A 52,992-nucleotide genomic window follows, 5' to 3' on the forward strand; every position below is an offset into this window, starting at 1 on the left:
GGACAGATGGACACAGCTTCAAAACCATGGCTAGGCTTCTGACATGGGGAAACGAACTAAGAGCCGATCCGCAGCCGCGCGGCAGGCATACAACATCGAGGCCGAGTGGTCCGAAGCAGACCTGGCTCTTCTCGCGGAGCTGAAGCGGGCCGATGCCCTTCTGCCAGACGACGCACCGCGTGCGCTGCTGTCCGTCCGACTCTCTGTCCTCACGGACGACACCACCTCGCCCGTTCGTCAGGAACTCGACCTACGCGTCAAGGCGAGGGAGATGGGATGCCGAGTCGTCGGTGTCGCCAGCGACCTCAACGTGTCCGCCACCAAAGTCCCGCCGTGGAAGCGCAAGGAGCTTGGGGATTGGCTCAACAACCGGTCCCCCGAGTTCGACGTCCTGCTCTTCTGGAAGCTGGACCGCTTCGTCCGGCGCCTCTCGGACCTAGCCGTCATGATCGACTGGTGCTTGAAGTACGAGAAGAACCTCGTCTCGAAGAACGACAGCATCGACCTGACCACGACGGCCGGCAAGATCATGGTCCACATCATCGGCGGCATCGCGGAGATCGAGGCCGCCAACACCAGCACCCGCGTTGCGAGCCTTTGGGACTACGCCAAGACGCAGTCCGAGTGGATCATCGGCAAGCCTTCGTACGGCTACATCATCGAGGAAGACGAGAACGGCAAGCTCGTCCTCCGTCATGACCCGGACGCGCACAAGGCACTCCACTGGGCGCGGCGCATGGCCCACCGAGGCGTCTCGACCAATCGCATGGTCAAGATCATCAAGAGGTCTCGGCTCATGAACCAGAGCCTTACCACCTCCACGCTGCTCCGCAGGCTCCGCAACCCCGGACTCATGGGATACCGCGTCGAAGAGGACAAGAACGGCGGCGTGCGTACTTCCAGGATCGTCCTTGGCAAGGACGGCAAGCCGATCAGAATCGCTGAGGAGATCTTCACGGAGGAGGAGTTCTACGCGCTCCAAGAAGTCCTCGATGGGCGTTCGAGGAAGCAGCCCACCCGTCAACCGAACGGTGCCACGAAGTTCCTCGGAGTCCTCATCTGTAAGGACTGCAAGACGAACATGACCGTGCAGAACACGACCAACAAGTTCGGGGAGTACCACTACCTGCGCTGCCGCGAGTGCAAGAGCGGTGGCCTCGGCGCACCCAACCCCATGGAGATCTATAACCAGGTCGTCGAAGACGTGCTGAAGGTGCTCGGTGACGAGCCAGTGCAGACAAGGGAGTACGCCAAGGGCGCCGAGGCGCGCAAGGAGGTGAAGCGGCTCGAAGGGTCGATTGCCCTATACATGAAGGAGCTGGAGCCGGGAGGCCGGTACACGAAGACCCGGTTCACGCGGGAGCAAGCGGAGCAGACGCTAGACAAGCTGATCGGCGAGTTGAACTCCATAGACCCTGAGACGACGCAGGACCGGTGGGTCAACGTCCACAACGGTAAGACCTTCCGCCAGCAGTGGCAGGAGGGAGGCATGGAAGCCATGTCCGCGGACCTGGTCCGTGTCGGGATCACATGCGAGGTGACACGGACGAAGATCCCGAAGGTACGGGCCCCCGAGGTGCACCTTCGCCTCCTCATCCCGAAGGACGTACGGAAGCGCCTGATACTCAAGGAGGACGACTTCCAGACCGCGTTCTAACACCCTGCGGTCGAGGCCCCTATATAAGGGACAAGCGCAAGGCCCCCCGCAGTGTCGATGCGGGGGGCCTTGCGCTCACAACTTGTTCGGTTCGTACGGCTCCTCGTTGCCGTCATCGTCCACGATCACGATCTCGCTTGTCACTCCCACGGCTGGCCCCTCAGTTCATCCCAACCGGGCCTCTCTGCCGTGGTCACTCGTCGTCGACCTCGGCGGAGGCGTAGCTCGGCCTGCCGACCTCGTTGTTCCAGTAGTCCGTTGCCATCTCCTGAGCGAGGGCGTGGGGGACGCCAGCCACGATGGCCTCCGTATAGACAACTCCGGATATTCGGGCCAGTACGACGACCGCGGCCCCCCGCTGCTCAATCAGAGCCTGGTTCATCTCCGTCTCGATGCCAGAGATCAGCTCGTCAAACCCATCAGCGTCAGTCAATTCATTCCTTAGTGCTTGCTTGCTTCGAGGTCGAGGACGCTCCCCCACGACCTCTCGCCGATCTCGGCGTCCACGGGGACCAAGAGGCCGCGGACGGTCATCTCCATGATTCGCGCGGTCTTCTCGGCCAGTTCGGCGGCGCGGTCCTCGGGGAAGCTGAACACCAGCTCGTCGTGGATCGGGAGGCGTACGAACTCGGTGTATCCGTGGCGGTCGAGTTCGATCAGGGCTCGGGCCGTAATGTCACGGCTGGTGGACTGGATGAAGTAGTTGAGGGCTGAGTAGACCCTGTCCTTGTCGACTGGCAGGCGCCGGCCGGTGCCGGTGTAGATGAAGCCGGTGCGGCGGGCCTCGCGCTGAAGCCGGTCGGCGAAACACTTCACGCCGGGGTAGGTCTCCCAGAACGCTTTGACGGCCCGCTTGGCTTCGGTCTCCGAGACGCCGTACTGCTCGACGACGGCCTTCCAGCCGCCGCCGAAGACCACCGTGAAGTTGGTGCCCTTTCCGGCCTTGCGGTCGACCCCTGCGGCGTCAGCGGTGATCTGGTGGAGGTCCAGGCCGCGGTGGAACGCGCCGAGCATCGTCGCGTCGCCGCTGAAGGCGGCGAGCACACGCAGCTCCATGTTCCCGTAGTCGGAGGACACGGTCACGTGGCCCGGTTCCGCCAGGAAGCAATGCCGTACGTAGCTGTCGCCCGCCGGAAGAGTCTGGGCGGGGATGGCGCCCGTGATGCTCATGCGCGCTGTCCTGGCCAGGCAACTGTTGATGCTGGCGTGCACGCGGCCTTCGGCGTCCTGGCCCCCGAGTGCCCGGTCGAACCAGGTGGCCCGCCACTTCTTCGCCTTCTTGGCCTGGATGATGGCCTCGGTCAGAGGTATGCCGATCGAGGACAGCACCTCGTCATCGACGCATATGTTCCCCTTCTTGGTCTTCTTCGTGAGCTGGATGCCGCGTTCCTGGAGGGCGGCGATGATCTGGGCGTTGGCGTTGACGTTGTCGACGCCCTCGCGGCGCGCGACCTCTTCCCACTTACGCTGCTGCTCGCGCAGCTCCTCCGACTTCGCCTGCGCGTACTCCCGGTCAAGCAGGTATCCCCGGCGCTCGATCTTCGCCGTGATGTGTGCGAGCCGGTGTTCCCAGGAGACGAGTCCGCGCTTCCTGCTGCGGGCCGGCACCTTCGGCTTGAGGATCTTGAACAGCCGGAACGCGAGGATGGGATCCATCCCGGCGTACAAGTTGAAGCCGTAGTGGTTGATCGGGATGACCGGCCAGACCTCCGCCTTCTTGACCTTCAGCTCCGCGGCGATGGCCGTCATTGACCCTTTGACCTCATCGGCGAGGCGTTCGCAGATGTAGTGCTTGGTCAGTTCTTCGAGCTTCAGCCCCGGCCCCTGCTCTTTGACCGGCCTCGGATCAACGAGATGGGCAAGCAGCTTGGTGTCCCAGGACTTCGGGGCAAGCTCTTCCATCGGGATGCCGAGGCAGGCTTCGGCTACGTGGAGGTCGTAGGTGCCGTTGTGGGCGATGAGTCGGTGCACCGTCCGCAGTGCCCAGCGAACCGCGTCGCGGAAGGCCCGGCCCTTCTCGACGGGTACGACGAAGGACTCGTCGGCGGTACCGAACTGCCAGAGGCGGGCCCGAAAGGTGCCCAGGCTGGCGTGCCACCAGTCCAGGCCCGTCGTCTCGCTGTCGTGCGCCAGGAGATCCTGGTGGGTGAGGACGAAGGTCTCGAAGTCGGGAAGGTCGTCCTGGCTTTCCACTACGTGGATGCGGACCGGCTGGCCCTTGATCGGGTAGTCAATGACCCGGATGTGAGTCCTCCTTGCCCATGGGGGCCGGCCTGACGAGCCGACCCCCATCGCACATCAACTTTATGGATAGCGTTAATTCATGCATTTGCCCGGAAGGCACCGTCCTTCTGCCGCCAGAGCGGCGGGCACTGTTCAGACTTGGGGAGGCCACGGCCGCCGCAGAAGTAAGCGGCCCAGCTACCGCCGTCCTTGAAGTTTCGCTGACCGTGCTCGCAGGTGTAGTCGCTACCACTGGCCTGCGAGGCGACGACCTTGCCGTTCTCGAACCTCTTGGGCGCGGCGCCGGCCCCGCCCTTGTACTGCTCGCGGGTGTACTGGGCGAACTTGGCGTTGTACTCGATCAGGCCCTTCTCCTTCATAGCGGCCAACAGCTCGACGCCGCGGGTTGCCGTCTCCATGGCGGTGTGTCCGTAGACAGCCGGGGTCAGCCACTCGGCGGCGTAATCCGGGCCTGCCTTCACAGTGAGACCGATCTTGAAGGGCGCAGGCGTGGTCGGGGCGGGAGTGGTCACAGGCTTCTCCTTGGTGGCTTCCTGCTCGGTGGTGGTGGGTTCGTCCCAGGGGGACTTGTCGGCGAACGGGTCGTCATACGTCACGGCTGACTCCCTTCGCGGCCGGGACGTGGATGAGCATGTCCAGCAGGCCGGCGAGGTCGAGTGGGTGGAGATTGAATTCGGTGAGGTCGCCGTCAGCGTCCCGGTGACCGATGTAGGTGGGGGTGCCGGCCGCGTCGTCGTAGGTGACCTCTAGCCGGACGAACGTTCCGGCGGCGAGATCTCGCCTGTAGGTCTTCGTCGTTTCGATCACGCTGCGTTCCTTCGGGTGCGTAGGGTGCGGTTCATCTGCTGAGCTAGGGCGACCGCGGCTCGTGTGAGCGCCTGGCGGTCGGCCTGGTCGGGCACAGGGAGGCCGTAGACATGGCGCCGCATCAGGAGCTGCTGATACCGCTCGGGCAGCTTCTTCATGGAAGCCGACGCGTCGATGCGTGCGGAGATGACGTTGTCGGTGACGCGAGTCTGTAGAAGGTCGTCCTTCTTGCCGACCACTTGGCTCAGCTCGTCGTCCGTGTAAAGGAAGGTCCGCAGCGCGGCCTTCGCCTCGTCGGGGGTGTAGTAGTACGCGTCGTCCAGGAGGTCGCGGTAGTTGCGTTCCTTGGACGCGTACTGGGTGCCAGCCTTGTTGAAGATCTTCCAAAGGAAGTCCTCGTTGGCGTAGTTGGCCTCGATGGCAGGACGGTGCTCGTAGGCGTGCAGCAGGATCTCCTGCTTCACATCGTCCTTCTCGACGATGGCCCACTTCTGCGCGATGTTGTAGGCCACGCGCTCCGCGAGGGCTGAGAGATAGGCCCAATCAAGGACGACCGGCTCAGGCAACGTTCGCTCCCTTCGTGACGAAACGGCCCTGGTAGTTGCGCTGGATGGCTCCGTACCGGGCCCCGTCGACCACGAACGAGCCGTCTCGCTCGACGTACACGGGTACCGGCACCGCGGAGTACTTGCCGGAAAGGAGCCGTCCCCAGCCCTTTTGCCAGTTCGCCACGCCTTGGGACAGGTACTCGGCCTTGGACTCGTCCATGAGGTGCCCGACCTCGAACCCGAAGAGGGTGCGCCGGTGCCGGCCCACGCCCACGGTCTCGGGCGAGACCGCGTTCTTGTGGGTGTGTCCCATGACGACGGAGCGGTCGAGCTTCTTCACCTTCGACGCCGCCGTCCTGCCCGGGATCTGGTTCAGCCCGCGTAGCTCGTGTCCGTGCATGGCGACCCACCCGGGTGCGATCTCCGTGAACGGCGGCAGGACCTCGATGTCCAACTCGTCGAATCCCAGGAGCACATCGACGTCGAAGGCTCGGCTGGCGGCGAGGGCCGGCGCGTACTTGAGCAAGTAGTCACGGGGGCGTGAGTCGTGGTTGCCGATGACGAACTTGATCGGTCCGGCGTAGCCCTCGCGCAGCTCAGCCAGGAGGGCCTTGCCGCCTTCGGATTCGCGGCAGACGTCGTTCTCGAACTCGTCGCGCGTGCCCTTGGACCATCGGCTCGGGGCCGCGTAGTTCATAAAGTCGCCGATAATCAGCACCTCTTCGGGCTGCCGCTCTCCGATATAGCCCCACAGGTTCCGTACCGCTCGTGCATCGTGAAGCGGGTACTGTACGTCGGAGACGATGGCTATTTCCTTGACGCTCATGCGGCGGCCTCCTCTCGGCGCTGGATCTCGATTTCGATGTAGTTCTTGGCCTTTTCCAGGTCCGCGATGGCGTTGCCCTTCAGGTCTGCTCGCCAGAGGTACTTGATCGCGTTTCCGAGGGGGAAGGTCATGTGCTTGGTGATCTCGATGCACTCGATTCCGCTTGGGTGGCTGGTGTAGTGGGGTGGGTGCTCGATAGCGATCCGGGTTGGCTCCGACGGGGTGGTGGGGGTGACGGCGGCTTTCATGACTTCCTGGGCTTTGCAGGCGTCGACGCCCATGGCGAGGCCCTTGGTCTCGTTGATGAGGCGCCGGCCCGGGTTGGACTCGGTCGCGTGCATCAGCTCGTCGTCTGTGAAGCACAGCGCGCCGCCGTTGCGGAGCTGCACGTCGTTCGGGTACGGCTGGCCTTCGTGGACGGCTTGGACGACCCCGCGTTTGTCCTCGTAGAGCCATCTCGCCACCTGCCCCGATACGGCGACGACGACCACTTCGTCACCGACCTTGAAGCGCGCCATCACAGACCTACCCTTTCTCGGAACTTCGCTGGACCGAACTCATGAATGAACCTGGCTGCGTCGTAACCGTCGCCCAGGTCAACGGCCTTTGCATTGGGCAAGCGCTCACAGAGCTTGGCGGCGAAGCCGCGGCCGGCGTCATCTCCGTCGCCGAGGACAAAGACGGTCTCGAAGCCAGCGAATGCCGGATCGAAGTGATCGCGCCAGCTCGACACACCAGGGGTGCCCACGGCGGGCACACCGGCGCTCTCGACCGCAGCACCGTCCAACTCCCCCTCGGTCACCGCGATGTACGGCTTGCTGGTGAGAAGGGACGCCGTGTTGAAAAGGCGAGGCGGGTGGCCAGAAAGCCCCATGTACTTGCCATGGCCCTCGTGCTTTTCCTGCTGCGGTGGCAGATACGAACCGTCCGGTGCCTTTACACACGCGTCAGCGATGCAGCGGAACCGAATTGTTGCCACGGCGTGGATTCCCCCGGCGGGGCGCCAGTACGGGATAGCCAGGCGGCCACGGTGGAGGTCATGTCCGACGACTGGTTCCGAAACGTAGCCGAGGCGGAGCTTCGCTACGTCCCCGAGGCCGCGGTGCGCCATGTACCGTTCGGCCGGGCTGTCCGGGTAGCTGGTCGTGTAGCGCTTGGCTCCCGTGACCAAATCGGCTTTCTGCGAGTCGTGCAGCTTCGGCAAACCCCGCCTTCTCCTGTCGCATGATGATGTCGATCGAGTCCAAGGAGAGGTCACAGGCAAAGCAATGGACCTTTTCCGTGGAATAGTTGACGCTCGCCGATGGCGTTTGCTCGGTGTGGAATGGGCAGAGGCACCTGGCCCAGGAACCGACGCGGGTCGGGCGCTTCGGAGGCTGCCACTCCGGGAAGTAGTGGGTGAGGACTGTCGCGATGGGCGGCCTGGGTGTCACTTGTCCTTGCCTTGGTAGAAGCGCCGGCCTATGAGGCGTGGGGCAGGTGGGTCATCGAGGTACTGGGCTGCCGACCGGAGGACAGCGGGGCGGTCCTTGGCTGCCGTGAGGAGTCGGCCGTTGCACATGCGGCAGAGCAGCCCGCGAACAAGTTGGGTTTTGTGGCAGTGGTCGACGGAGAGGCGCTGCCGTCGGGTTCCGCCGCAGATGGCGCATTGGCCGCCCTGAAGGCGGAACAGCAGGTTGTACTCTCCAGGCCCCAGGCCGTATGTGGAACGGACACGGGCCTCGTGGCTGGCGGTGCGCCGTACGTTCCTCTTACACGTCCCACAGACTCGACCGCGTGGCGTGAAGAACCTCTCGGCCCGGTTCCTTTCGCAGCGTGCACAGCGCCGGAAGCCCTTGCGGGGGCTGGTCACGCTGCCTTCCGGAACGTGCGCTCAAGGCGCATGAGCTGTCCGGCCTGGTCACAGTCGGCCGCGTAAGCGCGCAGCGTGTCAGCGGCCATGACCTTCGCGAGCTGCTGCCCGCCGCGCCCTCGCCTGGTGACGACGGCCTGCAACTGGCCTCGACCACTGAGTTCGCGAGCAAGTTGCCGCGCGCTGCCGGGACGCGGTGCTGTGTCGCCGAATTCAACCAACAGGGCCACCGGCTCGGTGAGTTTGGCCCGCTCGACAGCGTCGAGGAGGTAGCGCTCGGCAAGGGTGCCGGCCAGGTCCACGGAGACGCTGAAGTCTCTGCGGTGTCGTCCGTGCTGGGGGTTGCGGGTGGTAATCACTGCTTCTCTTTCACGTAAGGCCAGACATCGCACATCAACTTTTTGGTGCTGCTTCAGAACGTTGCGCCGACCGCGACGTCTTCCAGCCGAATGTTGGATGTGTTGAAGGTGAAGGACGCATACGTCTCACCACTACTGTCTTCGAAGCCTTCGCGGTTCTTCACGGGGCCTATATTCAGGATGCGCGAGTCCATGCCGTCGATCTCCTTATGAATGGTCAGAACCAGGGCCGGAACTCGGCTGATCTTCCCCTTGAGGCCGGATTGCGGGATCGGCTTGAGCCCATCCGAGTATTCACCGATGACGTGGTGCATCGCCATGACGTGCGCGTGAGTCTCACGCGCCATTTCGCTGAGGTAGTCACAGAGCCCTTCGAGACCGAAGGTGAACTCGTCGGCGTTTCCCGTGCCTCCGGTATCCACATTGGTGATGTTATCGATGACGATCAAGTGGGGGTAGATGTTGAAAACCTCCCAATACGCCTCAAGGTGCAGTTCGATCTCCGCCGGGGTAGGTCGCGCCGAGTAGTTGAATCGCTGCCACCATCGCCTCGACAACACGTCGCCGTACTCCTCGAATTCTCCCGCTTGCAGCTTGCCCTTGACACTCTTGACGTCGTCCCCCGTAAGGATGGCCGTAGCCCTGGAGAGTTGAGTTGCAGCGGTTGAGTCCGCCGAGAAATAGAGGGTCGGCACATTGCTGCGGATTGCCAGATTGAGGGCGGCCACAGATTTCCCGGTTCCGCCAGCGGCGGCCACAAGAGATAGCTCCCCCCTGCGAAAGTCCACCCCGAGCTTGGCCAGCCCCTTAAAGGGGGACCTAATCGGCTCACCGGCCGCGCCTTTCATGCGCACGGATTGACTCAGAGAATACATCTAACCCCCTCTTTCCTTCTGTTATCCACATTAGCCGACTTCGCATCGCACATCAACTTTTCACTTAAAAGAACAAGCGTGGCTTACGTCACAGAACCGGCAGGCGTAGCCAGGGCTCGCCGGGAAGTCCCCGCGCTTCACCCCCTCGTCCATGACCACGAACCGCTCGGCCACGTCCCCCTCCTGGACATCATCGAGCTTCACCGGACGTGACAGCCGGCCCTCCTTGGCCAAGTACCAGTCAGCCTTGTTGACCTCGACGCCGTACAGCTTGCGCACCGCGACGCCGTACGTCTGGAGCTGGAACTTCGACTTCATCGAGCCGGTCTTCCAGTCCCGCGGGCGCACCGCGTCCCCGTCGTCAACGAGCTGGTCGATGTAGCCGCGGACCTTCACCCCGCCCAGTTCGACCATGAAGTACAGCTCCAGGCCAGGTGCGCCGTCCGGCGCCTTCCACGTCGCGGTGGGGTGCTGCTCGGCCCAGGTGGTGACGTAGTGGCTCACCTGGTTCTGCCCGAGGGTGTAGCGGCGTTCGATGTCTTCGCCCCCCGTATAGCCCGCGGCCAGCCACTTGTCCGTATCGGGCTCCTTCTCAAGGGCCGCATTGATGAGGGTGCTGTAGCGGTCGGAAAAGAGCTGTAGCGCCTCGTCCTCCCCCATGGTCCGGCCGGACAGTTCGTAGGCTTCGGCGACGGCATGGAAGGCAGTGCCGTGGTGTGACCAGGCCGCCGGCCTTGGCGCCACACGCTCAACCCGCTGTAGATAGAAGCGCCACGCGCACTTCTCGTACTGCTCGGTCTGGCTGACGCTACGGGGCTGGGTTTCGATGCTCATCGGGCGGCCTCCGGGTGGATGACGTACAAGGTGGACTCCGTACTTCCTGGAAAGAATTGGTTGCGGCGGGGCATGTGGACGGTGTCGACCACGGAGTCACGCCAGCGCTCGACACCCTCCCCCCGGAAAGCGGCCTCGACTTCGCCCTGACAGTCGGCCGTTGCCTGATCACTCACGACGAGGTGGTAGTAGGTGATGCCAAGGGCAGCGATCCTGCACACCATGACGCCGACAGTGACCAGTAGGTAAGTGGGCGCCTGTGCGATGGGCGCACTCTCAATGGCCCCCAGCAGGCTTTGGATCAAGTGCGGCTTGGCGGAGGCCAGGTCGCAGGTCATCATGCAGGTGATCTCCTCGTTCTTCGCAGGTCCGGGTTCGGGGCATGCTCCAGACGCCCCGTCAACTCCGCACCCTGTCGGTGCCACGGACCCCTTCACGGCCCGGCGCTCCCTGTGCCCCTAGGCGGCGACTGCCCCGCCCTGCACCTTGATCATTCGAACATGCATTCACTTTCTAGGCCGGGCGACGGGTAGTCTCCGTCTCCCACGAACGGCACTCTAGGCGAAAACATGGCACATGGTCTGTATTACTCACAGTGACAATCGGCCCGCCACCTGGGCGTTTAACGGGCGGCCATCGGCGAGCATCCACCCTGCGGCGACTCGGCCAGCCCCGGAATCAGCCGGATCCACGCCTATAGGCACGCCATGTCACATCAAGCCCGACATGCACGCTGAGTTACGAAAATCGATGCCCAAGGCATTCATGTACGAGTGTCCAAAATCAGGACACTCGCCCCCCTTCCCAAACTGCTCCGAATCTGCTAGAGAAACACGCTCCACCAATGAACCACGAAGCACTGCGCGAGCTGCTCCGAGCTAAACGCCGGTCCATCTGGCCACAGCACGCCGGCCTCGCGCCTCGCCCGAAGCCCGGCCTGTACCAGGATGAAGTAGCAGCACTCCTTCACGTCTCTGTGCAGACGTACCGGCGGCTTGAACAGGGGCAACTCCGCATCCCTGCCATCGACTTCCTCGCCCACGTCGCCAGGCTCCTCAACTTCAGTGAGGTTGAGTGGGCAGACCTGTGCCGGTACGCGCGCGACTGCGACCCGCCCCACCCCATACGCTCAAACTCCGGCCAAGAAGTCCCGGCCGAGTGGGGGGAGTTCATATCCGGCATCCCTCACCCGGCATGGGTCACAGACCAAAGCTGGAACGTTTTGGCCTACAACCAGGCATGGGCAGCGGTCTTCGAAAGTGGCACGCCCCCGGCCAATCACATGGCCTGGATGCTGCTGGACCCCGCCGCGCGCACAGACACTCTCCTCGACTGGGATACCTACTGGCTGCCCAACGTCCTGGTCGAGCTGCGCGCAGCCTGTGACGCACTCAAAGACGACCCGAAGCTGAGGGAAATAAACCACGCGGTACGCAACGATCCCCTCGTCGGCCCCCGCTACGCCTCCCTGCCTCGCGCTCACACCTCAACGGATGGGGACCACCGGCCACTCCGGCATCACCAGCTGGGTGACGTCTGGGTCACACTCCTGTCCTCCATGCCCAGCGACTCCCCGCGGGCACGCTTCGGCGGGCTGATCATGCAGCCGAGCCGGCCATCCGGCCAGCGCCGAACGCTGAAGGCCCCTCGGCATCACGCCCCGCACTCGGCGATATCTGCGCCCTAGCTCGACTTTCCACCCACACCCTCACGGAGTGTCATGAACCACGCATATGTCTCCCACCCCGCCGTTGTGCTCGCCCCCCACCGGGTGACCACCGAAGAGATCATCGAGGACATACGCAGCCACCACCCGAATCACGAGAAGATCAAGTCGATCCCCCGGCATCTCATCACCAGCCGGGTGGCGACGCGCTACTTCAGCAACCCGCTGCCATACGTCGCAGGCGCATCGAACATCGGCGACCGCACCGCACGGGCCTATGCAGATGCCCTCGCCATGGCCGAAGCCGCTGCGCAGAAGGCCCTGGCCGAGCACCACGTGGACCCCGCCGCGGTCGACGTCCTCATCACCTCGAACAGCGTCTCCGGCGGCATCATCCCCGGCATCGACATCCCCCTGGCCTCGAACCTGGGGCTCCGCCCCGATGTCCGCCGCATCCCGCTGAACACCGTCGCCTGCACCGGCGGCGCGCTGGCCCTCGCACGGGCGAAGGACATGCTGGCGGCCTGGCCCGACGCCACGGTCCTCGTCGTTATCAGTGAGCCGCTGAGCACCACGTACAACCACCGCGACACCGAGGTCGCAACCATGATCTTCAAGGGTCTCTTCGGTGACGCTGCGGCTGCTGCCGTCGTCACCAGCAAGCCCCTTGGGGCCGGCCTGCGGATAGACAGCACGTTGGAATACCGGCTGCCCGACAGCGCCCAGGCGTACTTCACCCGCCCCGACGAGACCGGCGTCCACTTCGAAAGCACCAAGATCTCGCTGACAGCGGTCAAACGAACTGTCCCACGTCTCGGCGAATGGATGCGTGGCTGGCAGGCCGATGTGCCCGTCATCCACACGGGCAGCCCCGACATCATCCGGACGGTCAATTCATGTCTCGGGCTTGACGAAAAAGCTTCCCGGCACGCCTACGCCAGCCTGGAAGAGTGCGGCAACCTCGGAGGGGTCTCAATTTTCGACGTTCTGTCTCGCACACATAGTGAACCGCCGAGCGACGGCGACAAGACCGTAATCGTTGCCTTCGGACCCGGCTTTACCATGACCGCATGCCGAGGAATCTGGCAGGCATAACGCCGCGCCCCGCTTCAAGGAAACTGCACCACATAAGCGTTTAAATAAATGGAGACATGCCGTGACTCGGTCTGACCAATCACTACGCGCCCCTCAACAAGATCGCGCAATTCGAACCCGTAGGGCAATCCTGAATGCCGCTGGCGCCCTTTTTGATGAGCGCGGCTATGAAGGCACGGCAATTGCCGACATAGTCTCGCGAGCTGGCGTAACGAAAGGCGCCCTCTACTTTCACTTCCCGGATAAGCGTGCCCTCGGACTTGCCGTCATCGAGGTACAGCTTGATGGGATGGTGCCCCTCCCCCCGCAGTCGCTGAAGACGCAACAGTTCTTGGACATGGGTTACTTCCTCGCCTACCAGTTGAGGACAGACCCGGTGCAGCGCGGGGCATCAAGGCTGACGATGAGACAGGGCCCTATCGACCTCGGACAAAAGCGTGTGATGACCCTCTGGATCGACGCCGTTGCAGAAGTTCTAACCGAGGCTCAAAAACAAGACGAGCTACTGCCCTCCGTGAACGTCAACGAAGTGGCCCGTTGTTTCGTCGGGGCATTTGCAGGTGTCCAAAATATGTCAAGAGAGTTCGACGGCCGAGTGGGCTTGGGTCGCGACCTGACGGTGCTATGGGAAATTACGCTTCCCGCCATCGTCCGGCCAGCGATTCTAGCCAAGCTTAAATTCGCACCCGACCGGGGAGAGCAGATCGCGGACAGTGCTTCCTCTGACAGTTAGCGCTCTTGCGGCGCGCCGAGAAGCATCGCACCGCAAGAGCCTTCTGAAATCAATCCGGTAGCTCCATGGCCCGTTGCAGATCTGCTTCAGGTAGCGGCTTACCTGCCGGCCACCGGAGGACGCGGCGACCGTCGGAGGGATCCCGGGGTACGTATCGCCAGCCACCTTCGGCCCCGGCGTAGTCTATGACGGTGTTGTCGCGGATCAGACGCCCGATTAGCCAGTCGGCATCGCGCCGCTGCGTCTCGCTCACCCTGTCGCCAAGCCGGCCCCGCATATATATCTTGAGGTTCTTCAGCACGTAAGCGTTGTGGTGACTGGGGCCGCTGCGGGATGTCTTCACATCCCAGATCGATTTCACCAATTCATTGACACGAAGAGCAATCGGCTTCTTCCGCAGCCCCATGCGGACCATGCGCTTGTTGACGGCCTGGACGGAGACCCCGTACTCGTCGGCGAGGTCGATGTCAGACACGCCAAGATGAAAGAGCTTCGTCAGCTCGGCGTCAGAGGGCAGCTTGGTCACGTGGGGCGACCTTTCCAGCACGGGCTTCGACGCACCTTCGCCCGAAGGGGTCGCAGGGGCGGCGCTGACCATACCAAGCATAACGTCGCACATCCACTTTTCACGAGGTACACCACCCAAGATGTGACCTGCGTCTCACTCTTTCCCCCTTGCGTGCACTCTCGCATCGCTAACACCTACATACTTAGTGAGACCGAGCGTAGCGAGGTTGAACAGATCAATCATTAGAGATTTGATGAATTAATTATCTCGAAAAACTTCTTCCTGTTGATTTCCCAGATTGAACATTTCTCTTGGTAGAGGTCCAGGAAGACCATGGCCTCGGCTGCCAGACAAGAAACCAGCCGAGGCTCCCATTCGGTTCGCTGCGGCTGATCCCCGTAGCGAGTGAAGGCGCGGTCGCTCCGCGCTGGAGTCGTGGTGTACGGATGCACGCCCCCGGTCAGGGGGCAGAGCGGGTTCGAATCCCGCCGACTCACAACGTCACGGAGGGGTGGTCACGATGCCCCGAGCAAAGTCGATCTGCATGTCTGTGGGCTGCACCTCTGTGACCGTGCGCTCTGGTCGCTGCGAGGAACACGCCCCTCCCAAGAGGGGCTGGAAAACCTCGGCCAGGAACAAGAACCGACCCGGCGACTTCCACTCCCGGCGGGCGATGGTACTAGCCCGCGACCGCTTCGCATGCCAACGCTGTGGCTCACGAGCCGAGCTGGAGGTGGACCACCTGGTCCCCATCGCCAAGGGCGGCTCCTGGGACCTCTCGAATCTATGGGTTCTGTGCCGCAGTTGCCACAGGCGCAAGACGTACTTCGAGGACCGCTGAGTCCCGGCGGCAGCAGCCGCTCTTCGAGCGGGCTCTCACAGTCATTCATTCATTCCCGACCACGGAGGTCCCGCGTGTCCGACTGCGACGGCCTATGCCGCGACTGCACGTGCGCCTTTCCTCCGGCAAGGGGCGGCCACCACCTGAGCAAGGCCGCGGAGAAGAGGGCGTGGCAGCAGGACGTCCTCTTCGAGCTGCTGGAGCTGGGGGAGCTGTACGGAGTCCATGCCAACGGCCTTCGAGATGTGCGCTGATGCCATCTCGACGCGGGCCGGCCCCCAAGCCCAACGCCCGGCGCCGGAACGCCGATCACGCCCTGGGCGAGCACGGCCTCAGCCCCGGGGTCGGCGAGGGCCGAGCGCTCCCGAAGTCCCTCGGTGTCGAAACTGGCGGGGCCAAACGATTCTGGATGACCTGGAGCCGGTCACCCCAGACACAGCACTGGTTGGAAACCGACTGGGCCGAGCTGGAGATCACCACACGGCTCGTTGATGACTTCTACCGGGGCAACGTTCGCCTCGCCGGCGAGATCCGGCAACGAGTCGGACGGTGGGGCGCCACCACGGAGGACCGCGCCCGGCTCCGCATGAACTTCGACCACCAAGCAGAGCAGGAAGCCGAGCAAGCCGCCCAGGACGCCGCCACGGACCTGGATGAGGAGCTGTTCAAGATGCTCTCGGAGTAGCGACAGGGGGGGGTGAGCGATGCCCCTGACGGGAAACATGCCGGCTGGCGCCCCTCACCGCTCCCGGAGCCTCGGCTACGAGATCATCCGCTGGGCTCAGAAGTACATCGTCCAGCCTGACGGCGAGAACGCCGGCCGCCCGTGGAAATTCACCCGGGAACAACTGCGCTTCGTTCTGTGGATGTACGCCATCGACGAGAACGGGAGGTGGTTGTACCGGTCTGCGGCGCTTCGACGCGCCAAGGGCTGGGGCTTAAGGCAAGACACCACTCCTCGCCGCTCTCTGCATTGTGGAATTCATCGGCCCTGCCCGCTTCTCCCACTTCGATGAAAAGGGAATGCCGGTCGGCAAAAGGGTGCCACTCCCCCTCGTTCAGATCGCTGCCACTTCCCTCGACCAGACCGCCAACACCCGTGACATGATCCGCGGCATGCTGGCCGAGTCGCCAGCCGAGAAGGAGTTCAACCTCGACATCGGCAAGGGCCTCATCCAGTTCAAGGACGGCCGGCCCGGCCGCATCGAACCGGTCACCTCCTCCTCACGCGGCCTGGAGGGGGCGAGGCCCACCTTTGCCCGGCCCCGACAGAAACGATTCTGTCGGGGCCGGCGCATGCCAATTCGTAGTTTGTGACGAGGTCCACCACTGGGTCGACAGCAATGCTGGGACCTACGTCTGGGAAACGCTCGACCGTAATGTCCAGAAAACCGCGGGCGCCGGCTCCCGACTGATCGAGACCACCAACGCCTTCAACCCCAACGAGAACTCGATCGCGCAGCGGACCTTCGAGGCCGCGATGGAGTACGGGGCGAAGGGCATCCTCTACGACTGCCGCGAGGCAGAGGAGGACATCGACCTCAAAGACGAGGCCGCCGTACGGGCAGCCGTCATCGACGCCTACGGCGACTCCCACTGGGTGGATGCGGACGGCATCGTTGCCGCCATCCAGGACCCGCGTACGACCCCTGCGGTCGCGTACCGCTTTTACCTGAACAACATCCAGGAGAACGCGGACGGTTGGCTGATCAAGGCCGAGTGGGATGCGTGCCTCGACGAGGACGACCCGATCCAGCCTGGTGACCAAATCTCCATCGGCTTCGACGGCTCCCTCCGGGGAGACGCCACAGGGCTGGTCGGCTGCCGTCTCCGGGACGGCAAGCTGTTCCTCCTGGGCCTGTGGGAGAACCCGCGTGACCCGAAGCAGCCCGACTGGGAAGTTGACGTTCTCGCTGTCGAGGCCGCCGTGAAACGGTCGTTCGATACGTACAAGGTTGAATGGGCCTACTGCGACCCCCCGTACTTTCAAGAAGCGATCGGCCGGTGGTCGCTTACCTACGGCGACGACCGAGTATTCGAGTACTGGACCAATAAGCCGATGCGCATGTGCGAGGCGACCGAACGCCTTAACTCCGCAATCGCTGTCGGGGATGTAAAACACGACGGAAATGCAGACCTGACTCGACACATGCTGAATGCAGTGACCCGGGAAGTCCCTCAAGGGCTCCTGGTGACAAAAGACTCTCCCCGTTCCAAACGAAAAATCGACCTGGCCGTGTGCGCCATTCTTGCCTTTGAGGCCAGGGCTGATGCAATTGCTGACGGTCGACTCAATGCGCGGAGGGGGCGCGTGGTCGGCTTTTAGCGAGGCTCCATGATTGTCCCCCCCAACGGATACACCGCGGTCGGCCCGCCAGAAACCCCGGCCGATTGGCTTGCCTACCTGCACGGGAAGTTGACCGATCAGCTCCCGGACATGTTTCGGTTTGCTGAGTACTACGAGGGTGAGCATCAGCGGCTGGCGTTCTCCCAGGCCCGCTTCAAAGCCGAGTTCCGCGAGGTCTTCGAAAGCTGGCGGGACAACTTTTGCGGCTTGATCATCGACAGCGCCACAGAGCGCATGGCGGTGGATGCCTTCCGGATGCCCGAGACTCCCGGTACGGACAAGGACGCCTGGGAGTTCTGGCAGCGCAGCAGCATGGACGTGCTGTCCAACGCCGTCCACCTGGACGCGATGGTTCAGGGCAGGGCGTACGTCCTGGTGTGGGCCGACAAGGACGGCGAGCCGTCGATCCAGCCCGTGTCCGCCGAGAACATGGTGGTCCAGTACAAGCCCGGTTCGCGCACCGAGCTGGAGGCCGCGGCGCGGTTCTTCTTGGACGACTGGGGCCGGCAGTGGGTCACGCTGTGGACCGAGGAGTACGTCTACGAGACGCAGCGCGGCGAGACCGAGTGGGAGCACGGCGTGAAGCGCCCGAATCCCCTCGGCGTTGTGCCTGTCGTCCCGTTCCATAACCGGTCACGGCTCTCCGGTAATCCGTACTCGGACCTCGCCAACGTCATCCCCATTCAAGACGCGATCAATAAGACCGTCTCGGATGCACTCACCGCCTCAGAATTCGCAGCTTTCCCGCAGCGATATGTGACGGGACTTGAGATTGTCGAGGATGACCAAGGCAATCCAGTCGAGCCTTTCAAGGTAGCTGTCGACAAGCTATTGCAGGCCGAGGACCCGCAGGCAAAATTCGGGCAATTTGAAGCCGCCAGCCTCAGCAACTATTGCGATCTGGTTGGGCTACTCCTGCAACACATGAGTTCCATATCCCGGACCCCGAGCCATTATTTTTTGGTGAACGGGGGAACTGCACCGTCCGGTGAGGCCATCATCAGCGCCGAAGCCGGGCTGGTAGCCAAGGTCAGAGAGAGAATGCTGCACTTCGGTGAGGCATGGGAGAAGGTCATCAGACTCTGCTTCGCCGTAAAGCGCGATAAGCGCGCAAAGGCATTCTCTATGGAGACCGTCTGGCGCGATCCAGAATACAGGACCGAAGCCCAGCATATCGACGCCCTCCTCAAGCTCAAGCAGCTCAACGTTCCCGAAGAGCAGCTTTGGAGCGACGCGGGATACACACCTTCCCAAATAAGCGCCTTCCGCGAAATGCGCAAGGACGATGCCCGAGCAGCCGCAGAAGTCCAGAAGCTCGGCCCTCAGCCTGAACAGGCTGGGGGCATGGGCTCCGCGCCGCAGGAGGCAAAGGCAGCACGTCTCGGGTTCAAGCCCCCACAGGGAAACCACGGGAATGTGAATCGCAAGCTCAGTGAACCGAAGTAATCGACCCGCCGGAACGGCGTGTCCATCCGAAATGGATTGAAACATGGACGAGACGCAGGACGCTCCTGTTGGGGAGCCGAAGCCCGAGGCCGAGTCGGCGCAGCCGACCGACCTGGCCGCCGGCGATACTAGCGGCCCTGGCGAGGTGGAGCGGTGGAAGCGCATGTCTCGCGAGAACGAGAAGCGCTGGAAGCAGGCGTCACGTGAGCTGGAGGAGATCCGCCAGGCACAGATGACCGAGCAGGAGAAAGCCATCGAGGCGGCGAGGAGCGAGGCACGCAGGTCTACGCTCGCCGAGGTCGGTACGTCGTTGGCCGAGGCCGAGATCCGTGCCCAGTCAGCCGCGGCCGGCGTTGCGGTACCGACTGACTACCTCGACCTCACGCGCTTCGTCGGCGAGGACGGCCGGGCGAACCGGGAGGCCGTCTCCGCATTCATCACGTCCCTTCCGCAGCCGCAGGAACAGGAGCCGGAATTCCCCCAGCTCATGGGAACTGGCCATCACCGGTCCGGCGGCAATGACATTTCCTCCATGGATCCAAACGAGCTGGCCGACTTCATCGCTGGCGGGTCTTTCATCTAATCCGAGACTCCTCGTCAGCCCTCCTTTTCTGGGGGGCTTTTTTTATGCCCTCTTGGAGGCACAATGGCGCTTACTACGCATCACTTCAATCTTGACCCGAAGCAGGTCACGATTGCTGCTCTCGGCCTTCTGGACCGGCAGCTCACCCTCGGGGGCATCCCGGCCCGGTACTCCGAGCTGAAGTTCCGCGGCGGGCTCGGCGACGTGATCAACGTGAACCGTGAGAGCCGAGGCATCCCCGTGCAGGCGGCTGGCATCTCCGAGCCGATCTGGAACCCGGTGAAGGGCGACAAGAACAAGCTCGCCGCCACCTCGGACCGGCCGCTGCCGACGAACGACCGGCTGGCGCCGGTCGGCTTCATCAACGAGTCGCGCTTCCCGGTCCAGCTCACGACCCTCGCGCAGAACGCGACCACGCTCTCGATGGAACAGGTGGCCTTCGACCTGCGGCAGTTCGGTACCCAGGTCCTCACCAAGCTGACCCGCGGCTTCGCCGAGTACTTCGACGACACCACAGCCACCTTCATCAAGGCCAATATCACGCGATCCGGTCTAAGCGCTGCGCAGAAGAAGGTCATCGGCGGTGACGTGGAGGTCACCATCCCGACGGCGGACGGCACGGGCGAGAACATGAAGGCCCGCGCGCTCGGCCTGCGTACCGCTCTGGTCGATGCCCGCATGGCTATGAACGTCGCCAACGTTCCGGCCTCCGAGCGGTATCTGATTGCCGGCCCCGAGGTCGAGGCGATCCTGCTCAAGGACCCCGAGTTTGTGGCGGTGGACTACAGCGGTGACACAAATGCCCTGCGTCGAGCGGTTGTTGGCCGAATCTATGGATTCGACATCGTGATCCACAACTCGTTCGGACTGGAGATGTTCCTGTTCCACAAGTCGGCGATGCTCCTGGTCAGCGCGTGCCCGGCCATTCCGATGGGTGCCGTGAACGGCTCGGTCCAGAACATCGGCGGTATCGCGACCCGGATGCTGGTCGACTACGACTATGCGAAGAAGGCGGACACCATCGGCTTGGACACGATGTACGGCCTGTCGACGGTCAAGGAAGATCCGGACTACTCAGTCCGTGGTGTCGGCATCGGCGAATCGTTCGTGCGCGGCCTGAAGGTCTCGATCACCGAGAAGGCGGCGGGCGAAAGCAGCACGCGGGGCAGTTCTTAACAAACCGCCCCGCGTTGCGGACTAATTCTGCCGGTTGATGTGCCGGACAGCGGTCATGCTTGCGGTGAAGAAGGCCACCGTGGCTCCACCCCCGACGCCCACGGCGGGCAGCAATGCCATACCGAGTGCAACCATGAAAATGCCTGCGAGGAGTCCGATGATGACAGACGTCTCGGACGCGACTACCACCTCATATACGCGGTGGTGACTGCACCTCTGCTGTGCGTTGCTCAAGAGGAATTGACCAATCCAGGGCATGCCAGGTCGCCAGTCGACCTGGACTTAAATCGACCTGTGAACGGGGTCGATGAAGTTGATGGCGAAACAACATTTTCCTGCCCTTCAGTGAGTGGAACGGGGCCCCTGGGAGCCCTTTTGAGGCCGAGGGTCCGCACACAGGAAGCATAGCGGCGCCAGTGAAGTCCGGTTGGTAACAGAGGAGTTGATGCCGTGTTCGCCTCCGTCGACGATGTGGCCGTCCGCCTGGGTCGGCCGATCTCCGAAGAGGAGAGACCGCGGGTCGAAGCGTTCATTGCCGACGCGACCGCCTTCGTGAAGGACTACTGCACCGGCACCTGGGACTCAGGCGCCCCGCCAGCCGCCCTGCGGGCGGTGGTGTGCGCCGAAGTCATCCGCTGGCTCGCGGTCAGCCCCGGTGTGGTCTCCGAAAGGGTCGGCGACATCGAGGTCGAGTTCGGCGCCGCCTCTGCGGCTCAGACGCTCTCGCCGGCCGCCCGTGCATCGCTGAGGCGCTACCGACGCCAACTCGCGTCCATCCCCCTTGCCAGGGAGCCTGGGTGACGTTCTTCAACGACCTCGTCGAGATTCACACCGCCCCGATAGCAGAGGGCGTCTACACCCGGCATCGCGACTGGGACAACGCCAAGTTGGCCTGGTCCGGCTTGGCCACCGTCCAGCCGGACCGGTCCTTCGAGGTCCGCAGCCCTGAGCGCGATACGTCCCAGGAACGGCTGCTGGTCTACCTCCCCTGGGGCGTGCCGGTCGATTCCACCGACCGTGTTTTTTACGCCGACGAGTGGTTCGAGGTCGACGGCGAGCCGATGCGCTGGGCGCACGGCTCTCTGCGGCATGTCCGGATCCGGGCTTGGAGGGCGATGCACTGATGGCTGACTTCAAGCTCGTCATGCACCGAAACTGGGAGTACGCCGTGTTCCATTCGGCCGCCACACGGGACCTGATGGCCATGCACTCCGCGGAGATCGCAGCGGGCGCCATCAACCAGGCCCCGCAGGCGAGCGCCACCAAGGACAACTGGAACCAGATCAAGAAGCACATCAAGGCCCGTGTCGAGGCCGACACTTGGGGATGGCGCGGCACCGTCACCGTTGAGGACACCCCGAGGGTCCGGCACGCGATGCTCCAGGACCGCGGCTGGACTGACCGCAAGGGTCGCCGCCATCCGGGCCGCCGCTACCTCAAGGCGGCCCTGTTGAAGGCGAGGGTCGAATGAGACGTGACCCCATCGCGTTTCTCGTCCAGCACCTCCGCGGCCGGTTGAAGCTCCCGCCCGGCGCCGTGACCGGCGACCTGGTGGGGCGCAATCCGGGCGACGTGACTGTGTACCTGGAGCACAGCGGCGGCTTCCGCATCGTCCGCAACCGGGCGGACCGTGCCGATGTCGAGTACTCCGCCATCGGCCCGGACCGGGAGAAGGCCGCCGGCCTCGCCTACGAGGTCCGCGAAGCTCTTCTTGAGGAGCTGCCCGGCGCCGAGTTGGACGGCGTCCTGGTGCTCGACGTTGCGGAGGTCGACTCCCCCAAGTATCTGCCGGACAGCACCTCTCGGGAGCACTGCTACGTCGCGGAGGTCGCCGTTTCCTACATCGAAGTGGCGTCCCAGAGAATTCCCAATAAATAGCACGGCAGAAGAAAACGCTTTCCCCGCTCCGGCGGGGTTTTTTTATGCCCTTTTGAAGGAGACCATATGTCCACTCCTGTTGAAACCGGCAACCCGCAGAAGATTCGTTTTGCCCCGAACGGTGCCCTGCACATCGCGCCGGCCCCCAAGGCGAGCGATGCGCCCGGCTCCGGCACGGTCCTGCCGACCGGCCTCGACGCGCTCGGCAGCCCGTTCAAGAACCTCGGCTACGTGGACCAGGGCGGCGTGACCATCACCCCCTCGATCGAGACGGACCCTGTCAACGTCTGGCAGTCCGCGGTGCCGGTTCTTTTCAACGTGAAGAGTGCGGCCTTCCAGATCAAGGCCACCCTGATGGAGACTTCGAAGATCACGACCGAGCTGTTCTTCGGCGCCGCGTGGGTGGAGTCCCAGGAGACTCCGGGCCTCTTCCGCCTCGACCTGCTGTCGACCCCGGACGTGAAGGAGCTGGCTCTCGTCGTGGACTGGTCGCAGGGCAAGACCCAGTATCGCTGCGTAATTGGTCGCGCGATGATCTCGGACCGCGGTGCGATCCAGCTCCAGCGCACTGAGAACGGCAAGTTCGAGCTGACCATCGACGCCTTGGACTACAACGGCGGCCTCGGGTACGTCCTCACGAACGACGACTTGAACGACTCCGGCAGCACCATCCAGGAGCCTGCCGCGGCCCGCTTGTCCGGCAACACCGTCGAGCAGGGCGGCACCGTGAGTCTGGCCGGTGAGGGCTTCTCCCCCAACATGCCGGCCACCGTCTCCATCGACCCGCCCGGAGGCGAACTGCGCGCTGCCCAGGCGAACACCGACGACACGGGCAACCTGTCCGCCACGATCTCCGTCGCTTCACACGCGACCGAGGGTGTTTACACCGTGACGGCCAATGTCGCTGGCGTCGAAGCGCAGGCCGGTTCACTCGCGGTCACCGCGAAGGCCGACGAGTAAGCAGAAACGCTTCTCCTTCCGAGGGCGCACCCACACTGATCTTCAAGCCCCCTAACGGGGCTATATTTACTTGGAGTTGCCATGACTGCTGCGAAGACCCCGCGTAAGACGACCACCGCGAAGAAGGCCGAGGCCATGGTCGAGGACCAGTCGACCGTGTTCGAGCACAGCGGCGTCGAGTACACGATTCCGGCACCGCTCGACCTGCCCGTTGGCCTCCTGGAGGTCGACGACGAGGTGGAGGCGATCAAGCTGATCCTCGGTGCGCAGTGGGAGGCGTACAAGGCAACCGGCGCCACGATCCGCGACTTCCAGGCGTTCGTCGAGAAGGTCTCCGAGGCGGCCGGGTTCGGCAACTCGGGAAACTGATCGGCGCCATCCACGCCATACGCGATTTCTCCGACGAACTGGAGGCCGACTTCCTCGAATTCTTCGGGGTCGATCTGCTCGACGTGTGGCGTGGACGGCTTTCTCTCAGACGAGTTCATGTCCTCATTCAGTCGCTTATCAAGAAGCCTGGACGGTCCACCTTCCTTGCGCAGGTCGACGAGTCCGCTTCGTGGTCCGTGATGGACCACCTTCTCGCCCGTGTCAGCGATGCGACCGAGATCTCCAACTACCTCTTCATCAAGGCCAATTCGGAAGGGCCGGACGAATTGCAGGTCCCCGAACCGGTCCAACGGCCAGGTCAGGGAACGCAGGAGAAGCCGAAGGAACCGGAACACGCATTCGCTGATGGTGCCGAGCTGTCCTCCTTCTTCACTCGCATGAGCAACCTTTAGGAGGCAGCATGGCTGGCCCGCGCGGCGCCATCAAGGTCGGGACCGGCTACATCTCCATCGAGCCGCACCTTGGCCGTGAGGCCCTGGCCCGGATGCGCACGGCGCTCAACTCCACGATGGGACGTGCCGGCCGTGACGCCGGCACGGCGTTCGGCACGGCAATGAGCCGGGGCTTCACCGGACTGACCCGCGAGGCGACGACCGCGGCCAGGGCGATGCAGCGGTCCGTGAGCCAGCAGGCCAAGCAGGGGGCCAAAGAGCGCGCGGCCGTGCACAAGGCGGGCGCTCGGGAGTACGCCCACGTCGAAGAGGAGCTGACCCGGAGCCACGGTGTGCAGGTGGCAGCTCGGGTCCGGAAGGCTCTTGAAGCCGCGGAGCGCCAGACGACGGGACTCTCCACCGAGTCGAGGAAAGCGCTGCGGGTTTACCAGCGGCACCTTGCCGACATGGCCCGTGCAGACCGTGAGATCCACCAGGACCAGACGCGGATGGAGCGCGAGCGGCGCCAGCAGATCGCGGAGACGGCCCGACGGGAGCGGCAGGCCCAGGAGGAGGCCCAGCTCATGGGTCGCCGGCGGCTCCAGGCAGAGCGGCTGATGCTCACGGAGCTGTCGCAGGCCCGCCGGGCGTCCCTCCACGAAGAACTGGCCGCGGCCCAGATCCAGGCGCAGACGCTCCGCAACTCGATCCAGGGCTATCGCCGCGAACTCCGGCAACTCGACCGAGCGACGGCCGGCCCCCTGGCGCACATTCAGGGGTCGCTCAAGACGCACTCCGAGACGTTCCACGTCCTCGGGCAGAGCGCGACCGAGGCCGGCGCCCTGGTCACCCGCAACTTGCTCGGCCCGCTATCCCTTGTTTCCGCAGCCCTGACGGAGATTGGCGTCAAGAACGCTGATATGCGCATCATGGGGCAGATGGGCATGCACGCCGCAGGTGTCTCCCAGCAGGCGTCGTCGCATGAAATGGAACGGCTTCAGAAATACGCCATCGATACCCCTTTCTCGATGGATCTGATGCACGAGTACCAGATGAAAATGGTGCGCGGCATGGTGGCCCGCGAGAAGGGCCATGACAGCAAGGACCCCGCCGTTCGCCGTAAGGCCGCGGACAGGGCTGCGTCCCGTACGTCCGACGTGATCGAGGCCGTGCTCGACTCGATGGCTCGGGCAGGCAACCTCTCCGAGTCCCAGCAGCAGCGGTCGCTCTACGCCATCGACAAGATCATGGACCTTGACCGGGCCCCGACGAAAAATTTCAAGCAGTTCATCGACAGCACGGGTATGCCCGCCCAGGAGATGGCGCAGCTTCTGAGCTTCAAGAACGCCGACCGGATGTACGCGGTGATGGGCACGCCGGCCGCGAAGGGCGGGGGTATCACCGGGCAGCAGGTGCTTGACGCGCTGATGAAGAACTGGGAGGGCTCCGGCACCGACAAGGGCTCAAAGGGGTACGGCCGCAAGGTCGGCACCGCCACCATCACGGGACGCCTCCAGCAGATGCGGGAGCGGGCCTCGTACGAGATGGGCCAGCTCTTCGCGACGAAGGATCCGAAGACGGGCGCGATCAAGTACACCGGTCTCGGTGAAAAGATCATGGGCAAGCAGAACAAGAAGGGGGAGTACGAGGGCGGGCTGCTCAACGATGTGAAGGACATCGCGAAGGCGTCCCTGCCGCACGTCAAGGACGTGCTCGTTGCCTTCTTCGACGTGCTGGGCACGTTTACCGGCTGGCTCAAGCGCGGCGTCGACTTCCTGAACTCGCATCCTCAACTCCAGCAGGCGGCGCTGAAGTTCGTGAAGATCGCAGCCGTCGCAACACCGTTCCTGATCGGCTTCGGTGTGCTGTCCAAGCTGTTCGGCAAGCTGGGCAAGATCATGGCGCCCTCCCTGGGGCTCGCCCGCGGGTTCGTCGGCGGCCTGTCCGGAGCGGGCAAGGTGCTCCGCCAGATCAAGGCTGGCCGACAGAGCCGTAAGAACGGCGGCACCTTCCGGCAGGGATACCGAGACCGTCGCACCGAGCTGCGGGGCGACAACCGCGGCATGGGCCGGCGTGCCTGGGACCGCACCCGCGGGCGGGACAGCCGGGCCACGGAAGTACGAGTGCGCACAGGGCAGGCCGAGCAGTCGCTCCGCCAGCTCGACGAGCGCATCCGGGAACTGCGTCAGGACCTGCGCGGGATCAACGACGTTTCTCTCGCTCCGACCGCTGACGGGCTCGGCGGCACGTCGAGGCGCAGCGTGGCATCGTCCGCCCGAGACGCCGACGAGCGCATCACCGGCACCTCCCGAGCACTGCGGGGACTGGGCAGGGAACGGCTGGGCGGCCTTCAGGCCGACATCCGTCAGACCGGCGTCTCCGTCAGCGGCCTGAAGGACAGGGTGGAGGCCACTACCCGAGAGGTCAAGCAGCTCGGCCGCACGAAGCTCGTTGGCCTACGGATCCAGTTCGACATGACCGAGGGCAGCGTCCAGGACGTCAAGGACAAGGTGCAGCGCGCTGCCAGCGAGGTTTCTGCCCTCAGCCGCAAGAAGCTCGACGCCCTGCGCAAGGAGTTCGCCGCCCTCCGGTCCTCGGTGGTCAAGGCGAAGGAGTCCGTCGACACAACAGGCGCGCGGGTCGCCTCGCTCAACCGCCGCTCCCTGGCATCCCTGCGGGGCCAGGTCGACAAGGTCACGCACGCGGCAGACGACGCGTATAAGAAGGTGGGGCAAGGGACAGGGGCAGGCAGCCTGGCCGGCCGTATCGGCCTGCTGAACACTCGCTCGCTGAAGTCCGTCACTTCCCACGTGCACGACCTGGCCCAGGCGCTGAAGGGTGCAGAGGCGCACGCCAAGGACCTGGACTCCGACCTCGGCAAGGTCTCGAAGCGAGCACCCGGAGGCGGCAGTGGGTCCTCCGGAGGGGGCGGCGGCAAGAAGCGCCCCACCCGGCGGGCGCGTGGCGGTGTGCTCCCCGGATACGCACCGTGGGTGGACAGCGTCCCCGCGATCCTCAGCCCAGGCGAGTCCGTCCTTCGGCCGGAAGTTACGTCGGCTCTGGGAGAGGAGACGATCAACGCCTGGAACCAGGCCGCGGTCCGGGGCCAGGTTTCCCGGCACGCCCGCGGTGGTGTGGTCGGACGCCTGGGCCTGGACACCATGCGCGACATGATCCGCGAGCGAGGCGAGCTGGTGGACATCGGCCGGGTCACCGCCGACACCATGCAGCTCGACGGCTCCTCCGACCGGCTCGGCGGACCCGTCCAGGACGGCATCCTGCGGACCGGCGACAACACCTCCCAGTGGGCCGGCCGCGAATCCGTCCCGCGCTTTCGCGGCATGTACGACTGGATCACCAACGACAGTTGGCAGATGCTGAGGCGCGTCCCGACAGGCGTCGGGCAGGTCGCCGGAATCATCGGCGGGGCTTTCGCGCCCACCCTCGCGGACTATTTTTGGAACGACGTGTGGCAGGGCCGCGGGAACATTGTGCAGCGCGGAAACCGCTTCATGGCTGACACATTTTCGCTCAAGACCCTCACCAGCGTTACTGGCGACCTCTTCGGTGGCCTGTGGGACACGGTGACATCGCTGGTTGGGGGCGCGAAGGACATCATTACAGATCCGATCGGGTCGGTAACGGATTCCTTCGGCGCCATATGGGATCTGACTGCGGATGGGTACAACCAACTTATCGGCATGGTCGGTGTCGCTCGCGACATAAAGGATGCTCCGCTGGAGTACGCGGGGCGTGTCTTCCATGAATGGCTAGCGAATGCCAAGGAGGCTATGCCTAACACCGAGGGTCTTTTTGACTTTTCGGGGAGCAATGGCATTACCGCGAAGAGGCCCGACTTCGACGCGGCCTTGACCGGCGGTCCGGCCCCAGCGGGGGGCGCGGTTACACGCTGGAAGCCCACGGTCCAGCGTGTGCTGAAGGAGCTGGGGCTTGCCACGTCCTACACGGACTTGATCCTTCGCCGGATTGAGGTCGAGTCCGGAGGAAATCCGACTGCCATCAACAACTGGGACATCAACGCCAAGAACGGCGTGCCGTCACAGGGGTTGATGCAGACGATCCCGCCCACCTTCGCGGCGTACGCCGGCCCGTACCGGATGCTCGGGATCACGAATCCCTTGGCGAGCATCTACGCCGGCATCAACTACGCCACCCACCGGTACGGGGCGAACTGGCCGCGAGCCCTTTCCGGCAACAAGGGGTACTGGATGGGCACCCAGTCGGCTACGGCCGGCCTGGCGATGGTCGGCGAACACGGGCCCGAGCTGGTCAACTTTCGCGGCGGTGAGCGTGTGCACAACTCGCGGGAGACGAAGGACATGGTCGCCGGTCGCCGGTACGAGATCCACATCCATGAGGCCAAGGCCGAGAACACGACGGACTCAGTGCTCCGCGCCATGCGGACTGCGGAGGTGATGGCCGGGTTCTGAACGAGAGGTATGTATCGATGCCCATCCCAGCAACAGAAGCCCAGGTCGAGGAGAAGCCTCTGCCGCTCCGGCCTCAACCTCCTGTTCCAGCGGAGTGGGGATACACCTACGTCTCGATCCGTGGCGCGAACGGTGAGGGGGAGGAGATCCCCCTCACCGGGTCACAGGGCAAGGACTGGCCGGCCATCATGATCCAGGCCGGCGCCCAGGGCCTCGACATGCCCCCGGTCGAGCTGCACGCGGACGCGAGTCCGAACCTGCACGGCTCGATCTACCGGTCCGCGCGCTACGCCCAGCGCGAGGTCTTGATCCCGGTCTACATCCATGGCATCGACCGCCGCACGCTGCGGCAGCTCAAGGACCGGCTCGTCGACGCGCTCGACCCGATGAACGGGTACTGCGTGCTCAAGTTCATGGAGGCCGACTCCCGCCCGAGGTACCTGTATGCGTACTACAAGGGCGGCGTCGAGGGCGACGAGGGCGAGGACCAAGCAGGCTTCCGCTGGTCCCGCTTCGGCATCCAGCTCACGGCCTTCGACCCGTGGTTCTACACGGACCAAGTCCGGGTCGCCGAGTGGCAGTTCGGACAGGGTGACGCGTTCCTGTCCACCGAGAAGTCCCTCCTGCCGCTGCGTATCGAGAAGGGCATGGTCTCCACCCCGGACCTGTCGGTCTACAACCCCGGCAACGTCGAAGCGTGGCCGGTGTGGGAACTGACCGGCCCTGTCCGGGGCTTCAGGTTCTCCTTCCAGGGCCAGTCGTTCGGGATCCCCGCCTCAGGCACGGACGTGGTGACCGCGGGCCGGACGCTCACCATCGACACCCGGCCCGGCTACAAGACGCTCCGGGACGACCAGGACAAGAACTACTGGTCGGGCCTCGGAGAAAATCCCCAACTCTGGCCCATCCCCAAGGGTTGGTCCTCGATATCCGTAGAAATGACCCCCGGTTCGAATGCTTCTTCTTTGAAGCTGTATTTCCGGCCTCGATTCAAGACTTACTAGGAGGCTTCATGGGATATCGCATCCTGGTAAGGGGGAATGTCGATAACGACGAGCGGCGAATACTCGGCGAGATCGACACGTGGGTCCGGCTGGACTTCACGGTGCGGTTCAATCAGCCCGGCACCTGGCAGCTCCTGGTGAAGAGCGGCACCTATCAAGAGGGTCTGCTCACTATGGGCCGCGGCATCGTCATCTATCAGGACGGTGTTCCCGACCCGGTGTTCTCCGGTCAGATCGATGCGTTCGAGCGGTACTGGACCGTCGACCAGCACACCGACACGGGCTCCGTGTTCGTGGGTGGACGGTGCGACAACCAGGTCCCGTACGGGTACGTCGCCTTCCCCGGCATCGCTGGGTCCGGAGCCGAACAGATCACCGTCCTCCCCGTCGAGAAGCAGTACACCGGCAAGGGCACACGAGCTGCCGGCGGACCGGCGGGGCAGGCCATCTGGGTTGAGGCCGACCTCGCCTTCGGCTCCCGCGCCCTGTCCGATCGCAAGATCGGTGGCCTGACCGTGGGCCCCAACGTCCCGATCGGCGACACGTTCTCGGACTCCCTCCGCTTCGACAACCTCGGCGAGAAGTTCGAGGAGTGGCTGACGGACAAGAGGGTCGGGTACCGCTTCGTCTGGTCGTACACGACGAAGCAGATCGAGATGAGCCTCTATGAGTGCCGCGACCGATCCGGAGAGGTCCGCTTCTCTCCCGACCTGGGAAACCTCCGCCAGTACACATGGCAGCTCAAAGCCCCCACCGCTACCCGCGCCCTCGTCGCCTGTCAGGGCGAGGGCGCCGAGCGCTACCTGTGGCAGAAGGTCGACCGCGACGGCGAGACGCAGTGGGGCGTCAAGCGTGAGGTGTTCGTCGACCGCCGGGACATCCCCTTGAAGACCGGCAAGGACGGTAAGCCCGAGCTGGTCACGAAGATCGTCAAGGGCGAGTCCGGCAAGGACATCGAAGAGATAGGTCTCGGCCCGGACGGCGAGGAATGGCCGGGCGCCACGCTCGCCGAGAAAAAGGCAGCCGCAACAGCCCACTACATGAAGGCAGTTGGGGAAGCCGCGGCCCACGCCCTCAAGGAGGGCGAGAAGTCAGGACACTTTCAGATTTACCCGATCGACACTCCGCAGTGCACGTTCGGCCGGGACTACTTCGTGGGCGACATCGTTACGGTCGCCGTTGATGGCGAGGAATACCAGGACATCGTCAAAGAGGTGAACATCTCGGTCGAGGACGGTGGTCGCATTTCCGATGTGACGCCGAAGATAGGCGATCAGGGAACCGGCGAGCCTCTGAACATATACAAGACCGTCTGGGACATGAAAGCGAAGCTACGCAAGCTGGAATCGAGGATGTAAATGGCAGAGAAGAGCTATCCGTTCGACGCCGCCAATGAGGCAGGCGGCCAGGCCGCGGTCTCCCAACTCGACTGGCAGGACATGGCCAAGCTCTGGGGCGGGGACCGGGTCGACCTCCAGCTCGTCAACGCCTCCTACTCCGGAGCCACCGTCCCCTTCGCCCCACGGGTCATCAACGGGCGCACGATCGAGGTCAAGCCCGGGGCTGCGTGGGTAGGCGGCATCTACTACCGCACCGACTCTGTGCTCACGGTCGATGTGGAGGCCAACCCGACGGAGACTCCCCGCAAGGACACTCTTGTCGTTCGCACAGACATGTCCAAGGGCGCGGCGAACATCGTGGTGGTCAAGGGGCAGCCCTCGAAGGCGCCTATCGCCCCACGGCCTCAGCGCATTGCCGGCCAGCGGTGGGAGATGGTTCTCCACGAAATCCTCGTGCCGGCCAAGGACGGCTCGATCACGCTCACGAGCTGCGCGCCCTACGACGCCCCGAACCATCTGGCAACACCCTGGAACACGCGGCTGACAGCCGGGTATCACGACGTCGGCCAATTCCTACTCGACATGGACAGCAACAACAACGACGTCCAGTACGAAGCCTTCAACGGCCGTGACGGCTACATGGTGACGCGGCACCTGAGCAAGGCCAAGAAGTACACCCCGCGAATCGTGAATACGGGAAAACTCCCGAGCGGGATCCTCTACCGGGGAATCTGGCGGTGGATCGCCCCCAACACAGTATTCTTCTCGATCGACATCAACAACACCTCCAACACCGATGTGAAGCAGTCCGGTTCCGGCCCACTGTCCTTCACGCTCCCAGTGAACCCGACTTCCGCCATCGGGCAGGTATTCAACGGGCAGATGCTCAACTCCGGTTATCACGGGAGCCTGCCGAACTACGTCGCACTCACGGGTCTTTCCTCGCTCGGAAACAAGACCAACGTGGTGAAGATCTTCTACCCCAACCCCAAGAAACTGGATGAGGGCCTGGACTACCTTCTCACCTTCCCCCGCAAGTCCTCGATCATCTTTTCCGGCACGTATGAGGCCAACACCCTCTGAGAGAAGGAGAGTTCATGGCAGACCGTAATCTCTTCGGCGGCACGCCTGCTGATGTCGCCGAGAACGAAGCGGGAGTGCGCGTGGCCGGCGGGGTGGGCCTGGTGTGGTCGAGCGCCGAGGACAGCGCGGACCAGGTGACCGACCTCGTCGACATCAACGGCACCCCGATCACCCAGCTCGTGGCCGACGAGCGCGGCGTCGTCCTCCCCTTCTGGGGGCCGCCCGGCGCCGAAGCTCTCTGGATCGACTTCGGTGTCGGCCGGATGAAGCTGGTCTCGAACTCGGTCGGCGAGCGGTTCAGCGATCACCTCGACCGGTTCGACCCGCACGGCTCCAAGCAGTACGCCGACGACCAGCTCGTGGGTTACATCCCCCGAAGCGGCGCTCGTCTCACGATGCAGCCAGGACAGACCTGGGCCACCGCCAACGTGCCTGAACTGAACGGAGACAAGGGCGACGAGGGCCTGGTGCTGTCCCTCGAAACAGACGGCGCCACCCCCAGCGGGTACAGCCAGTACACCCGCCTGTACAACAACGGCGCCCTGTACGTGGAACCGAACGGTGCCCACACGCCCCTGGCGGTCGGGCAGTGGGAGCAGGCGGAGCCCGACGACACTGCCATCAGCGTCGCGCGGGGACGTGCCGGCACCCGCCCTGTCTTCCAGGTCCGCGCTGACGGCCGCGTCGAAGCAGCGGGCAACGTGTCTGCACCCAATGTCGGCGGGGCCCGTGTGTACAGCGGCCCGACGGCGCCGGCCAACCCGCGAGTCGGGGATGTGTGGGTGCAGTATGGCGCGTAGCACCAACCCCACGATGGTGTGGGACGGCACGAAGTGGGTGGACGGCACCAAGCATGTCTGGGACGGCGTGGCCTGGGCCGGCCAGCCGCCCGTCCTCGTCTACGACGGGTCCGCTTGGCAGGTCAAGGCGCCGGTCGCGTCGCCCTACCCGGCCTTCACAGCGTCATCGGCCGGTGTGTTCGGCATGGCGGACCACGTGGGGCTGCCGGTGCCTGCGCAGGCTCGGATCCTGGACTTCGTCGTGTCCGTGTGCGTCGCCACGGCGCCCCCGCAGCTCATCTCGCCAGGCGGGTACGTCGCCCAGATCTGTCGGCTCGACTCAGGGCACTTCGTCTCCATCGCGATGTGGCCGTACGACGGCCGCCTTGGTGACGTGGTGTGGAGGGTCGCCGGCAGTACCACGGCGACAACGATCAACCTCGTCTACCGGGGCGGGGATGTCTCCAGCACTCCCATTGCACCAGTGGCGGAGATCGAGCAGCACCGCGCGGTGAGTCGCGTGCCTCTCACTGCCCCTGGACCGTCCACTTCCCTCTTCCTGGTCCTCGTGGAATCCACCGACCTGACCGGCTATGCCTGGCCGGAGGGCATACTCGCCCGCGCCCAGCAGCTCGGGCGGTTCGGCGCCTTGGGCTTCAGCATCCTCGCTGCGGACACCCCGGGCACGGGGGCCTCCGCTGGCGCGCTCCGGCTCGACACCACAGCGGCCTCCGCGGTCTGTCTCACGATCCGGGTGCCGGGGCTCGACGATGGCCGACCGACGTGGGTCCTCGGCGACGACAGCGCTTCCGTACTCGGTTCGACCACGGTCTTGGGGTGATCACGTGACCAATATCAAGACCTGGGCCGACGGCGAGCAGATCACTCCGGCCGACATGCAGAGGTACATCAGTGACGTGTTGCACGGCTTCATGGCGCCACCGTCCTGCCGCCGCACCGTGGCCAACCTGTCCTCCCAGCACAAGCCCGCGAACGCTGCGCACGTCGTCCAGTTCGACAAGCCGGCCATGGGCAAGGGCTCGATGTACTCGTACGACACCACGGGCGGCCTCATGTCGACGGAGGCCACCAAGATCCACGCGCCCATCGACGGACTCTACGAGATGTCCTTCGGCCTGGTCGTCCGCGCTGCCACCGGTGATCTCGGATTCGCCACGGCCGCGGTCAACTTGAACCAGACGACCGGCTCTTCGATCGCGGCTACCGGTTTCCTCCGGGTGGGCCTCGGCCGCTCCAACCGGTCGGAAAAGGTCGGCGCGGGCTCAGCGACGATCGCTCTCGATGCGGGTGACTTCATCTCTGCGGCAGCACAATCGGACACCGATTTCGTTTTCGGTGACGGCGACTTCGCGCAATTCATATCGCACATGGAACTTCGATGGGTGGGGGTGAAGCCCTGATGGCGACTCCGCTCGCCCACACCTGGCGGTCACGAGAAGTCGTGACCGCCGACGCCATGAACAAGTACGTGCGGGATGTGCATTCGTTTCTCTACCGTCCGCCAGCCTGCAAGGTCATGGCCCGACAGCGCGGCAGCTACTCGGGAGCTGATCCTGCGGATGCTTACGGCCGCGGGAAATGGCTTCCCTTCAATGCGTGGGCAGCCTTCCCCCTTTACGTTCCGGGGAACGGGACCAGCCACGGTGAGGAGTACGACACCACAGGCGGGGAAATGACCCAGCCGAGCAGCAGCGGGGTCTTGTGGCGCCTCACAGCCCCCGAGAACGGCATATACGCCATCACCTTCGGAGGTGTCCTCGAAGCCAACGGGGAGCCGCACAACGCCCACTTCAGGGTCGGGAAGAACCAGCGGTCCGACGCCGACTGGTCATCAGGCCACGCATCGTTCGCCTCACACTGCCCTGGCCGCGTCCACTACGCGAAGGACGGGACATCCCGATACATCGGCTCGATCGCTACAACGATCAGCCTCAAGAAGAGCGACACCATTTCCGCCGGAGCCGTCTCGGACAAGGACTTCGTTCTTGCCCGACGCAGCCTTCCCGGGCGGTCTTTCCTCGAAATGCGCTGGATCGGGAGGGCCCCATGACTGTCCCCACTGTCGAGTCCTGGACGCCGCGCGAACTCGCCGACACCGCCAAGTTCAACAGGCGGGTCTCCGACGTGCACCGGTTCCTTCAGAACCCGCCGGCTGCCCGCGTGATCGGCATGAAGCGGAAGGATCTGCCGGGCAAGGAGTACTTCGTGCTGCCCTTCTTCCCGGTCGGCGAAGAGGGCGGAGCCGGTACTTCGTACGAGACCTGGCCGGGGATGGTGCCCCCCGTCGCGGACGACAAGACCATGGGACAGGACACGGCCTGGCAGTTCGTGGTCCCCGTCGACGGCCGGTACCGGATCACGCTGTCCGGCGCGTTCAGCACCTCCGCCAACCTCGGGCACGGCCGGCACCAACTACAGGTCAAGGTCGGGGTGGACATGACGAGCGGTACAGGCGAAGCCGTAGCAGCAGCCTCCGTCGACACCATCTCCCCTTCACAGGCCAGCGGCTACACGCTGTGCGGCGGCCACTCGACCGTGCAGCGACTCAAGGCCGGATCGAAGGTCCAATTCGCCAGCACATGCGCCTCCTCCCCTACCTACGCCTGGGCCAACGAAGAGGTCAGCCCTCAGTACAAGTGGGGGTCTTTCGCGGAAATCAGGTGGGTCGGAACCATCTAAGAAGGGGGTGCCCATCGATACGTCCCAAATCCTCAGCATCGTGTTCGGCACAGGCGGCCTTGCTTCCTTCGCAGCCTTTCTGAAGCTCTGGATGGAGCGGAAGGACGCGTTCGACCGAGCCCGACGCGAGCATATCGAAGACCTCGCCAAGTGGCGCACCGAACTCCAAGAAACCGTCTATGAGCTGCAAGATCTGGTCGAGTACTACCGCCACGTCAGCGCAGATTACGCGTGGCAGCTACGAGAGAACGGCATCGAGCCGGTGACCACTGCGGTCGGCCCGGCTCGACCGGAGTGAATGAATTAGTCGATTTCCACGGCCCCCTTTCTGGGGGCTTTTTTCATGCCCGAAAGGGGGCAGCATGTCTCAGGTTTCCAAGGTTCTATCCATCGCCAAGGGCGAGGTCGGCTATCAGGCGCAGCGTGCGCCGGGCGAGCGCCCGAGCGGTCACCAGAAGTACAGCGGGCAGGTTCCGGGCCTTGAGTGGTCCAACTACCAGCCGTGGTGCGCGACTTGGGTGAGCTGGGTCGCGATGAAGGCCGGTGTCGCCAGCCTCTACCCGCGGACCGCGTCCGTGTTCACGGCCATGCAGTGGTTCAAGAACAAGGGCAGATGGAGCGCGTATCCGGCCATCGGTGCGCAGGTCGTCTACGGCACGAGCGGCAGCACGCACACGGGTATCTGCTACGCCTACGACGCGACGTACATCTACACCTACGAGGGGAACACATCCCTCACGAACAACGCGAACGGCAACAAGGTCATGGCTCGGAAGCGGGCGCGACGGGATGCCTACGTGCACGGCTATGGACTGCCGAAGTTCAGCGAGGGCATCACGACCGCGGACCCGAGCAAGAAGGGCCGTGCCGGCTTCCTCTTCGCGGCCACCGCGTCCGCGCCAAGCGGCAGCTCGGCGAGCGTCAGCAAGTATCGGATCACGCCGGGCCAGACCCTCGGTGGGATCGCTGCCCTCGCCGGCGTCTCCCTCGCTGCGCTCCTGGCGGTGAACCCTCAGATCAAGGACCCCGATGTCGTCCAGCCGGGCCAGGAAATCAGCGTCCCGGAGACGTCGAAGCCGAAGCCGAAACCGACGGCTCCCCCGTCGAAGCCGAAGCCGGAGCCGAGCAGGCCGACCGCTCCGAGCGGTGACTTCTACACCGTCCACAAGGGCGACAACCTGAGCACGATCGCTCGCGCAACCGGTCAGTCGCTGACGGCTCTCCTCGCGCGCAACCCGGCGGTCCAGGACCCGAACGTGATCCACGTCGGCCAGAAGATCCGCGTCCGCGGTGCCGCGCCCGCGGTGCCGAAGATGAAGCCGGTACCGCCGAAGCCTGTTACCCCGAAGCCAGTCACACCCCGGCCGGCTCCGCGGCACGAAGCGGCGTCGCCGAAGAAGCCGGTGACGGTCATCGTGAAGTGCCGCTGCACGTGCGCCTGCTGTGACACCGCACCGAACACGCAAGCACCGTCGGCCACTTCACCGCCGGTCACAGCCAAGCCCTCGGAGCCGGCCGAGACACCGAGCACCGTGCCGTCCCCCACCCCCGACACCACCGACGGTCATGAGACCGAGCAGGGAGCCAGCCAGTGAACTATCTCCGTAACCATCCCGCCCGCATCGCCGCCGCTCTGGCGGCCCTGGCCCAGCTCCTCACGGCGCGCTGGTCCGACATCGACTGGTACAGCATGGCGGCCGTCGTCGCCGCGCTGCTCGGCGTGGGTGAAGTCGCACAGCGGGTGGAGAACGGCAAGACCCGCGAGGCTCTGCACGAGACCTCGCCGAACGATGCTCTGGCCGAGCTGCACACGCAGCTCGCCGAGTACGAGCAGAACCATTCACTGGCTTCCGAGCCGCAGAAGTCGGCGAGGTAGCGAATATCCGTGAATGAATCATTGAAGTCGCGCCCATCCCGCCCGCTTAGCTAAACAGAAAGGCCCCCAGTCGTCCCACGAAGGGACGACTGGGGGCCTTTCGTCATTTCTGGGCGCTCACGACGGGTTCACCCGTCCCTGTTCTGCCGCTTCTCACCCCTGGCTCGGGCCAGCTCTGCGTGCTGGTCGCATCGCGGGACGGCAGTGCCAGCTTCTGCTGTGCTCTCCCGGTACATCACTTCTCCGGCGCATCCGCCGTGCCGGCTGTCCAGGCACACCGGTGTCTCACTCATCTGCGGCCTCGTTCTCTTCCCACTGCGTGACGATGTCGTTCTCGATCGATACGGACACCCGGATCCAGTTGTCGGCATGGACCTTGACCGTTACCTCGTGCCCCTGGTCGATCAGGCTCATCACGACCCTGGCGGCGGCGAACTCACTCGGCCGCTCAAAAAGGAAGTCGATCCCCGTCCGGGTCACCCCAGCCAAGATCACCTTGACGCTGAACGGGAACACCACACCGGCCCGAGCCGCAAAGTCCCGCGCCCACTTGTCGGCGGACGGGGCCATCGGATCCACGACCTTCGTCTCGTCGCTCATCGCTCTACTTCCTCGATGGGGGTGAACTTGTCGTCGGTGAGGTAGCCCACCAGTTCCCCGGTCCGTACGTGATGAACAGGCTGACCGAGGTCATTTTGGACCCTACCCGCAGGGTCTGACACGTCGGCCGGCTCGGGCTCGAAAGCCAGCGGCATCGCGGGCAGCCACCAGACCCGGGTCTGAAGCGTGGCCTCCAGGAGCACGTCCTCGGTGTCCACGTCGAAGATCTCGTACCGGACATCGGGGGTGGCCCGTACTCCGGCCAGGACGACAGGCTCGCCCGGCTCGGACGACCGCTTCCCGCCCTTCCCCCCGAAGTGGAACCGCACACTGTCAGTGGCCGACCGGATGCCTGGCACTGCCCGCAGCTCGGTGTTCTGCCACTCGTCCGCCTTCGGCTGCTCGGCCTCCTCGACCGAGCCGTCATCCGGGAAGAGCGTCACCCACGTCGACCGCTGGTCGATGCTCGTGCCGGCCAGGCCGACAAAGAGGCGCACGCCCTTCTCGCGCTTCCCGTTCCTCTGGGCCGTAACCGGCTTCGGTCTCTCCAGGAGGGTGCCCGTGCGAGTCACCGGGTGACCGCGGGTGTCCACACCCGCGGCGGTCACGTAGTCCCCGGCTTTCACCCCGGCGATCATCTCGGTCAGGCCCATGCCTCTCTGCTTTCTCATCGGGTTCACAGCAGTGCCGCGAACGGGTTGGCGGGAGCCACGGGAGCGGGCTGCGGGATGACGGCCTTGGGCGCCGTCGGCTCCCGCACGACCGGCTTCGGCTTGGGCTCCTCGACGAGCGTGAGCACCGGCCGCTCTTCGGCCTGGTCCTCCGGCTGCTTGGCCTTCGCGTCTTCCGCGATCAGCCTGTAGATGATCGGCTTCCGCCCGGCGGTGGAGGACTTCCCCTCGTAGCGCTCGACATCGTCGAGCTGGTCCACCGTCTCGCGGAGCCCCTGGGCGTTGGTGCGGGACTGGAGCGGTCGCAGCAGGACCGTGGACGTGGCCTCGCCTCCGTGGCGCCGGAGGATTTCGCGGATCAGGTCAGGGAGGCTCTTGACCTTCGTCTGGCCACTGTCCGGGTTCTCGGTGACCAGCTTCTCAACCGAGTTGATCGAGTACTGGACGAACGCCCATGCAGCCTGGAGTGCCTTCTTAGAGATGCGGGTCTTCATCTCGGAGGCCGCGAGGACCGCGGCGACCCGGAGTACCTGCTCTGCGGTGCGCTCGAAGTACACCGCGATGTGCTCGGGCGTGTTCGCCACCTTGCCGACCATGAAGGCGCGGATCTCATCGAATGCCTTGTACGCCTCCTTGGCCAGCGCGATCACGCGGGGCTTCTGCTTGGCCCACCGGTACGCCTCGGTGAGCCGCTTGTCCGCCCGGATAGGCGCACGCTTGCCGTACGGGAGCATCTTGCTCTGCTCCACCGCGATCGGGAGGATCCTGTTGTAGGAGCCGCCCAGTGCCGCCGCGGCGCTGATGAACTGGTGCCACTCGCCCGGTGTGATGTGCGCGTGAAAGCCGAGGAGGGGTGCCTCGACCTTCTGAACCTCGCCGGTTCCGTTCTTGCCCTTGGTGCGGTTCGAGATCTCCCCGCCGTCCCAGGCGGTGCGGAGCTTCTGGTCGAAGGTCGGGCAGCGTCGCGCGCGCTTCAGGACCTCCGCCCACTCCTCCTCCACGATCAGGGCCCGACCGTCCGAACCGCCCTCACCCCCCATCGATGCCAGCTCGATCCCGTACAGGGTGCTGACCAGGGCGGGCCCCGAGGAGACGCCGGAAACGATGCGGCTGGAGAAGAAGCCGTCGAAGGCCGGTCCCATGAGCGCGCGAGCGTTTCGGTACGCCGTGCCCTTGCACCCGATTCCGGAGCGGCCGGCGAGGACGGTCCAGACGGACAGAGGGCGGCCGTCCTCCCCTCGGACGTGCCCGTTGATCGCGGCGGAGAAGAGGCTGAGGGTGGTGGCGTAGATGCCGATCGGGTCGGCTTCGGTTTGTGGCATCACGTTGTCGACGGCCTCACCGATGGGCCCGTACTTGATGGTGTCGAACATGGTTGTCTGCCTTCGTTGTTGGTTAGCGGCGGTAGACGGAAAGCCGCCGCATCGGGGGTATCTCGATGTGCTCATCCATGGGTGCTCCTCACTCTGTGCAGTGGGCTCCTCGGGGGTCGTCGGCGTGCCGGGGGCAGACGAACTGGCCGGTGGCGGGGTCGTAGCCCGCTTCGCATCCCTCACAGACGAAGTAGCCGCAGACCGGGCAGTCCCCGTAGGGCAGTTGCAGCTCGTCCAGGTCTTCGCGGCACACGGCGCAGATGCGCGGCGGGTCGACGGGGTGGCGATATTTCTTCTGCTCGGTCACCGCTTCAGCTCGCTTCGACGTCGAGGGTTTCTTGGCCCGCGTGCGCGTGCTCGTAGGCGACGCGGACTGCGGCGGCGATGCGGCCCTTGGTGCTCACCGTGAAGCCGCTCTTCCTGGCCCAGGCGCGGATCTTCTCGGCCTCGGACGGTTCAGGCAGGAGCTTGGCCTTGGCGGTGTGCCGGGTCTCGGCGTCCTCCTTCTCCCGGCGCTCCTCCGCCCACCGGTCGCTGGACTCGGCCAGGCGCTGGTTCTTCTCCAGCCGCCACTTCTCCTCGGCCTCCATCTGGGCCCGAACGGCGTCAGCCGTCTTCTTCTCCGGCACTGTGGGAAGCGGGTCTTCGCCAATCCAGCGGCCGGAGGTCACGGCCTCTCGGAAGGCGCCGGCCCGCGTGGCGTCCAGGCACGGCGTACCGGCCGCTCCCGCTTCCTTCACCTTGTGCGGGGCCGGGCGAATCCCGCAGACGATGAGGACGGTGTCCTCTTCGACGTGACCGACGATCCGGTATCCGCTGTTCTCCAGCCCGCGGCGGGCCGCTTCCGGCTCGTAGCCCGGAATCGATCCGGTGACGACCGCCGATCTCCGTTCGTCCACGGGTTTCTCCGAACCGTTGGCCCGGAGCGCCTTCGAGAGGTATCTCGCGAACCGGTCGGCGTGCTCCGCGCACAGGTCCCATGCTTGGTGTCCGACCGCGACAACAGTTACCGCGCCCCGGTCCTCCGGCTGTTCCTTTGCCTTGCACCCCGTGCAGAGCGCATCCATGTGCCTCTCCTTCCTGTTGGCCCATGGCGAAGGGCCAGGCCCGCGGGCCTGGCCCTCACCAAAGGCGCCCGCTCACGCAGGCATGAAGAAAGCGGCCCACCGCTGGTGGCCCGCTCGGATGGTGCTGCTGTTCAGTTGCCTTAGCGCTGCTCGACCTCAGTACTTGGTGCGGGTGTCCGACCGGCCGAGATAGCGAACGGCCGCCCTTTCGCGAGCGGTAGGGGCGAGGCGGTTGTGCGCCCACGTCCACGCCGCTTCGCTGGCGGCAGGTCGGCCCTTGGCGGTCCTGACCACCTGGATGCGCGGATTGCCTTTCTCGTCGGGCCACTCGACCACGGCCCAGTGGTACGTGTAAGTGTCGATGTTCACCTGGCCCCTCCCATCGTGAGCTTCACGGCCACCTCACACTGCTGGGCGGTGGACATCGCCAGCCAACGCGCCCGGCTCTTCTCGTTCAACGCGTCGTGCAGGACCACGCACGCACCCGCAGTCCACCCGTCGACAAAAACCCCGCCGACTTTGGCCGCAGCGTGCAGCTCGACGATGCGCCGGTACTCTCCGATACGGCCTTCGGCCTTCCACCGCTCTTCGGCACCGCGGGCGTAGGCGAGTTCGGCTGCCTCGGTCTCGTTGGGCTCGCGGATCTCGTAGAGGCTGCGCTTGAAAATGTGGGGGCCAGCTCCGTGTCCCGCGTAGTTCCTGAGCTGCCGCTCATACGTGCCGTCGTCCACGAAGCGGTCCTCGACGTGTCGGGCGCAGTACCCGATCGGTTCCGGAGCCGGGGAGCGCTCGGAGACAAAGGTGGTGATGACGGTGGCCGGGTCGGGGCAGAAGGAGTCGGCGCAGCGGCCGAGCGGATTGACCTGGAGGCCAGAAGGGAGGGTGGATCGCATCAGGCGGCTTCCTGTCGACGGGAGTGGCGGGTTTGCAGGTAGGTTTCGACGGCTTCGCGTACCAGCCGCTCGGCCACACCGTGCGGGTAGTGGTAGGCAGTTGCCATTTCGCCGCACGTCTCGAACAGGGCGTTCAGCTCGCGGAAGCGAGCGTCCAGCTTCCCGTGGTACGCGGCCCTGGTGGCCCGTATTCGGACCGTCACGAGGTCGTCGGCGTATTGCTTCATGCGGCCCACCGGTCCTCCACAGTGATCCGAATCGGCCAGGCGTCGGCAACCAGAAGGCCGGTCTCGCCCTGCCGTTCCCAAAAGAGCGAGGTGCGCCAGCCGTCGGTGGGGTGTTCCCAGCTCCACAGAATCAGCGTCTGAGTCGCGTGCATGTGATCCCGGCGGCGGCGCCACGTGTACACGGGGCGGGCGCTGTTCGAGCTGTAGATATCCAGTCGGCCGATGGTTTCGTCGTAGGTGGCGATCCACCTGGTAGTACTCATGCGTTGTTGCCTTCCTTGATTCGTCGTTCGCGGTAGGTGTGGTGCAAGTCGTTGAAATCCCCGCCACCGTGGCTGTCGCAGTAGGCAGTGCTCAGCCAACGCCGAATGCCATACCGCTCCATGTCGATCCACCGGGTGGCCGGTGCACCGCAGTTCCAGATCCAGCACCCGACGCGCCCGTCGTCGAGTCTCTGGAAGTGCTGTACTTCTTTCTTGGTCGAGCCCTTGCCCATGCGTCATTCCCCCGCTTCTTCAGCCTGCGCCTTGTTTTTCTGACGGGTAGTTGTCGTGAAGGACCAGGTGAACTCGCGGACCGTGACGCCCTTCCGCGTCCTCGCGTTTCTCTGGGATCCCCCACCGTCTGCGGCGGCCAGGAGAATGGATTTCCCTATCCTTCGGGACAGCGCACGCGCAATCTCCGCGATGTGGTCGGACTCCTTAGCCCGCGCGTCCAGGGCGGAGTGGATCACCCCGATGTGGATGTCCGGGATAGTGGTCGTTCCGACCTCGAAGCTCGCGATGAGCGGAAGCAGCTTCTCCCACTTCAGGAAGTCGTCGACGACCCTGTCCGGTACGTTCAGCCGCATGATCCTGCGCTTATGGAAAACGGCATCGCGGAGGGCATCCGCTTCGATGGACGACTCAAATTCGAATGTGATGCTGTCGAAAGTCATGTTCGGCTCTCTTTCTCGCCCAGTGGGCGAGGCAACCGACCGACTTCATAGCCGGTCGATCACCTCGGGCACTAGGACCCTTCGGTCTGCTCGAATCCAGTGGCACCTACGTCGGCACTGCCGTTGGCCGTCGGAGCCCTGCCGTTCGGCTGGGCGTCGATGTCCGGTCTGATCTGGATCCAGCCGCCCGGAATGTGGTCGAGACGGAACGGCGGGCCGTACTCCGTCCACTTCGAGCGCCAGTCCTCGCCCTCCTCGAATCCCATGGCATACGTCGTGATGTCGTCCCCGATGTGCTCTCGCCACCCCTTGAAAACCGGGAAGAGATCCGCGAAGTCGTCGACGACGACGGAGGCCCGAGCGGACAACGGGTGTACGTCCTCGGCGTAGTTGGGGATGTCGGGGGAATTTCGCTCGCCGAGTGCCATGACCCAAGCGGTCACCGGGCTACCTCCAGCTCGGCCCACGCATCCGACCAGCGCTCGCGGGTACTCGGCTCCAGGCCGACTAGCCTGGTCACGTATTCCGAGATCGCGGGGTAGGACTTGATCCCCTTCGTGGTGCGCACCTTCACACGTCGGCCGTTCGGCTCGACGACGATGCCCGGCATCAGGACCGGGCCGTACTCCAGGACCGCCACGCGGTCCCCTTCCTTGAATGCACTCATTGCCCTGCTCTCTCAGTCGTTGCTCAGGACGGCGACGCCGTCAGGGGTACGGATGGTGGTGTAGGCCCCGGCCTCTTCCCAGTCGCCCGCAATTGCCTTGGCGAGCGTCCAGACGTGGTCCTGGAAACGCTCGGGGAGGTCGCCCCCGATGTCCTCCAAAGCGAGGTCGGCGAGCGATTCCCACACGCCGCGGGACCGGTTCTCGATCTCGTCCCCGATGTCGTCGACCGCGTAGCCCTCACCGTGGAAGTGGGCGACCAGCTCGACGGGATGCTCGGTGATGAGCTTGGCGAGCTGGGCCACGGCGCCGATGTTGGTGAACTCGGACAGCTTTACGTCGCCGAAGTCTTCGCAATCGTGGATCGCGTAGTCCTCGGCATCGCCCGTGGGCGAGCGGTCGAGCATGACCTTGATCTCGACCCTGATGTCGTCCGCGTCCTGGTCGGCATCGATCCACACGCCGTGATGGCGACCGGAGTTGTAGTCGGCGAGGCTCACCACATATATCTGGGGCTTCATCATATTCTCTGCCATCTGCGATATCCGAACCTTCTACTGAATGGGTAAATAGGCGCCAGCGTTATCGGCAAAGCTTGCAATACCTCATGTGCTTGTTCAGGCTCTGAGCGAGGCTACGCCTCGCTTCTTGCGACATCACAAGACATGCCTTGGCCGTGTTTTCGTTGGGATGACTGACGGCCCTGATATCGAATCCGTAGATGTCTCTGCGGTACCCATCCTGAATGGCGTTGAAGCGGTCACAGCGATAACTAGAAAGCATTTTGGATTCCCCTCTTACCGAGCGCCTGACACGAGCTGACAGGCCATGCAAAAGGCCGCCCACTTGTTAGTGGGCGGCCCAAGGGAAAGCGAGTCAGGCGGCGGCTTGGAACTCCTTCAGCAGGTCACGCAAAAGGAGTTGAGCGTCGTGCGCCTGCTCGTTCTGGATGAAATCCATTTCGTCGGTGTCGTCGCCGTTGTTGGCCAGGTTCTCTTCCGGGTCGTACGAGGGAACCGCCTTGCACAGCAGGTCGAGCCATTCGGCCTCATGCTGCCGTATCCGCTCCACGGCATCCCGCAGGACGCGGGTGGATACCTCTTCAGGGCAGGTATGAAGGTCCGTCATTACTTGACCTGCTCCTTCAGGAAGTCTTCAAGCTGACTTATTCCGTCGGCAACTGCGATATCGGTTACCGCCTCGGCGACGACCTCTTCCGCTGCGTTCTCGATGGCCTCCTCAGCCTCCTCCCGGACTTCTTCCTCGAAGTGCATTTCGGCCGCAGCAATGATGGACTCAGGATCCATGTCATTCATCCGAGCAAGATGGAACAGGTTGGCGACCAAGTCGCCCGCCACTTCACGGATGATTTCCGGAGCGATGGTCAGAGTGCCATCGAAGTACTCTCGCTGGCCGGTGTGTCCCCCGAACGCCTCCAGAGCCGCGAGGGCCCAGTAAGCGCGGGTCTTGTTGCTCCCGGCGGCGCCATCCTCGTAGATGCTCATTATGTGTAACCCCTTAGAATGTTCTGCGGTTTTACCGGCTGCCATGGCTGGCAGGCCATGACCGGCCCCCGTGCAACGAGGACCGACCAGAGCCCGTCAGAATTCAACAGATGCGCGAGGATACAGCGAATATCAGGATTCCAGTCGCCACCGATATTGCGATGTACCCCCACCAGAAAACTGATTCCCACGTGTCGGCAGTCAGCCTCCTGCGCTTTTTCTTGTTACTCACAGCCACCTATTCGCCTAGATATTGCACAATGTGCTCATCGGTCCCCCAGTAGGCGACTGCCTCATTGGGGATTTGGAAAACGACCGGGTCACGGTGATCTGTCACGGTGTCCCGCAACCGGGCCACATCCACCCAACCCATCACGGCAACGAATTCCATTCCTCTATGGAGCGTCGGGAATTCCACATCCGTCCATTCTTTACACTCGCCATGCAGGATTCCGCCAGATCGTCTGACGGCCTCACCCAATTGAAGGAAATTCACGGCTGCGCCCTCTCCTGTATAACCTGGGAAACGAGCGCGTTTATGATCCGCTCAAGTTCTCCGCTATATCGGTGACCCGAGATATCCATGCGCCCGATATAGAAAAGCTCCTGTCCCAGCAGGCGCACACTGTCGGGCCGCGTACACACGTCAACGATTATCCGCTGAAGAGCTGCCCCGAGAATGTCTATCTCTCGGGGATACCAAGCCGACTCGCGCCGAATTACCATCATCGCGGCAAGAGTTGACCAGTCGTCAGGGTCAAGGTCAAAGGCGTAGAATTCGCGCCCTTTCAGCTTGATGGGCTTGGGCATGAGACTCCCTATCTTTACAACTGATCGCGGTGACCAGCCATAGCCGGGCCCGGCATGCATTCATTGCATGCCGGGCCCGACTAAAGCCGTTCAGTCGCCAGCCTTGTATTCCCTGCACACGTTTCCGGCTCCATCCTGAATGCCGCCCTCGCCATCCCTTCCGCCGTTCCGTGGCGCAGGTTCGCTTAGAGCATCTGTGAAGCCGTCGTTATATGCCGTTACGGTGGCGTGTTCTACGGACCCGCCTTTCCTGGCTTCCCCCAGCGCGTAGCCTGCTGCGGCAGCGGATACAACCAAAGCAAACGTCATGAGAAACATTCGGATCTTCACAGGGAAATAACCTCTCCATTTGCCACGTCGAAGATTGCAAGCTGAGATTCCAGGCGCCCCATAGCCTCGGCTTCGGCACGGTCTGCGACGTTCAAGGAAAGGTCAAGGTAGACCAGGCCACCGTCAACCCAAGCGCCATAGAAAAGCCCCTGATTGGCAACACGGGGTGCGTAGTCGGCCATGTATTCGGCCAGCACTTCAGGGCCGAAAGATTCGACAGGAAAGGTGCGCTCACTCCCCGCAATGCTGACCATGTAGCCGTCAACAGGAGTGGGGAGGGTCGGGGAAAAGGTGTGGCCGCCATCATTGATGATCGCGCGGCACTGTTCAACAAGGGTCATGGTGTGCATCGGCTTTGCCTCCATCACATCGCACATCAACTTTTTGATTAAGACTCGGCACCTAAAGGTGCCGCAGTGTCCTAGGTCAGACTCGAACTGACAACCCACCACAGAGGGGCTAGGACGCCGGACTCAGGAATTTAAGGCGACCCCGCGAATCGCCACTCTAGGCTTTGATTCTGGGCGCCGGACACGCCGTGTTGTCCTGCACTGCATGACCTATCCATTGCGGGCCGGTCATTTCCCGTTCTCGGTTCTCTCTCCACTCCCGGTACTCCGTCTAGCGCCTGACACCGTTAGGTGTGGGTATCGCTTCGGGCCTTTGTGGGTGCTTCCCTCCCTGGTTTGGAAGGGTGAGACCTATGGTCTGTTCCTAGCTGGTCTGCCTATCGCCCTGAAACGGACTCACATAGGCACGCATCACTAGTGCGTGTGGATTTGGGTTCAGCCGTTACGGGCCGTTCCTGTCGTGGCGCCTGATCACCTTCGCCTGATCCCCCTTTCCGCATCCCCGCTCGGCGGGTGGTACTCGGGGCGACTCTTTGGGGCGGCGCCTTTCGACATGGAAGACATTACGCGAATCCACATCGCACATCAACTTTTGAATTAGAAGCCTCCTCGGGTCAGGTGGCTTCAAGATTCATAGGAAGACGCGCGTTGCATGGTGATAGCGGTGCAGTCAATAGGCACGATAGTGATGGTGATCACTAAGAAATGCCACAAGCCCTACCGTGCGTGATCATGGCCAAGAAATAATTCACTCACCGTGGCCGGTGAAATGCCCGCTCCCCTGTTTCCGACGGGCTCCGAGGTGGCCCCGCATGAATGAATCAATCGCGTGATCTCTGCCACAGATAACGGGGGTAATGCGCTCATTCATTCAACGAGGACCCACCGGGGGTGCCTTCCTCGAACCGTGTACGGGTATGAAGGTTTCGAGGCCCCAGGAACCCTTCTGTGGCTGCGCTGGCCACCGGTTACCCCGAGGGCTCCGCGGCACCTTTCAAGGCCGGCATGGACCCCCTCGCGGCCTTCTGGGGGCACCGCAAAGCCAGGCGGTGCGCCGTTCGGCGCCCGTGAATGAATGAATTAATCCACGACAGTGAAGCGGACCACACTTTCGGTGCTAGCCGTCACTAAATCAGCGTTTTGACACCTACATCTTTTATGGGCGGTTGTATATACCTCACCAAGATCTCACCTGTGTGTCGGCTGTGGAGTCGGACCGCGCCCTCCCTGAGTCCATTTGAAGGAAACCCTTCACTCCTGGCTCCCATTGGCCGTGACGCGCTCCCTCCCAAACGCGCTTAGGAACTTGAAAGCGGAGCCCTCTTGAAATTTGTGGGTCTTGTCGCGGAGTTTCAATGAACACCAACCCCTTTTTGATGAGACGTTTCACGCAGATTCTCAGAATATTATGTTGACCCTTGACGTCGAAGGTCACGCCATAGTGAGTATCGAGCCATTCCCGTATCTCGGCAATCCGAAGTGCGGGGCGCCCGGCTTCATTCCATTCCGAGTCGGGCTTTAACGCCAGCAAGGCAAGTAACACGTATGCTGCCATTGGCGATTTTTCGCTTTCTTCGGGCCCAAGGCTTTCGAGTAGCCCTTGCGCTTCGCGCCTTCTGAGTTCGACGGATGAGATCCCTAGTGAGTCCAGGCCAGAGGATGATGTGACGCGCTCGGGCGCTGCCCGGCTTGGAACGGCGCCAGACCACGCTGGCCGGCCGCCATGTACGGCCAGCTGCCTCTCGGTCTCTGCGCGCTTTTGGACCCACTCCCTTGGATCTCCTCCCCACGTGCGAACCACAAGCTCCAAGCGGTCCCGTCCGGGCAGCTGCCTGCCCCTCAACCAGGCGTAGTAGGTGCCTTTCTCGATTCCCGCCACGTCGCAGGTGTGCTTGCGATCTCCTGCCGGGCCGGCTGTATCGCGTAGCGTCCTAAGCCCCATGGCGAAGGCATGGAGAGGGTTCTGTGGATCAAGTGGACTAAGTCGTCGTCCCACCTTGCCCCCGGTGTCGTGCGAAGTGCTGAGTAGTTGCGAATCCTAGCTTCCGTCGAGCTGCCACTTCAGGGTGAAGATGTCATCTCAGCTGCGTACAACGGAGGTTGAAGTGGGACTGTCGTTCGGCGTCAGGCTGCTGCTCGTCCTGGCGGCGGCGCTGGCAGCGGTCATCATCGGCATGATGACCGTGATGCTGGCTCACTGGGACGGCGCGCGGACGCCGGCCTGCATCATGCGAGGAGGCGCCGCCTTCGGCATCGCCATGACACTGATGGTCCTGGTGCTCACCAGCCTCGGGGCTCTGGGCTGAAGGCCGAGCCCCAACACCTACCCCCAGACCTCGGGCCCTCCGCCTCTCCAGTCGATCAGCCCGGGGTCGTCGAGCTGGAGGTCGTCCGGGTCCAGGCCGGCCCGGCGCAGGAACTCTTCCAGGTCTCGGGCGCTGTAGGCCAGGCCCAGGATGGTCCCGCCAGCTCGTACGCGTCGTCCGCCGGTCGGGCTGGGCGGGTAGACGACGATCGGGGCAGCCATAGGCCCAGGATCGAGCCTGCGCTCGCTGCCCGCACCCCGGAAACGGAAAGGCCCCCTCAAGTGCCGTGAGGGGGCCTCCGATCTATTTCAAGGTCACTTGGCCTTCTGGTATGCCTCACGGATATCCGCAGGAACGCGCCCGCGGTCGTTGATGCTGTAGCCGTTCTCCTTGGCCCACGCCCTGATCGCCGCGGTGTCCTCACTGCTCGCCGCCGCATTGCGCGGCTTACGGGCCTTCCCGGTCCGCCGGCCGACCTTCGTGAAGGGGGCCATGGCGTCCAGCAGCTGGTCATAGCTGTCCGGGCCAAGGTCGATTTCGTACGTCACACCATCGAGAGAAAGGGTGTGGGTCGCGGCCTCCGAGGACTCTTCACCCGTGAGGTCGTCCGTGTAAATGGTTACGATCTTCTGTGCCATGAGCACATTCTAGATCCCCAAAAAAACGCGGCCCCCACTCCCCTAAAAGGGGTGAGGGCCGGCACTGGCTCTGGTAAGCCGTTCAGGGCAGCAGGTTCTTCTGCCCCGCCCGCACGCTCTTGGTGAACACGCTGTAATCCTCGCGGGAGATGATCAGAACCTGGGCATTCGGGTCGCCCACATCCACGGAGTCACGCAATGCCACGACCCCGTCAACGAACGCGACCTCAAGGCAGTTGTCGCCCCCGTTGGACAGTTCGCTCTTGGCCCAGTCGGCGTTGGTGAGATCGACATTCTTCTTCATGAGTAGCAGTCCTTGATCATTTCATGGATGAAACGGCGCGAGGCCGGCCCGTCGAGGGCCTGCGTACGGAGATGGCCCAGGGCGGTTTCGTAGCGACCGATGACCCTATCTTCCTCCAGGTACGCGGTAGTTGTCATCGTCTCCACGATGGCAACCGGCGGCCCTGCCGGGAAGTGTAGAACCTGGAACGAGCCGTCGCTGCCTGCATGCCCGCCGATGGCGAAGGGGAGCACCTGTATCGTCACGTGCGGATGCTTCTCGGTCGCATTCAGCAGACGAAGCAGCTGCTCTCGCATGATCTCCGGACTACCGACCACCCTGCGAAGCGCGGCTTCGTCCAGGATGCATCCCAGGCTGATCGGATCCTCACGGGTCAAGGCCACCTGCCTGGCCATTCGCAGATCCACGAAGTGGTTGACCTCGCGCTGCGAGGGCCACTTCTTGCTGCTCTCCACGATCGCCCGTGCGTACTCCTTGGTCTGGAGCAGGCCCGGGACGAGGTTCAGGTACGACTCTGCCTTGGTGGCCATGCTCTCAAGGTTCAAGAACTCAGCGAACTCGTCGCTGATCGCGTCGCCGTACTCGTCCAGCAGGTTGGTCCGCTTGCCCGAGGCCGCGAGGGAAGCCAGCGTCTTTATCTTGCACTTGGCCTCCTCAGACACTTTGTAGACCTGGAAGAAGGCGGTCAGGCCGAGTCCGCTGACCCGCTGCTTGCCATTTTCAATCTTGCTCAACGCGGGCTTGCCGGACAGGCCCAGGCTCTCCGCGGCCTCCTCCATCGAATACCCGGCAGCTATGCGGAGTGATCGCAACGCTGAGCCGAGGCGCCTTCGATGGACGTTGGGGCGTGCTTCCGCCATGGTCACCACCTCCTTGGGGCCGCAGCGTATCGCGAGCCCTGTTGCTGGCATATGCCAACTCGCAAGTTGAGCAACGTTTCTGATATCGCAGGGTTGCTAGCAACGTTTCTCATGCGTCATCGTTGCATCTGGCAGGGCAACACCGGCTTGGCAGTCGGTAGTTGCTCTCGGGGTGGGTCGTGCCCTGTCCCCCGTCAGGGGCGGCCCACTCAAGCCTTCTCGGAGGGATGACCCGTGACTATGACCGCGACCCAGCCCCACGCAGTTGGCGTTCCTGGCTACAGCGAGACCTGGCCCTGCGAGCTGGAGTCCGCCGGCCGTGCGCGCGGATTGGTTCGGGCTGCCTTAAACACCTGGGGGCTCGGTCAGCTCGTCGGCGACGGCACGTTGATCGTCTCGGAACTGGTCGGCAACGCCGCTCAGCACAGCGGGAGTCATCTTGTGCGTGTCAGCGTCACGTTGGTCAGTCCGAGTCGAGTCCGGCTGGGGGTGACGGACAAGTCCACCACGCCTCCGGAAATGCACCACCCTCCACTAACTGCAATCGAGGGCCGTGGGTTGCTCGTGGTGGACGGGGTGGCCGAGCAGTGGGGCACGGACATCCGACGCTGGGGCAAGGTCGTATGGGCTGAACTGTCCGTTTCCAAGGGGCAGTTGTGACCGCGTGCGCACTGGAACTGCGCCTCCTTCGCGCCCCCTTCAAGGCCGTACCCCCTTGTCCCCGCCCCTGCCGTGACTGCCAGCACGCAGGACGACAAGCATCAGACACAGGAGACGCACCAACAGTGCAGGACACAACCACCGAACAACAGGAACTCCCCTTCCTGATGCTGGCGATGCAGCGCGGCGGAAGCGCCGAGGCCCTGAATGCCGCGCGCCACATCGGCCCCGCCCTACTGACCTGGCTGGAAGAAGCCGGACGGTGGGAAACCCTGCCCGACTACGAACAGGCCGCCGTCTACTGGGCGATGGCATCCAGCTGCCAACTCCAACACTCCAGCACGCCCGGCGACGCCTTGGTGCGGGACACCGTCAAGCAGTTGCTGGGATTGGCCGATGAGCTGACCCACACCACGCCCGCCCGGTACCGGGACTCAGGCGGCCGGGCCTCCGCCGAGATGGGCGTACGACTTGCTGCCCGACTCGCCAGCTTGCCCTACGGCTGGCGAGTCGAAGCAACACGCCGCATGCTCACCGGCACCCCCTTCCTTGATGCGATCGGCGAGGCGGAAACGAACATCAACCTCCTGCGGTCGGTATGGGGCATCGACGTGCGGGACCAGGGGGTGCAGCAGTGAGCCGCAACACCGAACAGGCAGCCGTCATGCAGTTTCAGGGTGCTGCCGACGTGGCGCATATTCGCATCGACGCCATCGGCGAACGTCAGCTCCTCGCCCGCGACGGCATCACGCCCCTGTACCCCGGGATCCCGCTCGGCACCGCTGACCCGCGAGTCGTGTCCCACATCTCGGCACTGCTCTGGAAAAGCCGCTACACCATGCCCCACCGGCCGGACCAACCCCCGCGGCCCCCTGCCTCGGCGCTGGAGGCCGAAGGCGTCATGGCGGCCCGGATGCTGCGCGACTCCCTGCTCAGCTTCGGCTACGCCGTCGACGTATGGGGCGCGGCCCGCCGCGACGGCGTACCGATGGTGATGATCGACCGGCCGTTCCCGGCCGCAGCGGCTCAACAGATCTCGTCGGCGCTCAACGTCTACGACCGGCTGGCACCGATACCGGAAGAAGCCCTCGCCCGGCCCCGCACACCCCGCACGTCGCCATGACCGAGGGCTGCGCCACCTGGCACGAGCTGCTTAAGCGTGCCAGGCGGGACGCGGCGCTCGGCGCGCTGGGGGCAGGGCGGTACTGGAAGAACCTCGCCGCCGAGCACCTGGCCACATGCGACGACGCGAACCCCACCTCGACTGACACGGTCCTGGGCGATCCGTCGCTCATTCAGGTCGCGGCCGGCATGAGCCCCGAGGAATCACCAGAGACCACCAACCAGTGCCAACAGTGCGATTGGCGAACGCAGTCGGACGGATCCCAGCTCTGCCCCCGCTGCCACACCACGCGCTACCCGACCCGCAGCTCGCTGCTGGCCCCATGAACCGCCGCTCCGGTCACAAACCCTCCCCGGCGCCCGCCGGGAGGGCCGGTTCCCCCACCCGGTGACCGGGGCGGCACCCCGCCCTGCCCGGACGCGCGCCGCCCTCGAATTCCCGCCC

At 64.1% G+C, this 52,992-nt stretch carries 73 protein-coding genes, 1 tRNA gene and 1 pseudogene; 37 read left to right on the top strand and 38 right to left on the bottom strand.

Going from position 1 to position 52,992, the window contains the following annotated elements:
• The first annotated feature begins 43 nt into the window (after nt 1–43).
• On the top strand, nt 44–1,657 hold the full coding sequence (locus tag ACGFNI_RS33740) for a recombinase family protein (protein WP_393689250.1): 1,614 nt from the start codon (nt 44–46) through the stop codon (nt 1,655–1,657).
• A 193-nt stretch (nt 1,658–1,850) separates the two neighbouring features.
• Here the strand turns inward: ACGFNI_RS33740 and ACGFNI_RS33745 are convergent, their stop codons facing one another.
• The 14 genes and pseudogenes from ACGFNI_RS33745 to ACGFNI_RS33810 form a co-directional block, all read right to left on the bottom strand.
• The gene (locus ACGFNI_RS33745; RefSeq protein ID WP_393689252.1) at nt 1,851–2,039 is read right to left on the bottom strand and encodes a hypothetical protein; all 189 of its coding nucleotides are present in this window, start codon (nt 2,037–2,039) and stop codon (nt 1,851–1,853) included.
• Between the two features lie 59 nt (nt 2,040–2,098).
• The gene (locus ACGFNI_RS33750) at nt 2,099–3,850 is read right to left on the bottom strand and encodes a DNA polymerase (RefSeq protein WP_393689254.1); all 1,752 of its coding nucleotides are present in this window, start codon (nt 3,848–3,850) and stop codon (nt 2,099–2,101) included.
• A 128-nt stretch (nt 3,851–3,978) separates the two neighbouring features.
• Nucleotides 3,979–4,497: a hypothetical protein gene (locus ACGFNI_RS33755; protein ID WP_393689256.1), complete on the bottom strand. Its 519-nt coding sequence runs from the start codon at nt 4,495–4,497 to the stop codon at nt 3,979–3,981.
• Nucleotides 4,487–4,708 (bottom strand): hypothetical protein, encoded by a 222-nt coding sequence (locus ACGFNI_RS33760; RefSeq protein ID WP_393689258.1) that lies wholly within the window; start codon nt 4,706–4,708, stop codon nt 4,487–4,489. The genes ACGFNI_RS33755 and ACGFNI_RS33760 overlap by 11 nt, the downstream gene beginning before the upstream one ends.
• Nucleotides 4,705–5,274, bottom strand: coding sequence for a hypothetical protein (locus tag ACGFNI_RS33765; protein ID WP_393689259.1), 570 nt, complete (start codon nt 5,272–5,274; stop codon nt 4,705–4,707). Before ACGFNI_RS33765 ends, ACGFNI_RS33760 begins: the two co-directional genes overlap by 4 nt.
• Nucleotides 5,267–6,082 carry a metallophosphoesterase gene (locus ACGFNI_RS33770; RefSeq protein ID WP_393689261.1) on the bottom strand — a complete coding sequence of 272 codons (816 nt, stop codon included), beginning with the start codon at nt 6,080–6,082 and terminating at the stop codon, nt 5,267–5,269. Before ACGFNI_RS33770 ends, ACGFNI_RS33765 begins: the two co-directional genes overlap by 8 nt.
• Complete coding sequence (locus ACGFNI_RS33775; protein WP_393689263.1) at nt 6,079–6,600, bottom strand: DUF3310 domain-containing protein; 522 nt, start codon at nt 6,598–6,600, stop codon at nt 6,079–6,081. The genes ACGFNI_RS33770 and ACGFNI_RS33775 overlap by 4 nt, the downstream gene beginning before the upstream one ends.
• The gene (locus ACGFNI_RS33780; protein ID WP_393689264.1) at nt 6,600–7,286 is read right to left on the bottom strand and encodes a toprim domain-containing protein; all 687 of its coding nucleotides are present in this window, start codon (nt 7,284–7,286) and stop codon (nt 6,600–6,602) included. The genes ACGFNI_RS33775 and ACGFNI_RS33780 overlap by 1 nt, the downstream gene beginning before the upstream one ends.
• A gap of 19 nt (nt 7,287–7,305) precedes the next feature.
• A pseudogene (locus tag ACGFNI_RS33785) lies at nt 7,306–7,515 on the bottom strand (CHC2 zinc finger domain-containing protein); the annotation flags it as partial.
• On the bottom strand, nt 7,512–7,934 hold the full coding sequence (locus tag ACGFNI_RS33790; protein WP_393689266.1) for an endonuclease VII domain-containing protein: 423 nt from the start codon (nt 7,932–7,934) through the stop codon (nt 7,512–7,514). The pseudogene ACGFNI_RS33785 and the gene ACGFNI_RS33790, both read right to left, overlap by 4 nt.
• Nucleotides 7,931–8,293, bottom strand: coding sequence for a hypothetical protein (locus tag ACGFNI_RS33795; protein WP_393689268.1), 363 nt, complete (start codon nt 8,291–8,293; stop codon nt 7,931–7,933). The genes ACGFNI_RS33790 and ACGFNI_RS33795 overlap by 4 nt, the downstream gene beginning before the upstream one ends.
• Before the next feature lie 53 nt (nt 8,294–8,346).
• A complete protein-coding gene (locus ACGFNI_RS33800) occupies nt 8,347–9,168 on the bottom strand; it encodes an AAA family ATPase (RefSeq protein ID WP_393689269.1) in 822 nt (273 codons plus the stop codon).
• Nucleotides 9,169–9,228: 60 nt separating this feature from the next.
• Nucleotides 9,229–10,002 (bottom strand): PD-(D/E)XK nuclease family protein, encoded by a 774-nt coding sequence (locus tag ACGFNI_RS33805; RefSeq protein ID WP_393689271.1) that lies wholly within the window; start codon nt 10,000–10,002, stop codon nt 9,229–9,231.
• Entirely contained in the window at nt 9,999–10,343 is a 345-nt protein-coding gene (locus ACGFNI_RS33810; RefSeq protein WP_393689273.1) for a hypothetical protein, read from the bottom strand. Before ACGFNI_RS33810 ends, ACGFNI_RS33805 begins: the two co-directional genes overlap by 4 nt.
• A 503-nt stretch (nt 10,344–10,846) precedes the next feature.
• Here ACGFNI_RS33810 and ACGFNI_RS33815 point away from each other — a divergent pair.
• The 3 genes from ACGFNI_RS33815 (at nt 10,847) to ACGFNI_RS33825 (ending at nt 13,496) form a co-directional block, all read left to right on the top strand.
• A complete protein-coding gene (locus ACGFNI_RS33815; protein ID WP_393689275.1) occupies nt 10,847–11,689 on the top strand; it encodes a helix-turn-helix domain-containing protein in 843 nt (280 codons plus the stop codon).
• A 33-nt stretch (nt 11,690–11,722) separates the two neighbouring features.
• Nucleotides 11,723–12,763: a 3-oxoacyl-[acyl-carrier-protein] synthase III C-terminal domain-containing protein gene (locus ACGFNI_RS33820; protein WP_393689277.1), complete on the top strand. Its 1,041-nt coding sequence runs from the start codon at nt 11,723–11,725 to the stop codon at nt 12,761–12,763.
• A 61-nt stretch (nt 12,764–12,824) separates the two neighbouring features.
• Nucleotides 12,825–13,496 (top strand): ScbR family autoregulator-binding transcription factor, encoded by a 672-nt coding sequence (locus ACGFNI_RS33825; protein WP_393689278.1) that lies wholly within the window; start codon nt 12,825–12,827, stop codon nt 13,494–13,496.
• Nucleotides 13,497–13,545: 49 nt separating this feature from the next.
• Here ACGFNI_RS33825 and ACGFNI_RS33830 read toward each other — a convergent pair whose 3' ends face one another.
• The gene (locus ACGFNI_RS33830) at nt 13,546–14,022 is read right to left on the bottom strand and encodes a hypothetical protein (RefSeq protein WP_393689280.1); all 477 of its coding nucleotides are present in this window, start codon (nt 14,020–14,022) and stop codon (nt 13,546–13,548) included.
• Nucleotides 14,023–14,433: 411 nt separating this feature from the next.
• On the opposite strand from ACGFNI_RS33830, the gene ACGFNI_RS33835 reads away from it, so the two are divergent.
• The 28 genes from ACGFNI_RS33835 to ACGFNI_RS33970 all read left to right on the top strand — a co-directional run bounded on the left by ACGFNI_RS33835 (nt 14,434) and on the right by ACGFNI_RS33970 (nt 37,229).
• Nucleotides 14,434–14,502 (top strand) — tRNA-Asp (locus ACGFNI_RS33835).
• Nucleotides 14,503–14,677: 175 nt separating this feature from the next.
• Nucleotides 14,678–14,845, top strand: a complete 168-nt coding sequence (locus ACGFNI_RS33840; protein WP_393689281.1) for an HNH endonuclease — start codon at nt 14,678–14,680, stop codon at nt 14,843–14,845.
• A gap of 74 nt (nt 14,846–14,919) precedes the next feature.
• Nucleotides 14,920–15,099: a hypothetical protein gene (locus ACGFNI_RS33845; RefSeq protein WP_393689283.1), complete on the top strand. Its 180-nt coding sequence runs from the start codon at nt 14,920–14,922 to the stop codon at nt 15,097–15,099.
• A gap of 191 nt (nt 15,100–15,290) precedes the next feature.
• On the top strand, nt 15,291–15,530 hold the full coding sequence (locus ACGFNI_RS33850; RefSeq protein ID WP_393689284.1) for a hypothetical protein: 240 nt from the start codon (nt 15,291–15,293) through the stop codon (nt 15,528–15,530).
• Nucleotides 15,531–15,820: 290 nt separating this feature from the next.
• Nucleotides 15,821–16,162: a hypothetical protein gene (locus ACGFNI_RS33855; protein WP_393689286.1), complete on the top strand. Its 342-nt coding sequence runs from the start codon at nt 15,821–15,823 to the stop codon at nt 16,160–16,162.
• Nucleotides 16,101–17,171: a hypothetical protein gene (locus tag ACGFNI_RS33860; RefSeq protein WP_393689288.1), complete on the top strand. Its 1,071-nt coding sequence runs from the start codon at nt 16,101–16,103 to the stop codon at nt 17,169–17,171. The genes ACGFNI_RS33855 and ACGFNI_RS33860 overlap by 62 nt, the downstream gene beginning before the upstream one ends.
• 9 nt (nt 17,172–17,180) lie before the next feature.
• Nucleotides 17,181–18,638 (top strand): phage portal protein, encoded by a 1,458-nt coding sequence (locus tag ACGFNI_RS33865; RefSeq protein WP_393689289.1) that lies wholly within the window; start codon nt 17,181–17,183, stop codon nt 18,636–18,638.
• Nucleotides 18,639–18,681: 43 nt separating this feature from the next.
• Nucleotides 18,682–19,221 (top strand): hypothetical protein, encoded by a 540-nt coding sequence (locus ACGFNI_RS33870; protein ID WP_393689291.1) that lies wholly within the window; start codon nt 18,682–18,684, stop codon nt 19,219–19,221.
• A 63-nt stretch (nt 19,222–19,284) separates the two neighbouring features.
• On the top strand, nt 19,285–20,397 hold the full coding sequence (locus ACGFNI_RS33875) for a hypothetical protein (RefSeq protein WP_393689293.1): 1,113 nt from the start codon (nt 19,285–19,287) through the stop codon (nt 20,395–20,397).
• Between the two features lie 450 nt (nt 20,398–20,847).
• On the top strand, nt 20,848–21,198 hold the full coding sequence (locus ACGFNI_RS33880) for a hypothetical protein (protein WP_393689294.1): 351 nt from the start codon (nt 20,848–20,850) through the stop codon (nt 21,196–21,198).
• The gene (locus ACGFNI_RS33885) at nt 21,195–21,521 is read left to right on the top strand and encodes a hypothetical protein (RefSeq protein ID WP_393689296.1); all 327 of its coding nucleotides are present in this window, start codon (nt 21,195–21,197) and stop codon (nt 21,519–21,521) included. The genes ACGFNI_RS33880 and ACGFNI_RS33885 overlap by 4 nt, the downstream gene beginning before the upstream one ends.
• Nucleotides 21,521–21,868, top strand: coding sequence for a hypothetical protein (locus ACGFNI_RS33890; protein ID WP_393689297.1), 348 nt, complete (start codon nt 21,521–21,523; stop codon nt 21,866–21,868). The genes ACGFNI_RS33885 and ACGFNI_RS33890 overlap by 1 nt, the downstream gene beginning before the upstream one ends.
• Nucleotides 21,865–22,275, top strand: coding sequence for a hypothetical protein (locus tag ACGFNI_RS33895; RefSeq protein ID WP_393689299.1), 411 nt, complete (start codon nt 21,865–21,867; stop codon nt 22,273–22,275). Before ACGFNI_RS33890 ends, ACGFNI_RS33895 begins: the two co-directional genes overlap by 4 nt.
• Nucleotides 22,276–22,341: 66 nt before the next feature.
• On the top strand, nt 22,342–23,235 hold the full coding sequence (locus ACGFNI_RS33900) for a hypothetical protein (RefSeq protein WP_393689300.1): 894 nt from the start codon (nt 22,342–22,344) through the stop codon (nt 23,233–23,235).
• A gap of 81 nt (nt 23,236–23,316) precedes the next feature.
• The gene (locus ACGFNI_RS33905) at nt 23,317–23,604 is read left to right on the top strand and encodes a hypothetical protein (protein ID WP_393689302.1); all 288 of its coding nucleotides are present in this window, start codon (nt 23,317–23,319) and stop codon (nt 23,602–23,604) included.
• Nucleotides 23,505–24,017 carry a hypothetical protein gene (locus tag ACGFNI_RS33910; RefSeq protein WP_393689304.1) on the top strand — a complete coding sequence of 171 codons (513 nt, stop codon included), beginning with the start codon at nt 23,505–23,507 and terminating at the stop codon, nt 24,015–24,017. The genes ACGFNI_RS33905 and ACGFNI_RS33910 overlap by 100 nt, the downstream gene beginning before the upstream one ends.
• Nucleotides 24,018–24,025: 8 nt before the next feature.
• Complete coding sequence (locus ACGFNI_RS33915) at nt 24,026–28,447, top strand: transglycosylase SLT domain-containing protein (protein WP_393689306.1); 4,422 nt, start codon at nt 24,026–24,028, stop codon at nt 28,445–28,447.
• Nucleotides 28,448–28,464: 17 nt separating this feature from the next.
• The gene (locus ACGFNI_RS33920; RefSeq protein WP_393689307.1) at nt 28,465–29,451 is read left to right on the top strand and encodes a phage tail domain-containing protein; all 987 of its coding nucleotides are present in this window, start codon (nt 28,465–28,467) and stop codon (nt 29,449–29,451) included.
• 8 nt (nt 29,452–29,459) lie between these two features.
• Complete coding sequence (locus ACGFNI_RS33925) at nt 29,460–30,809, top strand: siphovirus ReqiPepy6 Gp37-like family protein (protein ID WP_393689309.1); 1,350 nt, start codon at nt 29,460–29,462, stop codon at nt 30,807–30,809.
• Nucleotides 30,810–31,874 (top strand): hypothetical protein, encoded by a 1,065-nt coding sequence (locus tag ACGFNI_RS33930; protein ID WP_393689310.1) that lies wholly within the window; start codon nt 30,810–30,812, stop codon nt 31,872–31,874.
• A 14-nt stretch (nt 31,875–31,888) separates the two neighbouring features.
• Nucleotides 31,889–32,674, top strand: a complete 786-nt coding sequence (locus ACGFNI_RS33935) for a hypothetical protein (protein WP_393689312.1) — start codon at nt 31,889–31,891, stop codon at nt 32,672–32,674.
• Nucleotides 32,664–33,494: a hypothetical protein gene (locus ACGFNI_RS33940; RefSeq protein WP_393689313.1), complete on the top strand. Its 831-nt coding sequence runs from the start codon at nt 32,664–32,666 to the stop codon at nt 33,492–33,494. Before ACGFNI_RS33935 ends, ACGFNI_RS33940 begins: the two co-directional genes overlap by 11 nt.
• Before the next feature lie 4 nt (nt 33,495–33,498).
• Entirely contained in the window at nt 33,499–34,074 is a 576-nt protein-coding gene (locus ACGFNI_RS33945; RefSeq protein ID WP_393689315.1) for a hypothetical protein, read from the top strand.
• A gap of 41 nt (nt 34,075–34,115) precedes the next feature.
• Nucleotides 34,116–34,724: a hypothetical protein gene (locus ACGFNI_RS33950; RefSeq protein WP_393689316.1), complete on the top strand. Its 609-nt coding sequence runs from the start codon at nt 34,116–34,118 to the stop codon at nt 34,722–34,724.
• A complete protein-coding gene (locus tag ACGFNI_RS33955) occupies nt 34,721–35,353 on the top strand; it encodes a hypothetical protein (RefSeq protein ID WP_393689317.1) in 633 nt (210 codons plus the stop codon). The genes ACGFNI_RS33950 and ACGFNI_RS33955 overlap by 4 nt, the downstream gene beginning before the upstream one ends.
• Nucleotides 35,354–35,360: 7 nt before the next feature.
• On the top strand, nt 35,361–35,651 hold the full coding sequence (locus ACGFNI_RS33960; RefSeq protein ID WP_393689319.1) for a hypothetical protein: 291 nt from the start codon (nt 35,361–35,363) through the stop codon (nt 35,649–35,651).
• Nucleotides 35,652–35,715: 64 nt separating this feature from the next.
• Nucleotides 35,716–36,948: a LysM peptidoglycan-binding domain-containing protein gene (locus ACGFNI_RS33965; RefSeq protein WP_393689320.1), complete on the top strand. Its 1,233-nt coding sequence runs from the start codon at nt 35,716–35,718 to the stop codon at nt 36,946–36,948.
• On the top strand, nt 36,945–37,229 hold the full coding sequence (locus ACGFNI_RS33970; RefSeq protein WP_393689322.1) for a hypothetical protein: 285 nt from the start codon (nt 36,945–36,947) through the stop codon (nt 37,227–37,229). The genes ACGFNI_RS33965 and ACGFNI_RS33970 overlap by 4 nt, the downstream gene beginning before the upstream one ends.
• Before the next feature lie 285 nt (nt 37,230–37,514).
• On the opposite strand, the gene ACGFNI_RS33975 is transcribed toward ACGFNI_RS33970, so the two are convergent.
• The 19 genes from ACGFNI_RS33975 to ACGFNI_RS34065 form a co-directional block, all read right to left on the bottom strand.
• The gene (locus tag ACGFNI_RS33975) at nt 37,515–37,829 is read right to left on the bottom strand and encodes a hypothetical protein (protein ID WP_393689323.1); all 315 of its coding nucleotides are present in this window, start codon (nt 37,827–37,829) and stop codon (nt 37,515–37,517) included.
• Nucleotides 37,826–38,482 (bottom strand): hypothetical protein, encoded by a 657-nt coding sequence (locus tag ACGFNI_RS33980; protein ID WP_393689325.1) that lies wholly within the window; start codon nt 38,480–38,482, stop codon nt 37,826–37,828. The genes ACGFNI_RS33975 and ACGFNI_RS33980 overlap by 4 nt, the downstream gene beginning before the upstream one ends.
• A gap of 23 nt (nt 38,483–38,505) precedes the next feature.
• Nucleotides 38,506–39,873: a DUF3987 domain-containing protein gene (locus ACGFNI_RS33985; RefSeq protein ID WP_393689327.1), complete on the bottom strand. Its 1,368-nt coding sequence runs from the start codon at nt 39,871–39,873 to the stop codon at nt 38,506–38,508.
• An 88-nt stretch (nt 39,874–39,961) separates the two neighbouring features.
• The gene (locus ACGFNI_RS33990; protein ID WP_393689329.1) at nt 39,962–40,180 is read right to left on the bottom strand and encodes a hypothetical protein; all 219 of its coding nucleotides are present in this window, start codon (nt 40,178–40,180) and stop codon (nt 39,962–39,964) included.
• A 4-nt stretch (nt 40,181–40,184) separates the two neighbouring features.
• Nucleotides 40,185–40,940 carry a histone-like nucleoid-structuring protein Lsr2 gene (locus ACGFNI_RS33995; protein ID WP_393689331.1) on the bottom strand — a complete coding sequence of 252 codons (756 nt, stop codon included), beginning with the start codon at nt 40,938–40,940 and terminating at the stop codon, nt 40,185–40,187.
• A gap of 156 nt (nt 40,941–41,096) precedes the next feature.
• Nucleotides 41,097–41,309: a hypothetical protein gene (locus tag ACGFNI_RS34000; RefSeq protein ID WP_393689332.1), complete on the bottom strand. Its 213-nt coding sequence runs from the start codon at nt 41,307–41,309 to the stop codon at nt 41,097–41,099.
• Nucleotides 41,306–41,833: a hypothetical protein gene (locus ACGFNI_RS34005; RefSeq protein WP_393689334.1), complete on the bottom strand. Its 528-nt coding sequence runs from the start codon at nt 41,831–41,833 to the stop codon at nt 41,306–41,308. Before ACGFNI_RS34005 ends, ACGFNI_RS34000 begins: the two co-directional genes overlap by 4 nt.
• Entirely contained in the window at nt 41,833–42,060 is a 228-nt protein-coding gene (locus ACGFNI_RS34010) for a hypothetical protein (RefSeq protein ID WP_393689336.1), read from the bottom strand. The genes ACGFNI_RS34005 and ACGFNI_RS34010 overlap by 1 nt, the downstream gene beginning before the upstream one ends.
• On the bottom strand, nt 42,057–42,323 hold the full coding sequence (locus ACGFNI_RS34015; RefSeq protein ID WP_393689338.1) for a hypothetical protein: 267 nt from the start codon (nt 42,321–42,323) through the stop codon (nt 42,057–42,059). The genes ACGFNI_RS34010 and ACGFNI_RS34015 overlap by 4 nt, the downstream gene beginning before the upstream one ends.
• Nucleotides 42,320–42,556, bottom strand: coding sequence for a hypothetical protein (locus ACGFNI_RS34020; protein WP_393689340.1), 237 nt, complete (start codon nt 42,554–42,556; stop codon nt 42,320–42,322). The genes ACGFNI_RS34015 and ACGFNI_RS34020 overlap by 4 nt, the downstream gene beginning before the upstream one ends.
• Nucleotides 42,557–42,559: 3 nt before the next feature.
• Nucleotides 42,560–42,997: a hypothetical protein gene (locus ACGFNI_RS34025; RefSeq protein WP_393689342.1), complete on the bottom strand. Its 438-nt coding sequence runs from the start codon at nt 42,995–42,997 to the stop codon at nt 42,560–42,562.
• A 71-nt stretch (nt 42,998–43,068) separates the two neighbouring features.
• A complete protein-coding gene (locus ACGFNI_RS34030; RefSeq protein WP_393689343.1) occupies nt 43,069–43,440 on the bottom strand; it encodes a hypothetical protein in 372 nt (123 codons plus the stop codon).
• The gene (locus tag ACGFNI_RS34035) at nt 43,437–43,664 is read right to left on the bottom strand and encodes a hypothetical protein (protein WP_393689345.1); all 228 of its coding nucleotides are present in this window, start codon (nt 43,662–43,664) and stop codon (nt 43,437–43,439) included. Before ACGFNI_RS34035 ends, ACGFNI_RS34030 begins: the two co-directional genes overlap by 4 nt.
• A 12-nt stretch (nt 43,665–43,676) precedes the next feature.
• Nucleotides 43,677–44,198 (bottom strand): antirestriction protein ArdA, encoded by a 522-nt coding sequence (locus ACGFNI_RS34040; RefSeq protein ID WP_393689347.1) that lies wholly within the window; start codon nt 44,196–44,198, stop codon nt 43,677–43,679.
• 340 nt (nt 44,199–44,538) lie between these two features.
• Entirely contained in the window at nt 44,539–44,790 is a 252-nt protein-coding gene (locus ACGFNI_RS34045; RefSeq protein WP_393689349.1) for a hypothetical protein, read from the bottom strand.
• Nucleotides 44,790–45,167, bottom strand: coding sequence for a hypothetical protein (locus ACGFNI_RS34050; RefSeq protein WP_393689350.1), 378 nt, complete (start codon nt 45,165–45,167; stop codon nt 44,790–44,792). The genes ACGFNI_RS34045 and ACGFNI_RS34050 overlap by 1 nt, the downstream gene beginning before the upstream one ends.
• 492 nt (nt 45,168–45,659) lie before the next feature.
• On the bottom strand, nt 45,660–45,977 hold the full coding sequence (locus tag ACGFNI_RS34055) for a hypothetical protein (protein WP_393689352.1): 318 nt from the start codon (nt 45,975–45,977) through the stop codon (nt 45,660–45,662).
• A gap of 326 nt (nt 45,978–46,303) precedes the next feature.
• The gene (locus tag ACGFNI_RS34060) at nt 46,304–46,657 is read right to left on the bottom strand and encodes a hypothetical protein (protein WP_393689354.1); all 354 of its coding nucleotides are present in this window, start codon (nt 46,655–46,657) and stop codon (nt 46,304–46,306) included.
• A 1,177-nt stretch (nt 46,658–47,834) separates the two neighbouring features.
• Nucleotides 47,835–48,599, bottom strand: a complete 765-nt coding sequence (locus tag ACGFNI_RS34065; protein ID WP_393689356.1) for a hypothetical protein — start codon at nt 48,597–48,599, stop codon at nt 47,835–47,837.
• A 163-nt stretch (nt 48,600–48,762) separates the two neighbouring features.
• Here ACGFNI_RS34065 and ACGFNI_RS34070 point away from each other — a divergent pair, with 163 nt between their 5' ends.
• A complete protein-coding gene (locus tag ACGFNI_RS34070) occupies nt 48,763–48,963 on the top strand; it encodes a hypothetical protein (RefSeq protein ID WP_393689358.1) in 201 nt (66 codons plus the stop codon).
• A gap of 17 nt (nt 48,964–48,980) precedes the next feature.
• On the opposite strand, the gene ACGFNI_RS34075 is transcribed toward ACGFNI_RS34070, so the two are convergent.
• The 4 genes from ACGFNI_RS34075 to ACGFNI_RS34090 all read right to left on the bottom strand — a co-directional run bounded on the left by ACGFNI_RS34075 (nt 48,981) and on the right by ACGFNI_RS34090 (nt 50,765).
• Nucleotides 48,981–49,184, bottom strand: a complete 204-nt coding sequence (locus tag ACGFNI_RS34075; RefSeq protein ID WP_393689359.1) for a hypothetical protein — start codon at nt 49,182–49,184, stop codon at nt 48,981–48,983.
• Between the two features lie 93 nt (nt 49,185–49,277).
• Complete coding sequence (locus tag ACGFNI_RS34080; RefSeq protein WP_393689361.1) at nt 49,278–49,601, bottom strand: Lsr2 family protein; 324 nt, start codon at nt 49,599–49,601, stop codon at nt 49,278–49,280.
• Nucleotides 49,602–49,683: 82 nt separating this feature from the next.
• Nucleotides 49,684–49,905: a DUF397 domain-containing protein gene (locus ACGFNI_RS34085; protein ID WP_393689362.1), complete on the bottom strand. Its 222-nt coding sequence runs from the start codon at nt 49,903–49,905 to the stop codon at nt 49,684–49,686.
• Complete coding sequence (locus tag ACGFNI_RS34090) at nt 49,902–50,765, bottom strand: helix-turn-helix domain-containing protein (RefSeq protein WP_393689364.1); 864 nt, start codon at nt 50,763–50,765, stop codon at nt 49,902–49,904. Before ACGFNI_RS34090 ends, ACGFNI_RS34085 begins: the two co-directional genes overlap by 4 nt.
• A 240-nt stretch (nt 50,766–51,005) precedes the next feature.
• On the opposite strand from ACGFNI_RS34090, the gene ACGFNI_RS34095 reads away from it, so the two are divergent.
• The 4 genes from ACGFNI_RS34095 (at nt 51,006) to ACGFNI_RS34110 (ending at nt 52,874) form a co-directional block, all read left to right on the top strand.
• Complete coding sequence (locus ACGFNI_RS34095; protein ID WP_393689366.1) at nt 51,006–51,425, top strand: ATP-binding protein; 420 nt, start codon at nt 51,006–51,008, stop codon at nt 51,423–51,425.
• A gap of 125 nt (nt 51,426–51,550) precedes the next feature.
• Nucleotides 51,551–52,063: a hypothetical protein gene (locus ACGFNI_RS34100; RefSeq protein ID WP_393689368.1), complete on the top strand. Its 513-nt coding sequence runs from the start codon at nt 51,551–51,553 to the stop codon at nt 52,061–52,063.
• Nucleotides 52,060–52,548: a hypothetical protein gene (locus tag ACGFNI_RS34105; protein ID WP_393689370.1), complete on the top strand. Its 489-nt coding sequence runs from the start codon at nt 52,060–52,062 to the stop codon at nt 52,546–52,548. Before ACGFNI_RS34100 ends, ACGFNI_RS34105 begins: the two co-directional genes overlap by 4 nt.
• A complete protein-coding gene (locus ACGFNI_RS34110) occupies nt 52,545–52,874 on the top strand; it encodes a hypothetical protein (RefSeq protein WP_393689371.1) in 330 nt (109 codons plus the stop codon). The genes ACGFNI_RS34105 and ACGFNI_RS34110 overlap by 4 nt, the downstream gene beginning before the upstream one ends.
• Nucleotides 52,875–52,992 lie beyond the last annotated feature (118 nt).

Source organism: Streptomyces sp. NPDC048644 (assembly GCF_043199105.1).
Classification (GTDB): Bacteria; Actinomycetota; Actinomycetes; order Streptomycetales; family Streptomycetaceae; genus Streptomyces.

Bases quoted from the DNA above. Each gene is read 5' to 3' on its own strand.
- ACGFNI_RS33740 (WP_393689250.1), top strand. From the start codon at position 44: ATGGGGAAACGAACTAAGAGCCGATCCGCAGCCGCGCGGCAGGCATAC.
- ACGFNI_RS33745 (WP_393689252.1), bottom strand. From the start codon at position 2,039: ATGAACCAGGCTCTGATTGAGCAGCGGGGGGCCGCGGTCGTCGTACTG.
- ACGFNI_RS33770 (WP_393689261.1), bottom strand. From the start codon at position 6,082: ATGAGCGTCAAGGAAATAGCCATCGTCTCCGACGTACAGTACCCGCTT.
- ACGFNI_RS33775 (WP_393689263.1), bottom strand. From the start codon at position 6,600: ATGGCGCGCTTCAAGGTCGGTGACGAAGTGGTCGTCGTCGCCGTATCG.
- ACGFNI_RS33800 (WP_393689269.1), bottom strand. From the start codon at position 9,168: ATGTATTCTCTGAGTCAATCCGTGCGCATGAAAGGCGCGGCCGGTGAG.
- ACGFNI_RS33805 (WP_393689271.1), bottom strand. From the start codon at position 10,002: ATGAGCATCGAAACCCAGCCCCGTAGCGTCAGCCAGACCGAGCAGTAC.
- ACGFNI_RS33810 (WP_393689273.1), bottom strand. From the start codon at position 10,343: ATGATGACCTGCGACCTGGCCTCCGCCAAGCCGCACTTGATCCAAAGC.
- ACGFNI_RS33815 (WP_393689275.1), top strand. From the start codon at position 10,847: ATGAACCACGAAGCACTGCGCGAGCTGCTCCGAGCTAAACGCCGGTCC.
- ACGFNI_RS33820 (WP_393689277.1), top strand. From the start codon at position 11,723: ATGAACCACGCATATGTCTCCCACCCCGCCGTTGTGCTCGCCCCCCAC.
- ACGFNI_RS33840 (WP_393689281.1), top strand. From the start codon at position 14,678: ATGGTACTAGCCCGCGACCGCTTCGCATGCCAACGCTGTGGCTCACGA.
- ACGFNI_RS33865 (WP_393689289.1), top strand. From the start codon at position 17,181: ATGATTGTCCCCCCCAACGGATACACCGCGGTCGGCCCGCCAGAAACC.
- ACGFNI_RS33870 (WP_393689291.1), top strand. From the start codon at position 18,682: ATGGACGAGACGCAGGACGCTCCTGTTGGGGAGCCGAAGCCCGAGGCC.
- ACGFNI_RS33875 (WP_393689293.1), top strand. From the start codon at position 19,285: ATGGCGCTTACTACGCATCACTTCAATCTTGACCCGAAGCAGGTCACG.
- ACGFNI_RS33890 (WP_393689297.1), top strand. From the start codon at position 21,521: ATGGCTGACTTCAAGCTCGTCATGCACCGAAACTGGGAGTACGCCGTG.
- ACGFNI_RS33895 (WP_393689299.1), top strand. From the start codon at position 21,865: ATGAGACGTGACCCCATCGCGTTTCTCGTCCAGCACCTCCGCGGCCGG.
- ACGFNI_RS33900 (WP_393689300.1), top strand. From the start codon at position 22,342: ATGTCCACTCCTGTTGAAACCGGCAACCCGCAGAAGATTCGTTTTGCC.
- ACGFNI_RS33905 (WP_393689302.1), top strand. From the start codon at position 23,317: ATGACTGCTGCGAAGACCCCGCGTAAGACGACCACCGCGAAGAAGGCC.
- ACGFNI_RS33915 (WP_393689306.1), top strand. From the start codon at position 24,026: ATGGCTGGCCCGCGCGGCGCCATCAAGGTCGGGACCGGCTACATCTCC.
- ACGFNI_RS33920 (WP_393689307.1), top strand. From the start codon at position 28,465: ATGCCCATCCCAGCAACAGAAGCCCAGGTCGAGGAGAAGCCTCTGCCG.
- ACGFNI_RS33925 (WP_393689309.1), top strand. From the start codon at position 29,460: ATGGGATATCGCATCCTGGTAAGGGGGAATGTCGATAACGACGAGCGG.
- ACGFNI_RS33930 (WP_393689310.1), top strand. From the start codon at position 30,810: ATGGCAGAGAAGAGCTATCCGTTCGACGCCGCCAATGAGGCAGGCGGC.
- ACGFNI_RS33935 (WP_393689312.1), top strand. From the start codon at position 31,889: ATGGCAGACCGTAATCTCTTCGGCGGCACGCCTGCTGATGTCGCCGAG.
- ACGFNI_RS33940 (WP_393689313.1), top strand. From the start codon at position 32,664: ATGGCGCGTAGCACCAACCCCACGATGGTGTGGGACGGCACGAAGTGG.
- ACGFNI_RS33955 (WP_393689317.1), top strand. From the start codon at position 34,721: ATGACTGTCCCCACTGTCGAGTCCTGGACGCCGCGCGAACTCGCCGAC.
- ACGFNI_RS33965 (WP_393689320.1), top strand. From the start codon at position 35,716: ATGTCTCAGGTTTCCAAGGTTCTATCCATCGCCAAGGGCGAGGTCGGC.
- ACGFNI_RS33975 (WP_393689323.1), bottom strand. From the start codon at position 37,829: ATGAGCGACGAGACGAAGGTCGTGGATCCGATGGCCCCGTCCGCCGAC.
- ACGFNI_RS33980 (WP_393689325.1), bottom strand. From the start codon at position 38,482: ATGGGCCTGACCGAGATGATCGCCGGGGTGAAAGCCGGGGACTACGTG.
- ACGFNI_RS33985 (WP_393689327.1), bottom strand. From the start codon at position 39,873: ATGTTCGACACCATCAAGTACGGGCCCATCGGTGAGGCCGTCGACAAC.
- ACGFNI_RS33995 (WP_393689331.1), bottom strand. From the start codon at position 40,940: ATGGATGCGCTCTGCACGGGGTGCAAGGCAAAGGAACAGCCGGAGGAC.
- ACGFNI_RS34005 (WP_393689334.1), bottom strand. From the start codon at position 41,833: ATGCGATCCACCCTCCCTTCTGGCCTCCAGGTCAATCCGCTCGGCCGC.
- ACGFNI_RS34010 (WP_393689336.1), bottom strand. From the start codon at position 42,060: ATGAAGCAATACGCCGACGACCTCGTGACGGTCCGAATACGGGCCACC.
- ACGFNI_RS34015 (WP_393689338.1), bottom strand. From the start codon at position 42,323: ATGAGTACTACCAGGTGGATCGCCACCTACGACGAAACCATCGGCCGA.
- ACGFNI_RS34020 (WP_393689340.1), bottom strand. From the start codon at position 42,556: ATGGGCAAGGGCTCGACCAAGAAAGAAGTACAGCACTTCCAGAGACTC.
- ACGFNI_RS34025 (WP_393689342.1), bottom strand. From the start codon at position 42,997: ATGACTTTCGACAGCATCACATTCGAATTTGAGTCGTCCATCGAAGCG.
- ACGFNI_RS34035 (WP_393689345.1), bottom strand. From the start codon at position 43,664: ATGAGTGCATTCAAGGAAGGGGACCGCGTGGCGGTCCTGGAGTACGGC.
- ACGFNI_RS34040 (WP_393689347.1), bottom strand. From the start codon at position 44,198: ATGGCAGAGAATATGATGAAGCCCCAGATATATGTGGTGAGCCTCGCC.
- ACGFNI_RS34045 (WP_393689349.1), bottom strand. From the start codon at position 44,790: ATGACGGACCTTCATACCTGCCCTGAAGAGGTATCCACCCGCGTCCTG.
- ACGFNI_RS34050 (WP_393689350.1), bottom strand. From the start codon at position 45,167: ATGAGCATCTACGAGGATGGCGCCGCCGGGAGCAACAAGACCCGCGCT.
- ACGFNI_RS34055 (WP_393689352.1), bottom strand. From the start codon at position 45,977: ATGCCCAAGCCCATCAAGCTGAAAGGGCGCGAATTCTACGCCTTTGAC.
- ACGFNI_RS34060 (WP_393689354.1), bottom strand. From the start codon at position 46,657: ATGCACACCATGACCCTTGTTGAACAGTGCCGCGCGATCATCAATGAT.
- ACGFNI_RS34065 (WP_393689356.1), bottom strand. From the start codon at position 48,599: ATGGGGCTTAGGACGCTACGCGATACAGCCGGCCCGGCAGGAGATCGC.
- ACGFNI_RS34075 (WP_393689359.1), bottom strand. From the start codon at position 49,184: ATGGCTGCCCCGATCGTCGTCTACCCGCCCAGCCCGACCGGCGGACGA.
- ACGFNI_RS34080 (WP_393689361.1), bottom strand. From the start codon at position 49,601: ATGGCACAGAAGATCGTAACCATTTACACGGACGACCTCACGGGTGAA.
- ACGFNI_RS34085 (WP_393689362.1), bottom strand. From the start codon at position 49,905: ATGAAGAAGAATGTCGATCTCACCAACGCCGACTGGGCCAAGAGCGAA.
- ACGFNI_RS34090 (WP_393689364.1), bottom strand. From the start codon at position 50,765: ATGGCGGAAGCACGCCCCAACGTCCATCGAAGGCGCCTCGGCTCAGCG.
- ACGFNI_RS34095 (WP_393689366.1), top strand. From the start codon at position 51,006: ATGACCGCGACCCAGCCCCACGCAGTTGGCGTTCCTGGCTACAGCGAG.
- ACGFNI_RS34110 (WP_393689371.1), top strand. From the start codon at position 52,545: ATGACCGAGGGCTGCGCCACCTGGCACGAGCTGCTTAAGCGTGCCAGG.